Genomic DNA, 57,671 nt, shown 5'->3' with positions numbered 1-57,671 from the left:
ACAAAGTGGATGACAATACCGTTCGCAACATCGCGCAGGCGATTCACCCGCTTAATGTTTACACCGAGATAATTAAAACGTCATGGGGCTTGAAATTACAGACTTTTGGCGCGCTTCAGTAATTAATGACTAATCGGTTCGCTCTCGTGCGAAAGAAAAGCTACATAAACTCGTTTTTCTCAACATTTAGATTCGCCTTGATAAATTCAATAAACGATGAAATTCTTAGAGATGTAGCTGAGTTCTTATAGTAGATAGCGTGAATGGGCTGCTCTATCTTGAGTGAAGACTCTTTGAAAAGTTCTACCAAGGTACCATTTCTTCTATCACTAAATGTCATAAAGTCGGACAAGCATGCGATGCCAGCTCCACTTAACGCTAAATGCCGGATCACCTCACCGTTGTCGGCTTGCAAGTCACTCGTTGCTCTAAAGATCTTATCGTTTGCATCTTTGAGCGGCCAGTTTTTCAAAATCTCAGGCCGACTAAAACCTAATAACCTATGGTTGGACAACTCATCAATACTACTTGGTGTACCAAATTCATTCAGATATTCAGGGCTAGCAACAATACGTATTCTGCTATTACCGATAAATACTGCTCTTAATGAGGAGTCTTTCAGCTGCCCGATGCGGATAGCAATATCGGTGTGCTTACCAACTAAATCTATGTTTTCTTCATCTGTCGTCAACTCGATTTCAACGTCAGGGTAAAGGGATTGATAACGCGAAATGCACGGAGCAAGCCCATGAATCGCGAAGGGCGTGGCTGCATTTATGCGCAAAAAACCTGAGGGCGTCTCTTTCTGGTGTTTCAATTGTACTTCTGCTAACTCAACCTCTTCGAGCACTTTGCGTACTCTTTTCAGGTATATACTGCCTTCTGAAGTGACGCTCAATTTACGTGTAGTCCGATTTAATAAGGTGGTTTCTAGTTTCGCTTCGAGCCTAGAAATAGTTCTACTCACCGCAGCTGGTGTTATAGAAAGAATCTCTGACGCCCCTCTCACAGTTCCAGTATCGGCAACTGCGACTAGAGCTTTCATTTCATCCAAGGTCGATTTCATTCGTTACCTTTTGTAATTTTATAATTAACTAATGTTTACTTTAGGGAATTAAAATCATCAAGTAAAGTTAGTGCCAACAACAAAGACAAGATAAATACTTAGGAGATAAAAATGACAGTACCTTCATTTGGTGTAGGCACTTTTCGCTTAGAGGGTGAAGTGGTAAAAAATTCAGTACGCAACGCATTGGAAGTTGGATATCGTGTGGTTGATACCGCTCAAATCTATGGTAATGAAGCGAGCATAGGAGAAGCACTGGTTGAATCTAAGTTGCCACGAGAAGAGTTGCTCATCACAACAAAAATCTGGGTAGACAATATGGCTGAGGACAAGCTCATCCCAAGCCTCAAAGAGAGCCTAGATAAACTACAGACTGACTATGTCGATTTAACATTGATTCATTGGCCAGGTACAAACGATAACGTCAAAGAGTATATGCAAGCGCTACTTGAAGCAAAATCGTTAGGATTAACCAAACAAATTGGGGTATCAAACTTCAATATCGAGTTGTTAAATAAAGCATTTGATGCGGTGGGCAAGGAAAATATAGCAACTAACCAAATTGAACTAAGCCCATTCTTGCAAAACCACAAGCTAGTGTCATTTATGCAAGAAAACGACATTCAAGTAACCTCTTACATGACGTTAGCTTATGGCGAAGCTTTAAAGGACTCTACGATTATTGATATCGCAAGTAAGTACCAATCAACGCCTGCGCAAATTGTGCTCGCGTGGGCGCTAGCAAAGGGATTTGCAGTGATTCCATCTTCAACCAAGCGTGAGAACCTCATTAGTAATCTTCAAGCTCAACAGATTCAACTATTGAGTGAGGATATCAAATTAATCGATAGCCTTGAGCGTAACGGGCGTCAAGTTAGTCCTGATGGTCTTGCTCCACAGTGGGACGATTAAAATGAGTAATGTATTAATTGTTAATGGTGGTAAAAAGTTTGCTCACTCCCAAGGAGCACTTAATAGTAGCTTAGTCGAATTAGCTGTGAGCTATTTGACCGAGCTAAACCACGACGTAGAGGTTACTGAGGTTGATAGCGGCTACGACATAGAGACTGAAATAGTAAAGTGGTTATGGGCAGATGTTGTGATCCACCAAAACCCAGCATGGTGGATGGGAACACCTTGGATCGTAAAAAAATATATCGATGATGTCTTTACTATTGGGCACGGTCGTTTGTATCAAAGTGATGGCAGAACACGAAGTGATAGCAACTCAATGTATGGTTCAGGTGGGTTGATTCAAGGGAAAAAGTATATGCTTTCGGTTACATGGAATGCCCCACAAGAAGCTTTTACTGATCCATCTCAGTTTTTTGAAGGGGTAGGCGTTGATGGTGTGTACTTACCATTTCATAAAGCACATCAGTTTTTGGGAATGTCCCCCTTGCGCACATTTATGTGTAATGACGTCATAAAAAACCCTCAGATAGAAAACGATTTTGACAGGTATAAAGCACACTTAAAAGAAGTGTTTTCAAATTAATTTAGAACTGATATTTCCATGTTCTGATTGGACCTAATTGGTTCTGGGTTATTTTCTACTCACCCTTTTATTTGGAGAGGGTGAGTATGTTGGTAATTGCTTGATACAATTAAATCTCGACTCTCATGTTTATTTCGTTGCGCTGTATTTAGTCAGGATGCCTTGGTAATTACAACGCGTCAGTTATTGTCAATTGCACCAAGTTTATCCATAACAAAATCTAAAAATACTCTCACTCGTTCAGGTTGATAAGCCCCTCCACGGTATAGAGCGTTTAGCGGATAACTAAGAGGTTTAAAACCGACATCAAGTTTTTTCAGAAGTCCCTTTTCCACATAAGGTGCAGCAATAATATCGGGCTGATAGCTTGCTCCAACCGAAGAGAGCGTCAACTGGCGAATAAGTCGTGGACTATTGCTTTTGAAAACGGCGTTTACGGAGAGGTTATGATAAGCACTGCTTGGCTTCACAGTGTTAGCTACAGGCCAGCGAGCTGTTGAGTGAAGGTTGCTGTCGACAAGGCAAGGTAACAGTTTTAATTCCATACCATCGTAGCACTGTTTCGCTAATTCAGGCGCCGCATAAACAGAACTTTGAAGGGACATTACCTTACGATACTTCAAGTTGGAGTCTTCGAGTTCACTGGCACGAAAAGCGATGTCTATGCCTTGTTCGACTAAATCCAGTTTTTGATTGGTAACGATGATGTCAATCTGAATATCTGGATATCGCGCGTAAAACTCTGGAAGAAGTGGGCTTAATAACTCCTCAGCAAAACCCTGCGAAGCGGTCACACGTATTGAGCCAGACGCTTCTTTATTATTTGAATGGAGTTGATGGTATAGCTGATCAAACTTAGCCAGAACCTGTTGTGCTTGCAGGTAATACTCTTGACCATCCTGATTAATTGAGAGCTTTCGGGTCGTGCGATGAAACAGTTTGACTCCGAGTTGCTCTTCGACGCGATTTACATATTTGGAGGTTAGAGATTTGGAAATACCTAAACGTTCAGAAGCGGCAGTAAATGAGCCTGTCTCTATCACAGCCACAACTGTTCTCATTCCATCTATAGTGTCCATAAACTATCAACATTTTGGAAATTATCATTCCATGTTAGCGGGGTTTTTCTTCTTGGCAACTTGTTCTTAAATGTAGAACAGACAACGAGCTAGGAGAAAATAATGATAAAGCTATACTGGCACCCTATGTCGGGGCATGCACACCGCGCGCACATGCTATTAAACATTCTCGAATTGGACTTTGAACTCACTACTGTCGATTTACCTAACGGTGAGCATCAAAAGCCAGAGTTTTTGGCACTTAACCCCTTTGGACAAATACCAGTATTAGTCGATGATGAAGTTGTCATTTCTGATTCAAATGCGATCTTGGTTTATCTTGCTGGCGTTTATGATAAAGAACAGACGTGGCTTCCGGAGTCCTCACTGGTGCGTGCACATATCGAGCAGTTTCTGTCTCTCGCTGCTCATCGACTAGCAGGTTCAATAGCTAAACTTCGTGCAGCGAACTTATTCAATCGCAGCATAGATAGTGCATCGCACACTCTAGAAGCACATAAGCTCCTAAAACAACTTGAAACTTACTTACACGGCCGTCAATGGTTTGTTGGAACAAAGCCTACTATTGCAGATTTAGCACTCTACAGTTATATCAAGTTAGCACCGGAGGGAGGAATAGGCTTGGCCAACTATCCTGTTTTGGAAGCTTGGCTGAAACGAGTAGAGGGGCTACCTGGTTTTGTACCTATGCAACTTTCGAATGTCGGTCTACGCAAGGAAGCACTAAATAGTGATATTTGCGAAAAACATCGATAATTGGTTATTTCCACTTATCTCTTGTTTCGACTAGAAATATATAAACGTAATCCAAAAGATAACTGTTTGGATGGAGTATTTATCAGGTATAACTTTGAATGTGGCACTTCTGTATTATGAAGTGCCAATTATGAAGCCTCTGGACATTTTAAATCATCTGAACGTCTTAGTATCAGGTTTTACTATGCTTCGAAACCGAAGACTAGTGCGGTAGCTTACATGTAATAATACCGCCATAAAGATTACCAATGTTTATGGCGGCATTCGATCGGATGCGCTAGTTACTTGTTTGCGGTAATGCCGCAGTAACAAGAAGCTCAACTTTTAGTTCAGTGCTTGCTAGCTTCGCTTCCCCGCAGGCTCTCGCAGGGGCAAAACCAGGTTTAAACCACTCGTCCCAGACGTGGTTCATTTCTTCAAAATCCTGCATGTCTGCTAACCAAACCGTGGTTTGTAACACATGGTCTTTGTCACTACCTGCTTCAATCAGCAGACTTTCAACTCGGGATAATGCCTCTGCGGTTTGTTCAGCAACGCTAGTGCCTTTCACACCGACTTGACCACAAAGATAGACAGTATCATTATGAATAACGATTTTGCTCATTCTTTGATTGGTGTGCTTACGCTGAATGTGAGTCATTTTGTGTTCCTTTATTTCTATATTTGTACATGAATGATTCGCCGATTGGGGTTAAGCTAGCCAACTCACCCAGTTTGAGTGGTTTAATCGGATTTCTCAGGCGGTAATAGCCGACCTTCTCCATAGGAATCCCTACTTTCTCTTGGATAATATGAGCTACCGTGGTCCCGCAATAGCGTCCCTGACAAGGCCCCATACCGCAACGCGTATAGGTTTTGATTTGGTTGATCCCGTGTGCGCCTCTCTCTACCTGACGGCGAATTTGTCCTGCTGTCACTTCCTCACAACGACAAACAATAGTCTGATCGCTTGGTGTCAGTGCCTGCTTAGGTGGCGTGTACAGAGCGTCCAAAAACGGTCGCACTCCAATTTCTTTATCAATCAATGCTCGCAGCTTGTCTCGCTCTTCAGTTAGTGATGTTTCTCCATCGCTTTCAAGCGACATTAAAGCACTAACCGCTGCAAGGTGACCTTGGTATTGCGCAGCCATTGCTCCACCAATACCGCTACCGTCGCCAGCAACAAAAACACCTTGGCGAGAGCTTCGGTGGTCTTGATCAACCCTTGGTCGCCAACAGATCTGTAGCGGATCCCATTCGTGCTCCAACCCCATTGCTCTCGTGAGCTGAACATTAGGAATAACGCCAATATGAGAGAGCAAGGTATCGGTATTTAAGGCGTGTGGCTGTCCTTGAGCGGTGAAAGTGAGTCGCTCGACAGCTTGATCTCCATAAGCGGCTATGTCGGTGGCACCGGTATAGCGTTTAACTCCAGCACGGCGAATTTTACCCAACAGCTTAAGGCCTTTGAAAAGTACTTTGTGACCTTTTAAAGCACCGCTAGCATAGCGAATCGATTCGACGTAACTGCTAGGTTGTTGGGTATCCACAATCGCTTTAGGAGGCGAGCCAGCATCGATCATCTGTGCTGCGAGCAAGTAGATGAGTGGCCCAGTTCCGACAAGTACAGCATTGGTTGGAACTAAGCCCGAGGTTTTCATCATAATCTGACACGCACCTGCGGTCATCGCTCCCGGTAAAGTCCAACCGACAAATGGAAATGGCCTTTCCGTTGCCCCAGTCGCAATGATGATTTGTTTCGCTACGGTTTTATTGGCTACATCATTTTGGCTCCAGTAGACGCAGTTTTCATTGTCGACTCGCCACAGTGTCGCCCTGGTAATATGGGTCAGCGGTGCTCGATTAAACGCTTTGATTATGCTTGCACCATGTTGATAGTCGGGGCCAAAGATAGAGCCGTTAGGATGCCCTTGTTCTTTCTGCGCTCGATATATCTGACCTCCCGGGATCGGCTGTTCGTCAATCACAACCACACTGGCACCTGATTCTGCGCACCTCACTGCCGCGCTCATTCCAGCTGGGCCAGCACCAATGACACATACATCGACTTGTTTCTTTATTTCGTCTTGCATGAACTCACCACTAACTTGTCTGACGGCAAATCGTCATGCCATCTTCTATTACATTCATACATGCTTGAACATTGTGCTCACCATTAACTTGAACACGACACTCAAAGCAGCTACCCATCATGCAAAACGGAGCGCGAGGGGATCCCGACTGGGGAGACTCTCGAGTATGGTCAACACCTGCAGCCAACAATGCAGCCGCAATGGTGTCACCAACATAGGCTGTGTATGACTTGCCTTCCCAAAAAAACTCCACCGTCTGTTGCGAACTTTCTGTCGCAACCATTCGTTGAAACTTAGAACCTGTCTTCACTGAATAACTCCAAAGTTGGTGCATCCGCTGCTTCTTCTAGCCAAGCTGGGAGCAAAAAACTGTGCGCTGCGGCTAATGTAATACCACTATGACAACTAATGAGATAAGCGCCTGAATTGGTTTTCGACTGTTGATATATCGGTAAGCCATCGGGAGATATGATGCGAATAGCTCCCCAGCTACGAACTAACTTTGTCTGGGCTAAAAACGGATAAACCGCAATCGCTCGTTCAGCTATCGCCGCCGTGACGTCTAGAGTATCGCTATCATCAAAACCAGCGTTCTCCTTAGAGTCTCCAATCTGAATACCACCTTCATTGACCTGCCTGATGATCCCTGAGGCACGCTGCAGTCTTGGGGGAAGCTTTTCGGTAATCAGAACTTGACCTTTTTGTGCGCTAATTGGTGCAACAAAGCCAAGCTTAGGCCCCAGTTCCGCCGATCCTAAACCTGCCGACAAAACCACTTTAGCGCTGTTGTAACGCGTTCCATCTTGCAATACGACGTCGAATCGCTGTGAGTCGTTTTTACTTATCTCTGACACCGTAACGCCAGTGACAACATTTGCCCCTAACTCATTGATTGCTTTAGTGTAAGCACGAAGCAGATTTAACGGATTCACATGCCCATCTTCCGGGCCATAAATAGCACCAACAACTTCTTCACCAATGTCTGGTTCTTCAGCAATAAGACGATCTCTATCCCAAACTTCGTAGGGATGATCCGTACCCAGCTGTTGTCGAAGCACCTCATATTGCTTGGCTTTCTCAGCCATCTCTTGCTGGCAAAAATGAAAGTCGTATCCTCCGTTTTGAACAAGATTGAGTTCTTCACCCGTCATCTCTTCAAGCTCATCAGCCAGTTTGCGCCATAGTCCCACTGAGCGACGTGTCCACGCGGCATAGTGAGGGGCACCTAAACCTTTACTCGATAGCCATACCAAGCCAAAATTCCCTCGTGATGCACGATGAGCCTCATCTCCACCATCGAGTACTGTTACCTTGTGGCCAGCTTTGAGCAGTCCGTAAGCCACTGCGCAGCCCACGACGCCTCCACCGACAATTATGTAATCCGGTTTCATATCGTTCTCTTCAGACTTTTGTAATAAGGGGCGCAACAACGCCCCTACTTGGAGGTGCGCTTAGTTTAATTAATCGCTTTGTCTAGAATTGGTTGGCTCCAGTCAGAACCAATATCATTAATGATTTGAGGCCATACGGTGGTACGAACCTTATCCGCCGTCAATTTCAGTTGTGCCGGAGTCATTTCGACGATTGTCGCGCCGGCATCAACTAGTTTTTGCTCGTTCGCTTTCTGATCTATTTGCGCGGCTCCCCAGCGTCGAGATTCAAACTCAGCCGCCGCCGATACCAAGGCGTTTTTCTCGTTTTCATCAAGGTCATCCAAACGCTCTGAGTTAATCATCAGATACCAGATCTCAAAGTGAGTATTGAGTGGAATGTACGTTTTAGTTACGTCACGGAACGAAGCATAATAACCTTCCGCTCCAGAGCCAATCACTCCATCTACCACCCCAGTTTGTACTGCAGTAAAGGCTTCGGAGAACGGTAGTGGCGAGCCGATATAACCTACATTGTCAGCAAGTAGCTGGAAGCTCTTGATTGGCGGAACGCGAAGCTTGATGCCTTTGCTCACATCAGGGTTACCCGCTTCAACCGCATTACGATTCAGTGAAATACCACCAAAATAAACTGGGTAAGCAGCAAGTAGTGTGATGTCTTGTTTAGCAAATAACTCTTCCATCGCAGTTCTGACTGGTGCTCCGCTACCGTAGATGTTTTGTGCTTCTTCCCAGTTATTGGCCAGAAAAGGCAACAAGCCAATCTGCATTTTACGGTCCGTTGAAGTCGATGCAGGCTGCAGTGCCATGTCAATCGCACCAACAGAGATACGTTCTTGAACTAAGGTGTAGTCACCTAGAGCGTTTGCTGCATAAACTCGAAGCTTAAGATCGCCATCCGTTGCCGCTTTCAGTTCATCGCTCAGTTGTTTGATATCATTATCAACTACAGTACCTTGTGGGCGAACATGGCTGATTTTCAGCGTCGTCGCTTGTGCAGGGATAACCGTCGCTGCAGCTGCGATAAGAGAAGCAAGCAACGTGTATTTTTTCAGTGCTTTAGTTGGAGCAAACTTACTTGTTTTTGTCATTGGTAATTTCCTTTTAGTAACCAAACACAGTAGGGAGGAAGAGTGATAGTTCTGACCAGAAAGAGGTCAGAATCACTACAGGTAGATAACCAAGTAGTATCAGCGACATTGCAGGGCCAACTACTTCGGAGAATTTAACGTTACCGATACGTGCACCTAGATATAGAATCGACGCGTATGGTGGAGTAACACCACCCATTGCTGTATTCACACCCATGATTGCTGCAAACTGAATCGGGCTGATGCCAATAGCGGTCATCAGAGGTAGTAATAGCGGAGCGATAAGAATGATTGCAGTCAGGTCATTGACCACCATTCCCACTAAGAACAACAAAATGTTGATAAAAATAAGCAGCAGGACTTTGTTTTCAGTGATACCGAAAATCGCTTCGACCAGTTGCTGAGGAATATCCTCAACCACGAACATCTGGCTAAGAATCAAGCTGAACAAAATCATGAACATAATTGACCCGACCGCCGTTGCTGATTCTTTCCCCGAGATAAGCAGTGTTTTCCAGCTCAAACCTTTGTAGATAAGAAAACCCACTGGAACAGCATAGATAACGGCTACAGCTGCGGCCTCAGTCGGCGTCATCACGCCACCATAGATTCCACCTAAGATGATTACCGGCATTAATAAAGCGGGTACGGCATTAAATGTCTTGCTAGAGGTTTGCTTAATCAACTCTGACATCGACGGCTTATCATCCAAAATCAATGGAAACTTGCGCGCTTTGTACATATTGATCAATGCGAAGTTAAAGGTCACCAATAAGCCAGGGCCAAGCGTTGCTAGGAAACAGGCGAGAATAGAGGTATCCGTTACCCAACCGTAGACAATCATGGTCACGCTTGGCGGAATCAACAGTCCCAAAATGGACGAGTTTGCAATCAGTGCGGTCGCATAGGCTCTTGGATATCCGCGCTTTTCCATCTCAGGGATTAACAAAGGACCAATAGCCGCGACACCAGTTAACCCACTACCTGAAATGGCACCAATGATTGCACAACTGAAGGATGCAACAATCCCTAAACCGCCGCGAATGTGACCTACGAACACGTTCACAAATCCGAGTAAACTGGCGGCAATGCCGCTCCTGCTCATGATCGTTCCTGCGAGAACAAATAGCGGAATAGCTAGTAGAACAGGGTTCATCAGCTGACCCGCTCCCCACATCATATTACCCTTCATCGACATATCGCCGATAAAAACCATCACCATTAACGCACCACCAAAACAGAACGGTAACGGCACACCAAAGGTCAGCAGTATGACCAAAACGGCTACTGCCAACAGAGCTACTTCAACCATAATTAGACCTTATTTACTTGATAGGAAGGAGACATCAGTTGACGAATCAACTTGACTACATGCATTGCAATAAAAAGGGTAATCAGGAGTAAGCCGATAAACACCGAGCACTCGTGATAAAAAGTTGGGATATAAAGCGTTGGGCTCTCTTTCCAAACCCGCCACGCATACTTGACGTAGTCCCAAGCCCAGTAGGTCAACCAACTCGAAATCACCAAGCTGATCGTTTCACTGATAAGGGCTAAGATTTGATGACCTCGCTCTGTCTTGATAAATATTTCCAGTACATTTGCACGGATTTGCGTATCTTCCCTAGAAGCATTCACCGCACCAAGCATGTAGAGCCATAAGGTCGGAATAACCATCGACTCCTCAAGCCCCATAATTGGGACTTCAAAGACATATCGTGTCACTACCTGAACAAACTGCATCAATGCCACAGATGCAATCAGGAAAGTGAGTAGATATCTAAACTTTTGCTCCACGTTGTTATTTCCTTATTGTTTTATTTGTAAACACCTCGTTAATTTAATGATGACAAGCAATAAAAACAAATTTAAAATTTCTCTAATCTGATAACTTTTTCTTATAGGCTTGTATGAATAACCTTTCTATAAAACAGCTAGAAACCTTTCGCACCGTGATGCGTTCTGGATCCGTGACCTTAGCTGCCAAAACGTTGTGTCGAACACAGCCGGCGATCAGCGCAATGCTGGTTGGATTAGAGAAAGAACTTGGCTTTGCATTATTCGAACGACATAAAGGTCGACTCGTGCCGAATCCAGAGGCGTATTTTTTACTTGAAGAGAGCGATGCGATTCTAGAGCGACTTTCACGCGCGACTCAGTTAATGGCAGAAGTGAAAAACCTAACGCGAGGCAAATTGAGGATCGCCTGCATGCCTGCCGCCGCATTATTCTTTATGCCTCACGTTATTGCAGAGTTTGTAAAAGACAGGCCTGAGGTTGAGGTATCCATGATGATGCGTAGTTCAACCATGGTTCAAGATTGGATTGCTTCCCAACAATACGATATCGGTTACTCAGAGTTACCCAAAGATAGAGACTCATTCCATGTCGAACCGATTCACCTACAAGGAGTGTGTGCCTTACACTTTGATCATCCTCTTGCCAAGAAACAGACGATTACTCCGAACGACCTCGATGACTTCCCACTTGCGACTCTTTTTACCCGTCATGCTGCAAGTGAGCACTTACGCGCATTGTTTGAAGAGCATAATGCTGCCTATCGGCCTAGGTTCGAGCTGCAAAACTACATTTCTGGCTTTGAGTTTGTCGAACAGCAGCTATGTGCTTGTATCTGTGATCCAATAAGTGCCGCCAGTTATAAGCTCTATAAAGGTGATCAAGGGAAAGTTGTCTTTCGCCCTTTCTCCCCTGTCGTGACATTCGATCATGCTATTCTGACGCCGGCGCATAAACCAATGTCTGAGCTAGCCAAATTGTTTGCAGAGAACATTCAGCATAGTGTGAACTCATTTGTGTCGGTTTTGGGGTAGGTACGTAGAAATGCTGCATATCCCTAAGACAAGGTTCATAGTGGCTTAGACGGACTGCTTGATCGCATCCGCCAATAAGTCTATTGCCCTTTTCACATCTTCAGTTAGGTCGAAACCGATATTGATCCTAAAACAATCGTTGTAGAGTGGGAGTGTGCTAAATAGCTGACCTAATCGAATGTCGATTTTATGTTTTTCAATTAACTTGGTGAACTTTTCGAGGTTGAGTTTTGGAACTTGTAACCACAGTACCATTCCTCCTTGCGGCTGGCTTATGTTCACCCCGCTTGGCAAAGATTCATATGCGACGTGCAAAAGATGCCAGCCTTCACGCTCCCTTGTTGTAGATGTAGTTCAAGCTGTACAAGGTCAATCCCCTCATTGATTGATGGGATCTCGACAATGTGCCTTCCCATTTTCCGCAGTAGATCCAATATCCCACTAAAGCACGGAGAGCTGATGGCTATAGCATCGTCGACTTGGGTACATGCCTCAAGCGCAGCCTTAATCGCCGGCCAAACGTTACAAGGCGGTATCTTCATCATGATTGCGGCGACTTGCTGGACAATTATGGGGATGATCGTTAAAGCGTCTAAAACCACTCAAGCCTTTGCGTTCAATGTATGGGGAATGTTATTCGCACCCATTCCATTGGTTATGTTTGCGGTGGGCATTTACGGACCAAACATCGTGACAGAAGCATTTGAAGTGTGGGATATGAATACGACGATTGCTGTCCTGTTCCAAGCTTATCCAACCACGCTGTTTGGTTACTGGGTCTGGAATCGATTATTGATTCGATACCCGCTGAGCACTACCGCTCCGATGACTCTGTTAGTGCCTGTTTTTGCTGTGGTATCAGGGTATTACATGTACGATGAAATGCTAAGTACCCCGCAAGTTGTTGCCTGTGTTCTTTTCCTTATTGGTATAGGGCTGATAGTTAAACCTGGTAAGAAGGTAATCGAAGCTGCAGGTAAACCACTTACGAACTAAACATGTGAATCGATAGTCACGGAACTAGCGTGACGAGTAAGTCAATGTGGAGCGGTGATTGATTGAATGATATGCCACCTTAAGAGGGTGGCATTTTTCATTTTGGTGGTTGGGTTGGCGTTAATGAGGTGAATAATGATATTAATCTAATCGATTTGTGATTTGATTGTGAGAGATAAACAACTCATAATGTGATTTGATTATGGTGATTTTTCGAATCAAGGTATGGGTATGTGGATCTGGCAACAAACGAATTGGCCAAAGTTTGACTGGGACAACAATATTATAGAACCAATGATAAGGCGTACGCGTCTCAACCAAGGAATCCTATTGGGAAAAATTTTTAGCCACTCTCAAGATCAGACTAAAAGTATGTTAGATACCTTGCTTGCCAATATCGTTCACTCAAGTGCCATAGAGGGAGAAAAGCTGAATGCTTTTTCGGTGCGTTCTTCATTGGCGAATAAACTGGGTTTATCGGAAGAAAGGCCATTCCCGACCACCGAACAGACGGATGGTTTGGCGGAAATCATGGTGGATGCAGTAGAAAACCTGAGCGCGCCGTTAACACTGGACCGGATTCTACACTGGCACGATAGACTTTTTCCTGAAGGCTACACCATGTTCAACCCGGTTATTGGCGGTCAACTACGAGGTGACACGCCAATGCAGGTGGTTTCCGGCAGAATAGACAGGCCAACCGTTCACTTTGAAGCGCCAAGCCGCGATGTACTTGATACTGAGCTAAACCAATTCATCCAGTGGTTTAACGAATCCAGAGAAGAGATATCGCTCGATCCTTTAATAAGAGCTGCGATCACCCATTTGTGGTTTGTGACTCTGCATCCCCTTGACGATGGAAATGGTCGAATTACCCGTCTTCTTACCGATCTCGCACTTGCACAGGCAGAGCAGCAATCGGTACGCTTTTACGCCATGTCTGTCGGCATATTGGCCAATCGTAAAAGCTATTACGATATTCTAGAACAAACTCAGAAAGGGTCTCTGGATATTACTCCGTGGCTTGTTTGGTTTTTCAATACACTGAATGAGACGTTCGATGAGGTGTTAAAAGAGATCGATCAAACGGTATTCAAGACCAACTTTTGGCGTCATGTCGATCAAACTAAGCTGGTGGAGGAACAAGTTAAAGTTCTCAATCGCATGCTTGATGGTGACTTTGCGGATGGCATCAACACATCTCAGTATCATAAAGTCGCCAAGGTGAGTAAACCAACGGCAACTCGTCACTTAACCACACTGGTTGAGCAAAAGTGTTTGGTGAAAACGGGTGGTGGTCGAAGTACTCGTTACCAATTACCTAAGTAAAAGTTCGATACTAAGCGTCATTAAGTTCGATAAAGAAGGTCTATGCTTTATTTGGTGTCAGCGCAAAAATTGATCTAGCGCCTTCGACGGGAAGACACCTTTAATGCTTGCACAAGCATATCGCTATAGTAAATTGTGAAACTGTTGGAGAGCAAATAATGAACGTACTTGTTGTTTACTGGCATCCAGAGCCACAAAGCTTTAATGGCGCTATGTTTCGCCGTTCGTTAGAAGCCTTAGAGTCGGCTGGGCATAAAGTGAAAACATCAGACTTACATGCGATGAATTTTGATCCTGTCTCTGGGCGTCATAACTTCAATAGTGAAATGGATTCTGAGTTTTTCAAACAACAACTCGAAGAGATGCATGCGTCGAAAAATCAAAGCTTTTCACCAGACATAGAACAAGAGATACAAAAACTTGAGTGGTGTGACTTGGTCATCTTCCAATTTCCGCTGTGGTGGTTCGGTATGCCTGCAGCGCTTAAAGGTTGGGTGGATCGTGTATTTGCGATGGGCAGAGTGTATGGAGGAGGCCAATTTTACGAGAAAGGTGTCTTCAAAGGGAAGAAAGCCATGGTGAGCGTGACCATGGGCGGGCCAGAAGAGCTTTACGAAAAAGAAGGTTGGAACGGTGACTTAGACGCGATTTTACGACCGATACATCGTGGCGTGTTCGAATTTACTGGGTTTTCGGTACTCACGCCACAGAAAGTATTTGGGCCCGCACGTAAAACGCAACAAGAGCGTATTGAAGTGCTAGAAAGCTATGCTCAGCGTTTACAAACGATCTTTGATGAACCTGCAATTGAAGTCGGGCATTACTAACAGCGCACAGTTCTGTCTTTATATAAGAGGTCGGCGATTTAAAGCATCTTTCTTCCTACCTTTAAAGAATACAAAAGAGCCGCACTGCGACTCTTTTAGTTTTTTATTAGCAACTTATTACTAACGATTTAGCGGAAGAATATCGAACTTCATGTCGAATTTATCTAGAGAACTCGCTAAGTCTTGTAGATTCTTCGCATCACCACGTAGGACAGCCTGACCACTCTCAAATAATGCTTCAAGTGTCGTCTCGCCAGTAATCACTTTGGTTAAATCGGCTTTGTGAATAATGATCTCTGTATCCAATGTTGGGATAGAACTCTCTAAACCTAACTCAGTTACTGGTAGGTGAGAGAAGGTAGCATTAGAAACTTCGATGTAATGGCGCTCTTCAATATCAGGGTGATAAATCCCCATGTTAAAGTTCAAGTCTGCAGTCTCAGCCTTTGGCCCATTTAGCTGCACACCTACCAAGTCCAAGAAGTTTGTTGTCGGTGTGTTTGCAATAACGTCCTCAGAGGCTGTCTTTAAAGACTCTCCGATTTCATTCGTACGAAGTTCCACCGCACCTTGCAAGTACGAGTTACGCCATGCCATCGTTTCAGACTGATAGCCTTGTTGTTCAAATGTGTCCGCCAATAATTCACGGTATTCGATATTAGTTGGCTCACACAGTACCAAGTCATTCAATAGCTGACCGGCTTCCTGATAGTTACCTGAATCAAAGTGAGCTTTAGCCGACTTATAGAAATTATCTGCCCCACCAGCGTTCACGTAAGTACATGATTTATCAACTGACTTAAGTGGGTTGATGTTGACTGGGTTCAGATCGAGATAACCTAAGTACAGGTTTACAATCGCTCGAGCATTGTGGCTGTATGAACCATGATAGCCACGTGATGCCCAGTTTTGTTTCTGTGACACTGGCACGATCTCTTCAATTGAACGACCAACATCGCCAATTTTTACACCATGGTTGGCTAAGCGCACCGAGTTGTTGTGCAGCCAGCTATAGTTATCACGTTGCATTTCCATGTAGTGACCGATTTCATTCTCTTCGGTTTCTGGGTTGTTCCAAACCGGAGCTGAATGGGCTGAATGGACGTTATCAACAAGGCCAGAGTCTACGAAACGCATCTTAAGTTCAGTTAGGTACTTAGACCAAGCCAACGAGTCACGTACTTTTGCGCCACGGAATGTGTAAATGTTGTGCTGTCCATCGTAAGTGAGTTCAGCGGTATTCAATGAACGGTAAGCAGGTACGTAGTTTACGATTTCAACGGGCGCTTCAGCACCGGGCATATTGATAAAGTGAACCTCTAGGCCATCAATGATACGCGTTTCTTCGCGTTCAACGATTTCTGTTGTTGGTGTTACTAACGTTACCGCTCCTTTACCAAAACCCATACCCAGTGCGTTGTCTACAATACCAGTGGCGTCATTTTCTAAAGACTGCCCGTATTGATATTGTGCGCGACGTGACATCGCGTTACCCACCATGATGTTTTCGTCAGCCATCTCTTTGATAAAATCACCAGGGACAACAATTGGGGCACCTTCTACAAAATCACCCGTGTTAATGATGCCTCTTGAACCACCAAAGTGGTCGGCGTGAGTGTGTGAATAGATCATGCCAGTGATCTTATGTTCGCCGTTGACCGCTGGTAGGTGTTGTTTAGCGAAGTTCCAAGCTGCTTCTGCGACCTCATCATGCAGCAGTGGATCGTGGATAAGGTATCCGTTGTCAGTGCGGTAGATTGTCATGTTTGAGAGGTCGGCACCGCGAATTTGATAGACACCATCCGTAACTTGATAAAGACCGCCAGAGGCATAGTTCATTTGACCTTGGCGCCAGATAGACGGGTTAACGGTATCCGGGCGGTCTTCTCGAATGCTATCTACGTTCATGTGAGACATGCGATTACGCAGCTCACCTACACGATGGTCACCAAACGCTGCGATGAGTCCTCGCTCTGAACGCTCAAATGCTGAGGTATCTTGCCAAGGCAGTGTTTCAGCCAGTGCATTGTTAGCTGCAATGGTATGTTCCGTTGCAGGTTTACCTTTGTATGTCTCAATTGATTCATATTCGTTGTCGGCAGTCGCACTGAAAGAAACGATGATAGCTAGGGATAGTACAGAACGGTTTAGAGTCGTTTTCATAGAGAACCTCGTTTTGTCTCTCAAGTTGGTATGAGACAAATTTAGAGGATTGACACATAAGAATACATAAACGAATATGGATTATAAACATCACGATTTGTTATGTAATGAACTATGTTAGAGAAATTCGATTTAAACCTACTTAGAGTGTTTTCCGCGGTTTATCGCCACCAATCGATCACGCTCGCTGCTGATGAAATGGGGATGACTCAACCCGGTGTTAGTGGTTTGCTCAAGCGATTGCAACAACAAGTAGGCTGTCAGCTTTTCATTCGTTCTGGTAGAGGGATAGCACCAACAAGGCAAGCGCAAGAGCTGATTCGTCAAGTCGAGCCAGCGTTGATACAAATTAATAATGCGCTGGAAAACTTGGAAGAGTTTAGTACCGAGACGCCTCATAAATTTGTGGTGTACACATCGGAACCAGTGATGCTAAGACTAATGACGAAAATTGAATCCGATAATCAGTTGGGTAACGTTACGATTGAGCTTCACCCTACACGCTCTAATGAAGAGCAGCTGATGGATGACCTCAACCAGAGGCAGGCTGATCTCGCAATTGAGTTCTCAAATCACACATCCAGCTCATTCTTTACAGAGCCGTTATTCGATGACGAGATGTGTATTATTGCGAGAAAAGGTCACCCGAGGATCACAGGTTCAATATCCCAAGATGAATTCTATCGTGAGAAGCATATAACGCTTAAGTTGCGTCGAGAGCAAGCGTATTTGGCGGACTATTTCACAGAAGTCAGCCTGAAAGAGAGAAAGGTTGCTGCTGAATGTACATCGCTCATTTGGCAAATGTCGATGGTATCGAGTAGCGATTGTATTGCTTCAATGACAAGAAGTTTGGCCAATGAACTTGCTGATAAGCTAGGACTGCAAATAATACCGATGCCATTCTCAACATTTCCAATCAAGTACCAACTCTTCGTCCATAATCGAGATAAGAAGAGCCCCTCAAATATCTGGCTCAGACAAAAACTGAAATCTTATTTGATGGAAGGGTAGGTTATGCAGAAATAATCAAGATTTGTTATGGTTAGTTTAGCTTCGCCAAGTACTTCGCTTCATAGCAAGGTGTATACTGCTTAGGAGAATAGGTGAAAAGAATCAATGTAATAGGCACTAGTGGAAGTGGTCAAAATATGGATATTGCTATACTCACTTTTGACGGGTTTAATGAATTAGATTCGTTTATCGCATCCGGCATTCTAAATCGGATGAAAGACGCAGGGTGGAATGTACAAATTACGAGTCCTTCTCAATACGTTACCTCAATGAATGGCGTTACCATCCAATCTCAACAACCTCTAGAGTTTGCAAACCGAGCCGACGTCGTATTGTTGGGCAGCGGCGCTCTGACACGTGATATTGCGCGTGATTAGAACATACTATCAAGATTAAATCTGAATCCAGACAAGCAGTTAATTGGAGGGCAATGCTCATGTACTCTGCTGATGTCTGTTTTAGGCTTATTGGATGAAGTACCTGCATGTACCGACTTAACCACGAAACCTTGGGTAATTGACACTGGTTTTTCTGTGCTTGATCAGCCGTTTTATGCTAAGGGAAATGTTGCGACTGCAGGTGGTTGCTTGTCTTCTAAATACTTGGCTACATGGGTGATCTGTAAATTATCAGGTGAGCAGGACGCTGAATTCGCCATTCATTATGTAGCACCCGTCGGAGAAAAAGAACGTACTGTCAAACAGTGCATGTCTGTAGTAGGAGAATTCTTGTAGAATTGATTTAACAAAGATTCCACTACAGCTTGCAGGAACATATATGGAAATCCCCCAAAACTCTGCGTTGTTTAGTTATGCGAAAGGTTCATATTTCGCAGATAGCTTTTCTTGTGAAGTAACCAACAAAGGCCAAACTGCCCTCGATGTTTACCTTGAAATAGCGAAACAAACACCTACTTGGATCTCCGTCTTGATGGCCATGAGAAATCGGGTCGTGTCGATGTTTGGATTAAAACACTTAGGTCGGCTACAAGATGCCGCGATGGATATAGATCCAGATAACCTGAAGGTTGGCGATCGCCTTGGTATTTTTACTTTGGTAAGCAATACAAACAACGAGATCGTGTTGGAAGATAATGACAAGCATCTGGAAGTGAGAGTGTCATTTTTATTGGATCCTCAAAGGGAGAAGGCCACTGTACACGCAACGACAGTAGTTCATGTACACAACCATTGGGGTAAAGCTTATATGTTCTTCGTGGTTCCGGTACACAAGATAATTGTTCCTAGCTCTTTGAAGACCTTGGTGCAGACTTAACCACAACTACTTATAATGACATAGTTCACTTCGTCCTCGTTATATGAATAAGGTTTACTTTGTCAGTTTTTAACCTTGGAGCATGAGGTTTGGACTGTCTTGGTTGTTCAAACCTCTCAAGTAGCGCAGTACCATCTCATTACTTTTCCAATCACCGAGTTGAATGAGCTGGGTTAAATTTAAACCTGCGTGATAACCATCTTGCAATGCACCGACACGGCTAGAGTGCCCACTCCATATGTTTCTGTGCGCCTCTGTTGATGTGACAACGTCACCCAGATCAACGAGCAGATCGTGGGCGCGCTGATAAATACGGTCGATAGTCATGCCCGACATTGGGGTTTGACGATAGCCTGCTGGCCTTGCGCCTTTAACGGTTAACCAACAAAAAATAAAATCGTCTTCATCTAGTGGCTGACAATAGGTCTGAATATAGCGTTTTACAATCGCTGAAAATCGTCCTGTTAAACGTTTAGGCTCTGGGCTAATTGTAGTTTTAGAAGTGACACGTTCAATGTTAATGTCGCCATTTTCAAGAAACTTAACGTGTTTTTTGCGTATTTTACCAATCTCACCTTCACGAAGTAGGGTGCCATAGGCGACGGTAAGAACAGCAAGATCTCGATAAGGTATAGCCCGTTTTTCATTGCCCCATAGATCCATCAATCTCAGCAAATGGTGCTTTCGAAATGGTTTAGCTTGCAGTTCGATAACTTGCGAGCCGGTAATTTCCATCTCATCTTTTGGTAATGATTTAAAGAAGGTTGCGATGGCTGGTAGTTTAGTGACGTCGTCCGTATTCATGATTTTGTGGAACAGACTGAGCTGCGCTCGATACTGCTTAAGCGTATTAATCTTCACATCGAACTCTAGTTTAAGCGATTTGAACCAAGTTAATAGGGCAGGGGCGTAGATAGGAAAGCTATAAACGTTTTGCTCTTTACAGTAGTCATCCCATTTACGAACAACGAACGCCAACATCTTTAAAGTGTGAATACTCAATCCGCCTCGGTTTTCTTCGAACTCGTCTAAGTGCTTTCGCACTAGAGGTAACTCAGTCCAATGTGGGTCAAAACTCTCATTGAGGTTGGGAAAGTTAAGTTTAAAGCGACTGAGCTTCTCTTTTTGCTTTTCCCATTGCTGGACTGTTTCTTTATGAGAATGTTCAGGTGACAGCGTAACTTGACTTTGTCGTTGAGTTGGGAAGTTCGAGTTCGTCATAGTACTTATGTTAGCAAAAGAGTGTGATATAACTGTAATTATATCACACTATGTAATTAGGGCGACGATCGACATAAAAAACTCCATCAAACGAGGTAAGTTTCTCCAGTTCTTTACTCCTGTCCTAAAGTAGACAACTTCTTATCGTTAAGATGAACAGCGCAGCGGGATGAAACTTCCCAATCACACGCAATTGTCAGCCAAATGCTTCTTTAAGCTTAAGATGAAAATCATCAAAATTGGATAAAGTAATTTAACTGAGCAGCGAACAAATACCACGCTATAACTACATGAATATTTCTCATAATCAATGTGAAGGATTACCACTGTTTTTCGAACCTCGATTCGAGCTATAAAATAGACTCTTCTCTAAATCTAGCGAAACAATTACAGTTATATTGGCATTTGAAGTTATTCATTTGTTAAATAGAGCTGTGGTGACTAATGACTGGGACTATAAAAATAATCCAGAAAGCCTAGAGAGAGTAAGGAAATAAGCTTTCAACTCAGGAAATAGGATACCGCTCAACATGACTACTGATTTTAACTTTACGATTAAAAGCATCGGACTCGATGAAAATTACCACCCTTCAGACAGCACGCGTATTACAACCAACTTTGCAAACTTAGCACGTGGTGAAAACCGTCAGAGAAATCTTCGTAACGCATTGAACATGATTAACAACAATTTTAATGCTTTAGCAAACTGGGACAACCCAAATCGAGACCGCTACTCTGTAGAACTGGAGATCGTGTCTGTTGATATCGACATTGAAGGCAACGGCGAAAACTTCCCATCTATCGAAGTATTGAAAACTAACATTGTCGATCACGCAACCAATGAACGCATTGAAGGTATAGTAGGGAATAACTTCTCTTCATACGTACGAGATTACGACTTTAGTGTTTTATTGTTAGAGCATAATAAAGATAAGCCTGGCTTCAGCGTACCTAATAATTTTGGTGAACTGCACGGCAACTTATTCAAATCGTTCATTAAGTCTGACACATACAAAGCGAACTTTAAAAAGCTACCTGTTATCTGCCTAAGCGTATCAGATAATAAAATATACCAACGCACAGACAACCAACACCCAGTTTTAGGTTTCGAATATCAGCCAAATGAATCATCTTTAACTGAGCAATACTTTAAAAAAATGGGCCTAGAAGTGCGTTACTTCATGCCGCCAAATAGTGTTGCTCCTTTGGCGTTCTACTTCTTTGGTGATCTGCTTAATGACTACTCGAACCTAGAACTGATCAGCACCATTAGTACGATGGAAACTTTCCAAAAGATTTATCGCCCAGAAATCTACAATGCGAATGCGGTTGCTGGTAATCGTTACCAACCAAACTTAAAGAACTCAGATCACTCACTTACACAAATCGTGTACGACCGTGAAGAGCGTAGCAAACTGGCGATCAAGCAAGGTAAATTCGCTGAAGAGCACTTTATCAAACCGTTTCAACACACGTTAGACCAATGGTCTGCAAGCTTCGCTGTTTAAGGCTAGGGGATTGTACATATGTCAAAATTACTACCAACTTCTACCGCAGGCAGCCTACCAAAACCTTCATGGCTCGCTGAACCTGAAAAGTTATGGTCACCGTGGAAGTTACAAGGTACTGAATTAGTCGATGGTAAACAAGATGCCTTACGTGTCTCATTACAATCTCAAGAACTTGCTGGCGTCGATATCGTCAGTGACGGTGAGCAAACACGACAACACTTTGTGACGACTTTTATTGAGCACTTGAGTGGCGTTGACTTCGAAAACAGAAAAACCGTTAAAATCCGTGATCGTTACGATGCGAGTGTTCCTACAGTCGTAGGTCCGGTTTCTCGTCAAAAACCTGTTTTTGTTGAAGATGCGAAGTTCTTACGCACTCAGACTAAACAACCGATCAAGTGGGCGCTTCCTGGCCCAATGACGATGATCGACACGCTTTACGATGACCATTACAAAAGCCGTGAAAAGCTAGCGTGGGAGTTCGCTAAAATTCTTAACCAAGAAGCAAAAGAGTTAGAAGCGGCTGGTGTCGACATCATCCAGTTTGACGAGCCGGCGTTTAACGTATTCTTCGATGAAGTTAATGATTGGGGAATAGCATGCTTAGAGCGTGCTATCGAAGGCCTTAAGTGTGAAACTGCAGTTCACATATGTTACGGCTACGGCATCAAAGCAAACACTGACTGGAAGAAAACATTAGGTTCTGAATGGCGCCAATACGAAGAGGTATTTCCTAAGCTGCAGAAGTCGAAGATCGACATCATTTCTCTGGAATGTCACAACTCACATGTTCCAGTAGAACTGCTTGAGCTGATTCGCGGCAAAAAGGTCATGGTCGGTGCAATTGATGTTGCGACCAATGAAATTGAAACGGCAGAAGAAGTCGCAGAGACTCTAAGAACTGCGCTCAAATACGTCGACGCAGATAAGCTTTACCCATGTACTAACTGTGGTATGGCACCATTATCTCGCACTGTGGCCAATGCTAAGTTAGACGCCTTAAGTGCTGGCGCAGCCATCGTTCGAAAAGAACTTGAAGCTGGTGCTTAATACCAAAACGCTATGATAAACGGGGCTTAAGAAAGTCCCTTTTTTAGTTTGTTTTGAATGAAAGCTTACATATAGATCACAGCGCATTTTAAAATTACCCCTGAGCAATCCAAACCGGAACCTGAGTCAACTCGCAAATACAAGACTTATACGGTCTTAAACTTCGTTTGGCGCATCATTGGGACGCTGCATCAAAATGCAAATTACCCAACCGAAATTCAATCTGAATTCTGAGCTAGATATTCATTAGAGGGTAGATGAGAACAGCCAGCTCTCACCCTATCAATTCCCGCATCATGGGGGACACCCCCGACCGCTCGGCCCCAGCCACCCGTCATCCCCCGCTCAAAAATAACATTGTCCACTTGACAATATTATTTTTGAACTATAAATTCAGGCGAAGACCTTTATAAATTTCTAAAGTTTAGAAGTGTAAAAATTTCTAAATCTTAAAGAAGGGTCTCAAATATTTTTCCTGCTAAAATCGTTTGATTTAATGAGTTTTACTAGAAAAAACATCACCTCTCTGGCCAATTCGTGGCCATTCTCTGGCCATCTACAAGCATCCTCACACTAGAATATTATTCGTATTAAACCCTGTAAAATCCCAAATGGCCGTAAAATGGCCACAAAATGGCCACAAAATGGCCAGTCACTTAACCACTAATTTGTATCGAATGGCTTCAAATTGGTGCAGAACTGCCTGAATCACATGTATAGCTTCAGAAGTAGAAAGTACGTAATATTTTTTGAGCCTTGTCTAAGTACCAAATAACTCACTGGAATATTTATGCTCTAAAATGCATTGATATTCACCTCGTACTTAGTGTAGGTTCGGCTATATTAACCGTTATGGTATTGGCCATAAGATAGATTCTAGGCTTGTGTCTAGAATATGGAGTCCAAAGTCCGTCAGCGATCATCTATTGTCGCAGAGTCTCAAGAGATACCGAGACGTTATGGATTTCTTTAAGTTTTTCGTGGGCCAGCGTTGGTCCAAAATCAGAATAGTGCTGATGAATGAGTTCTAATGCCTGTAGCTTGACGCTTTCATTGACACGATTTGAAGATGGCTTGCCTCGATTTCCATGTGCCAGAGAAGCTGCGCCTTGTTGAATGAAACGAGTAATGAGCCGTTGGAGTTGTCGATAACTTAAATTCAATAACTTTAAAGCATCGCGTCGGCTTAGGTTATGGTGTAAGACATCTTGGATTACCGTCAGTCTTTGTAATTCACGGTCGTTCATAATAATTAGCATCCTCAAACCTCCAAGGAAATGCAGGACATTTTCACTTGGTAATATTAGGACATTTTCGCTTGGTAATAACAAGCCAACTGCGCATTACGTACATTATGTTAAATATGTAGGGTTTTTAGTTAGGTTCATAAACAGTTCTATTTCAATCACTTACCCTGCTTTCCAATCACTTGCCTATTGTGAGTTATAGGTCTACGCTAACTTCATGTGTTGGTGTTTCTAGGTTTTTGTTAGGTTCATAAGAGTATGCATATTTAACAGTATTCTGATTTACCATAAAATAGATAATAACCATAAATGTTGTTGTTCTGCGAATGCCAAGCATTCTTGTTCAACAACATTTTTAGGTATTACATAGTTATCAGTCAAAAATTCATCTAGTCACGAAATTCCGATTTTTCTGTGTTCAGCACCAACAATAAGTCTAGATAGCTTGTTAATAGAAGTGCATCAACTTACCAAATAAATAAAGATATGTGTTTGAATATCAGACTATTAATGATAATTTTTCATTTATACTTTTCAACCTTCAAGATAAAAAGCGATCATTAAAATGCAAGCGACCTTTTATTCTGACAAACAAGGAAAATCACCCCTATTGCCTCTAAAAATTGGATTTATCCTACAACCTCATTTCTCCTTAATGGCATTTACTGCTGCAGTGGATACTCTCATCACAGCTAATCTTGTGCATGATACAGAGATATTTCAAATTCAAACTTTTGGGATCGACTCACGTAAAGTACTCAGTGATATAAATATTGATATTGCCACAGATGCGACTGTATCGTCGCTAACCCTGCAAAATAGACGTGAATTAGACTGGCTCTTCGTTTGTGGTGGATTCCGTTGTGATACGCAATTTTCACAACAACTGACAGATTGCCTAACATCAACTAAAAATCAAAACATTAACTTGGGGAGTATTTGGAATGGAAGCATAGCATTGGCACATGCTGGAGCTATAGATCTTGAAACGACTTCAGCTGTACACCCAAATAGTCATAAGCTGATGAAGGAGCAATTTCCAGAGATAAAGCTTTCCATGCATACATATGAAGTTAATAAGTCTAATGCTAGTTGCGCTGGGCCGAATAGCGCGATGGAGATGATGCTTGAAATAATCAAGATCAAGTTTGATAATAACTTAGTCCGAGCAATCAGGGAGATTTTAAGTTGTGACCAAGCATCAGAGGGAAGGCAAGAAATTATTCATAGTGTACAAAATAATAGTGCGCATATTCATGAAGAGAACCACTCAATACCTTTACGAGAAGCTATTTCATTAATGAAGTCAAATATTGAAGAGCCTCTAACGCCAGAAGACATCGCTCAGTACCTAAATATGTCTAGAAGACAGCTAGAGCGGCTTTTCCAGACATATTTGGATACTTCACCATCACGATATTATCTTAAATTACGCTTGCTATTTGCACACATGGAATTGGAGAAAAATAGAGATTCTATTATTCAAGTTGGACTTAGTTGTGGATTTGTAAGTAGCAGCCACTTTAGTAGCTGCTTCAAGGGTCATTTTGGGTATACTCCAACACAACTACGACAAAATTTAAACAAACCGTCATGTGCAACTTAGCTAACACTCAATGACATTAACAGCCAAACCGCCTGTCGAGGTTTCTTTATAGTTGTCTTGTATATCAAGGCCGGTATTGCGCATAGTTGCCAGCGAAAAAAAACTAAACTTATAGCCTTTCAATGCTGATACTAACATCTATAGATTGATCATTTTTTTATTAGACTGCACGAACTACAGGTCATCAAATGACAATAAAGCGTGATCAAAAATTTATACCCGAGTCGCTTAGTGATCACATAGAGATACATCCAAACGTAACGCCCCTATGAGCATTCACCAGTTAGGTCAAACGCATAAAGACCAGTACTAAATATGCCCGTTAAGACTGCAAAACTCAGCCTTAAATTCAAAACTATTGTTCATCAAAATTAGAATATAGAGTTAGAAAGATAATATGTGATTATTCTTTGAGTTAAACAATACTGAGGGCATGAAATGGAAAAAACAACCCCGCCTGGAACTGTCTCTTCAGTACTAAAGGTGTTTACTATCGTCTCTGCTTTGGCAGACCAAAAAGAGGCATGTCTAACTGACCTCTCAAAACAATTGAGAATGTCGAAAACAACGACCTTGCGTTTTTTACAAACAATGAGGAGTTTAGGGGTTGTGCATCAAAAAAGAGGGGAAGAGAAGTATCTATTAACATCGAAGCTATTTGAGCTTGGTTCAAAAGTGCTTGAGCATGTTGATTTAATCGACGCGGCAAACAAGGAAATGACAGTTGTCTGCGGTGCCTTTAATGAAACTGTTCACTTGGGAGCCATTGATGAAGACGCAATCATTTACCTTCACAAAATAGATTCAGACTATCGCTTTCGAATGCATTCAAGAATTGGTCGACGAAACCCTCTCTACAGCACCGCAATTGGCAAGGTTCTCATGAGCTACCTACCTGAGCCCGAAATCAGGAGGCTTCTCGCTACTGTGGAATTCAAGGCTCATACGAATAAAACACTTAAAAATGTTGATCAACTCCTGGCTGAGCTAGATTGGGTCAAGCATCAACATTATGCGGAAGATATTGAGGAGCAAGAACCGGGGTTACGATGCGTCGCTGTACCTGTGTTTGACCGATTTGGAGAAGCTGTCGCAGCGATTTCAATCTCTTTTCCGACTAATCGATTTGATGAAAAAAGAAAACACGATTACCTCAACTCATTGCAACATGCTGCTCGTAACATTTCCAAGAACCTCGGGTATCATCATTACCCTGTCTAGCGTTTGAGCTTTATAATGATCACACGTTTTGAAGAGCTACTCCGAGAAGGAGGGGCTCTCCTAAATTCTAACTAAATCGATATTCTATTCACCCACTTATCGAGTCTAGAATAGCTATTATTCTAGATAAAAACATTCGTTGTTTCTCTACCATCCTCCGGACGAAGGACGATACCCCATGTCGTGGTGTCTTTCTCCCGAGAACCATCTTGCGTGATTCCGTTTATTATATTTTTTGTCACACGATTACTGCCCTACTCCCCCATTGAGCGCAATACCTTCGTAGTTAATTAATCATTTGAAGTAAACAGCAATTCGACAAGATTAGTTTTTGCCTAAAGTAGTATCATCATTTCCCTGTGATATTTGAACTCAAAATGTAGAAGTCATTTATGGTTCGCCATAAACTAAAAACCCTTAACGAGAATTAACTCATTAAGGGTTTTGGTATCATTTTGTTTTTTAGGCGATTGCTGACGCTTTTGTTACTTTGGTGCTTTCAAGTTTACGTTCAGACCTAACTAACAAAGTACCGATCAGAGCGAGAATAGCAGCGATGATGACAAACAGCATTCTCCCCCATAATGGGTTTGGTACTAGAGTCAGGCAGAGAATAAAGACCGATGCAATAAGTACCATCTTACCAAGCACACTGTTCTGCTTATTATCCATCGCAACACTTTCTGGGCTGTCTTCTACGACAACTTCAGTGTCCACGTTGGTAAAGAACTGTTTAACTTCAGCTTCTCGTTGTGCTGGCAGTCCCTTATAGAAGAACTGTGAGCAGACAAAGAATGGTAGTGTAATCGACATGTGTCCGATCAAACCTAGCGTTACCGATTTCATCTCTGTGTATTCACGAGACGTCAGTGGTTGATCTAAACCCAGAATCGATTGCAGCACTTCCGGTGTTAGAACAAAGGCGATAAACCCTGACACACACATACCTACGATAACGGTACCCCAGCCTGCCCAGTCTGGGGTTTTTCTCACAAAGAAGCACATAATAGATGGAATAAGGATTGGGAAGCCGATAAGCGTGCTCACCAACATCGTTAAATCAAACAGACCAAACTCTTTCAATGACGTTAGGAACAGTGCTGAAACAATGATGATGATACCAAATAGAGCCGTGAGTAATTTACTTACAAAAATGAGGTGCGACTCAGAGTGATTTTTGCAGAAGTATGGTTGATATACACTCTTGAGAATAATACCTGCATTTCGGTTTAACGCTGAATCCATAGAAGACATAGTTGCTGCAAACATAGCAGCAAGCATCAAGCCAACCATGCCCACTGGCATTTCACGACTTACAAACATGAAATAGGTCGCATCGGCTACTTTGTTACCCAAACCGGCTAAGCCCCAAGTGCTTGTATCCGGATAATTTGCTGCCACATACCAAGCCGGTACAAACCATAATAGTGGACCAATAAGCATTAGCGTACCCGCTAAAATTGCGGCTTTACGAGCATTTTTGGTATCTTTTGCGGCGATATATCGATATGAATCCACCATGTTGTTGGTACTAAAGAACTGTTTAATGAACATGAAGATAAACCAACCAACAAACAAGTACGCATGGTTGTATCCGTCACCGATGAATGGCTGCTCAGGAAGACCTGCCTCTAGCAACGGTGTTAAACCACCAGATTTCCAAATCGCCACAGCACCTGTCACCAGGGTCATTGTGGTTAGAATAATCATTTGCATGAAATCGGATGCGATAACAGCCCAGCTACCACCAACAAGAGACATAAACAACACAACCGAACCCGCTACGACTATGGTCAACTCTAGGGGAAGGCCAATTACTGCGCTGCAAAACACTGCAAGTGCGTTAATCCAAATCGCAGCCTGAAGAACGCTTAAAGGTACGTTAGCCCATGTGAAAACCTGCTCATTAACGGGTCCCAATCGCATACGCACACCTTCTAGTGGGGTGTCTACTCGCATTTGACGCGCTTTTGCCGCAAAAAACAGGTAATTACATAAATAACCTAGAGCGTTTGCATAAAAAACGGTTGTTGCAACTGCAAATCCTCCAGTTAGCGCTTTGCCCATGTGACCTGTGAACGTCATAGCACTAACAGCCGTCATGAACGATGTGGAACCCACCATCCACCACAGCATTTTGCCGCCCCCACGAAAATAATCACTTGTGGAGTTACTAAAGGATTTGAATAAGACCCCAATTGCCACAAGGAAGCCAAAGTAAACCAGTACGATTGCTATATCAATCATGTTTCTTCCCTTTCATCTATTTTATTTCAACGTAATTTATTCTAACTTGTCCGTTTTTTCGAACATTATTCATAAAGTCTCAAATCAATAAATCGGCGACATATAAACATAGAAAAATCAACTTATTCTGTATAGTTCATGAGTCACCAAATTTTCATTTGAGAGCTAATTTCACAATCAATTAAAACCAACATAGTAAAGTTACAATCTATACTTGCTAAGTGAAATGATAATTTTTGGTAATTTTGAGGGCAAATTTTGCATAGAGTATGAGTTCAAATAACTAAGCGCGGTTCACCTTTCTAATTGACAGATACGCATCGCTTCAACAGTGGTTATCACGAACATGATTCCCTCTAGGATCTTACCAAACGTTGTAAACAAATGAGCTCATCTTGAATGACGAGCTCAAATAATCAACTGAATGGTGTTAAGTTACCCAAGTGATTTGATGTACAAAGCAAGCACATCGTCAGGTGTCATGCTGACGGGATTTCCTCCAGCGCATGGATCTGCCAATGCACTATCCACCCAGGCTTTTACGTCTTCTTCTGTGACACCTAACTGGCCAAATCCAGCGGGAATTCCAACACGCGAGCTGAGTTCACGTATAGCCTTTACAGCTTCAATACTCGCCTGCTCTTCAGACATCCCATCAGTGTTAGACCCTAGAGCAACAGCCAGCTTAGCAAACTTCTCTATTTTATGTGGCCGGTTAAACTCACACACTAATGGTAAGAGAATCGCGTTGCAGACTCCGTGCGGTAGGTTTTTATGTGCACCAGCTGGGTGGGCCATGGCGTGAACCATACCCAATCCAGCGCTATTAAATGCCATACCCGCAAGGAACTGGCCTAAGGCCATTTTCTCTCGCGCTTCGATATTTGAACCATCTTCGACAGCATGAGGTAAGTATTGACTGATCACGCGAACAGACTCTAACGCAGAGTGATCAGTTAAGGTGTGCGCACCCACTGAAACGTACGCTTCAATCGCATGCGTCAGAGCATCCATACCCGTTGCTGCTGTGACGTTCGCGGGTAAACCAACCATAATGCTAGGGTCATTAACCGAAATATCCGGAATAATATTACTATCGATAATTACGCACTTCACTTTACTCTTTTCATCGGTAATGACAGCATTACTGGTCACCTCTGCAGCTGTGCCTGCCGTAGTATTGATAGCAAATAGCGGTACGCCTTGATTCTTTACATTGTTCACCCCTGTATAGAGAGTGATGGGTTGTGGATTTGCGGTCAGGATTTTTACTGCCTTTGCGGTATCAATAGCGCTACCACCGCCAAAACCAATAATGTAGTTGGCACCGGACTTTTTGTAGGCTTGATACGCTTTATCAACCACTTCGACTGTAGGATTTGGAACGGTATCGGTGAAGCAAGTGAACGATAAGTTGGACTCTTTAAGAGCAGTAATCAGCGGCTCAAGTAAACCCAGTTCCTTCAACGCATTGTCCGCGATAATGAAGCCGTCTCCAACCTCTTTCGAGACTAAATGACCAACTAATTCATTGATCGCATGTTCCCCTGAAATATTGATTTTTGGTAGTGCCAAAGTAAAAGCCATATTTATTCCTTGTAATTAACAACTATATATTTACAAATAATCACAGGTCGATTATTGAAACTCGACCACAAACTTTTAGAGCGCTGATTCATCAGCGATAGAGACTTAAAGCAAATTCTAGGCTCGATATCTAAAGCGTGAGATACGCAATCAAACTGACCAAAATAACGATCATGGTCGCTGAATAAACGTGGCGTTCGGACATGCGTTTCATCAAATGAGCAGCCACAGGAACACCAAGAAATGAGCCGATAAAAAACAGGATTGCAGTATGGATATCTGACTGCCCTCCTTTTGCATAACCTGCCGCAGCAATGGCAGATAGGCACAATGCCAACACTACGGAAGAGCCAACAGCTTTCTTAATATCCACATGCAACACATTGTTGAGGACAGGGAGAAGCAAAACGCCCCCACCAACGCCTGTTGAACCCAAAACGGAACCACAAAACATACCAGAGACAATCGCCTTTTTAGTGTCCGTTTTAGGTTCAGAAGTCATGCCCGGCCTAACCTTAGACGAGCTTTTGTATTTAGAGAACACGGAAATCAAGGAACCAACCATTACAGTAGTCACCAGCCAAGTGACCATCTGCTCTGTCCTTTGTGAGTAAAACGGATGTGTGCTGAAGTAAACGACTAACTGAGTCACCATCAAGGTAACCGGAACCGCCCCAACAAAAAGTAGCGCTATCTTGTTCCAAGATACGTTACGAGCTTTTATGTGTAATAGGGAAGCGTTGATTTTGACCATCGCTGAAATCATACTTGCGGTGCCAACCGCCAACACCGGAGACATACCACAAAATAATTGCAACATGGGTATTAACAGCACGCCTCCGCCAACCCCCGTTAGTCCCAAACACAAACCAAATATGCTTCCTAAAATCAGCTTCAATACCACTGCATCAGCAGACCACACGTTCGTCAACAACTCATAAAATGGCATAAACCACCTCCTCAATCAAACAAAACAAAACGCCCTTTTAATAAATTCAATCTAACGTACCAATTAGTGTATGATTTATGGTACTGATCATATTTCGTCTGTTTTTTTTGCAGTACACTAACCCTTCCAGTAGCACGCAATGACGGCACTATGACAATACCGATACCAACATCGCTGAAAGAAATGACCAGTAGACTTACCGTTGGAAAGCGAGAGGCCGTCTACTTTAGCCACGGCAAAGCATCTGGGTTCTATCGTGTTGAAAGTGGATTTATAGGCCTTTACCAAGTAGCAGAAAACGGAAAAGAATCGTTACTAAGATTGTATGGGAAGGGCTCGTATTTTGGGTATCGCTCTCTATTTACCTGTCAGCGCTATCCCGCAACGGCAAGGGCAATGGAAGACAGTGTTGTCAATCGGGTGAATGTCCACTCTTTTGAAGACTTGCAACACCTGTCTCCCTCACTGACCAAAGCCCTCACAACCGAGGTGTGTCAAGAGTTGGGCGAAGCCGAGCGACGTCTCGTTCAATTTAGTGCTTTCAACGCTAAAAACAGGATCATCGATGCGATACAGCACTTCTTTACGCACTACCCCCACTACCCTTGGACCTATCGCGAAATTAGCGAATACAGTGCTACCGACGTGACGACGGTGATTCGTTTTTGTAAATCACTCAAACAAGCCGGTGTGCTTTGCAAACACCATCGCAAACCCCACCCGCTCGATCTATCAAAACTGGCGAACACCCACGGAATGTCCAAGGAAAGCATTAAATGAAAAAGCTTAGATCTAAAAAATCACCATGGCGTGAAGAAGGGAACGCTCCGGATTATCGCTTCTCACTCGCCAACGAACGAACCTATCTAGCGTGGGTTAGAACATCACTCGCCTTGTTAGCCGGCGCTATTGCTCTTGACCAACTGACTCCAGAGCTTGCAAACCCATTAGTGCGACTGTTGCTTTCTTGTTTCCTGTGTCTCTGCTCAGGTGCGGTTGGGATCTATGCTTACCGACGATGGTCTCGCAACGAACAAGCGATGAGGTTAAACCAAGAGCTCCAATACACATCGAACATGAAGATTATTAGTGCCATCATTTTGTTGCTTACCCTCATCATCGCGTTGGCCATCACTCTATGAGTACGGTAAATGGTCTGCAATTAGAACGTACTGTCTTGTCTTGGCTACGGACACAGTTAGTCCTATTTGCCATCGGTGTGGTATCAATAAAGGTGTCGATCACTCAAGATGCCACTCTCATTTATCTATGTGGTGCAACGGCAATGCTGGTTGCCATCATGTGTTCTCTCTCCCACGGGAAAGTGATCAAGTTTTTTACCTCAATAATAATAATGCTGATAGCAGCAGCCTACGCCTTAACTATGCTATCTGAAGTCTTCATAGGAAAACTACAATGAACCAAATTACCAACTGTCATGTAATGGCTAAGCCATCCGGCTCGGTATGTAATATCGACTGTGACTACTGCTTTTATCTAGAGAAAGAGAAACTCTACCCTGATAGACAAAAGAACTGGCGTATGGATGAAGAAACGCTTGAGGTATTTATTCAACAATACATCGATGCGCAGCAGGGGGATACCGTTCAATTTGCTTGGCAAGGAGGAGAGCCAACACTACTCGGCGTAGACTTTTATCGCACCGTAGTTCAATTGTGCGAACGTCATCGGGGCAAAAAAAAGATCTCACACGGTTTTCAAACTAATGGAATTTTGATCAACGACGAATGGTGTGAGCTGTTCAAACAAAACGACTTTTTGATTGGTGTTTCTATTGATGGGCCAGAAGGTCTTCATGATGCCTATCGCACCAACAAGAGCGGCAAAGGTACCCATCGCAAAGTTGTCGATGCGATCGAGTTATTAAAAAAACATGGTGTCGAATTTAATACCCTTACCGTAGTCAACGATAAGAACGTCAAACACCCACTTAAGGTATACCAGTACTTAAAAAGCATTGGTTCGAACTTCATTCAGTTCATTCCTTTGGTAGAGCGACAAGAATCCGACCAGCTAACAAACGATACCTGGTTGGTTAACCCAGATCAAAAAGATGGCAAGGTCACCCCTTGGTCGGTCCAACCCGATGAGTACGGCCAATTCCTAAATACCATCTTCGATTACTGGGTCACTAGAGATGTAGGACGAGTATTTGTTCAGCAGTTTGATACCACGTTAACGACCTGGCTTGGGCAACCGAGTCCGATATGTGTATTTTCGCCAAAGTGTGGGCATGCATTTGCTATCGAGGCGAATGGTGACCTATTTCAATGTGACCACTACGTCTACCCAGAGTATAAACTTGGCAATATCCACGATCGCACTATCCAGTCGATGAACAATAGCGAAGAAGCGATTAATTTCGGACTCAATAAGTCTAAACAACTGAATAGTAAGTGTCTGTCATGCCGATACCGATTCGCCTGCCATGGTGGTTGCCCGAAACACCGCTTTTTGCCTGGACCAACAGGTGAACTCAACCATAACTATTTGTGTCAAGGGTACTTTAGCTTCTTCGAGCATTCTCAGCATGCGATGGCCTACATGGCAAAGCTGATCAAAAGTGGCCAATCACCAGCCAAGATTATGGAGCAGTTTTCAAATAAACCGACGGAGAGGGTGGGTAGAAATGACGCCTGCTCATGTGGCAGTGGTAAGAAATATAAGCGCTGTTGTGCGTAAATAACATCGAGTGACCGTCAGTTATTGAGAACATAAAGTAACCGGGCGACTTGACTAAAATGTATGGTCCGCCCCGTTATTGCAACTACAATTAAGTAATAACGGAGTTGGTTTGCGCTAATGTATTCGGAGTCCTTGTTGGGAGCACTAGCTTCCCAGCTCCACGATGATATCCGCGCCAGATTATCCTTAAAAAGCCCAAAGCATTGATTGCTATTTTTTGTATCAGGTTTTTAATCTGGCCGATTGACCGTTTTTGTCATCACGTTCATTGGCGTTGCAAACTTGGTTATAGCTAAACAGCCTTAAAAGCTTGGCGGTGGTATAACACCGCCCAAGCTATCCTCACTAGCTTGTTGGCTAATGCGACTACCACTACATTAAATGGTTTGGTGGCTCGTAGGTTCACAAGCCACTCTCCAAACACTTTTCCTGTCGTCTCTAGTCTAGAGAGTACAGCTCTTGCCCCATGGACAAACTGAGTTCTGAGATGTTTATTCCCTCGTTTACTCATACCAAGTAGTTTGGTCTTCCCTTCCGTTGAGAATTTCCTTGGCACAAGCCCCAACCAAGCCGCCATCTCACGGCCATTGGTGAAGTTACTCGGAGAGCTTACATCCGCAATACATAATGTGGAGGTAAGGTCGCCAATTCCAGGGATAGTTTTTAATAATTGAGCACTTTCATTACTATTAATAATAGTTTGAAGCTTGTTATCTTGAGTTTTGATTTGTTCATTAAGGTACTTGTAATGTTCGTGGATAGACATCAATTCACATAGCAAGCTTTTTGGTAATGAGACGGTTTGTTCTGCTAACCATTGAAACAGAGACTTCATCTTAGCATGCCCTTTGGGAAAGCTAAGGCCGAACTCAAGTAAGATCGCTCCGATCCGCGACATAGTGGCAGTTCTCTCCTTGATATAACTATCTCTGACTCGATGAATCGCTGCGATGACTTGAGCCTCTTCACTTTTTACAGCTACAAACCTCATGGTCGGTCGACCCGCAGCCTCTGCGATCGCTGAAGCATCGATGAAATCGTTTTTATTGCCTTTGATATAAGGCTTAACATACTGAGGAGGAATAAGTCGGGGTTGATGACCAAACTCACTACATTTTCGAGCAAGCCAATGAGCACCGCCACAGGCTTCGAAAGCAATAGTTGTTGGTTCTATTTTACTAAGAAAGATTAAGAGTTGGTTGCGATTAAATTTACGACGAAGTACCTCCACCCCACAACGGTTATGTGCGATAGCATGGAAGCAATGTTTACCTAGATCGATACCTAAAATATGAATAGAAGACATATGGTTCACCTCATTCTGAGAGCCTACTCTAAGCTTAATGGCTTGAGAGTGAGGCGGACCATATAATTAAGCCCGGTATCAAAAAAAGTCCATAATGGCGACATTATGGACTTTATCTTTTAGCATACATAATAGCGACAATTTACGCGTTAAGTATACCTCTAAAAACTAGGCTTCTAAAATTTCAGGTCTCGTTCCTTCAATGCGATAGATCTCGTCAAGAAGAAGTTGTCGTAGCTTTTCTTTAACTGGTTTCAAATCCGCGTTAGCAACTAGGTTTTCTAACTGATTGGGATCGTCTACAAGATTGTATAAGAACTCTTCTTGATAAACAGCACTTTCTTTCTCCATTAAGCCACTTTGATCTGGAGCTGATACCGAATATGTCCACGTATCAGTACGAATTGCACGGCCAATTTGTGACTCACTGATCTGAATGAAGCTCACATTGTCTTTCTTAGCATTATCAATGTACAAATCTTGCAGCGGTTGACCTTGCATATAGCTCGGTACATTCATGCCAGCCGCCTTTAGCAGAGTCGGAACAACATCGATAATACTCGCGTGGTCGTCAATCACCTGACCTGCTTTCGCTCGTGGATCGTAAATAACAAATGGAATACGGATCGAAGAGTCATGGCATGAGCGCTTGTATTCGCTGTTACGTGTCTTAAAGTGAGAGCCGTGATCACTCAGATAGATGATGATCGTGTTGTCATCTAATCCTTTATCTTTCACCGCTTGTCGGATTTTACCCACGTTTTGGTCTAAGTTGTGACAACATCCTAGATAGTCCGGGTACTCCTCAGCCCAATCACCATCAACAAATGGTTCTAGATCGCCAGGCACCTTAAAGTCACTCCATTTTTCTTGCGAGCCATGTGGGCCTTCATAAGTTTTACGATCATTCTGATGATGTGGTTCTAGGTAGGATAAGAATAAAAAAAACGGCTTGTCTTCTTGATAGTTACCAATGTAATCGGTAGTTAAGTCAGTCAAAAAGTCTGCACGATACACATCTTCATCCCAGCTTACCTTGTTGCCATCGATGTCGAACATGTGTCCACCGTAGCCATGTGAAGTGCCCTCAAGGATATCTGATGCAACCCAGAAGTCTTTATAACCACCGCGATATTGTTTTGGTATTGCTGTGAAACAGTTATCAATCGTTTCACCTGAACTCTCTGTTGGTGCCGCTACAACAAAGCCTTCATGAGCAGTGTTGTTTGACGCTAGGTGCCACTTACCTACGTAACCGACGCTGTATCCTTCGTCTGAAAGAAAGTGAGCCACAGTTTTTTGACCTTGAGGGAGAATGATGTCATTTCGGAAGCAACCCGTTTCGGTTGGATATAGCCCCGTTTGCATTGTCGAACGTGTAGGACCACATACTGGGTTAACTGTAAATGCGTTCTCGAACATGACACCATCACGTGCAAGCTCATCGAGATTTGGGGTCACGGGCAGTTCCTGACCGTAACAACCTAACGTATCCCAACGCTGTTGATCGCTAAAAATTACAATGATGTTCGGCTTATTCATATTTACCTCTTGATACTTATTTGTTTCGTAGCATTAGCTGATCGTTATTACGCTAGATAAAACATCTCTGTTAACTCTGTCGATTTTGGGCTGCTATCAGGATTCGTCTCCATGATATCTTCCATATGACGCCACCATCTCTGACAAGCTTCGGTTTTTGAAACGTCGTTCCACTTATCCACAGATTCTAACTCGACATAGCCAAACAGACAACCGGTCTCCTGATCTAGAAAAATGGAATAGTTGTTTGCACCTGCTTCTTTAAGCACCGTAACTAAATCAGGAAAAACGTTATCATGACGCTTTTTGTATTCTTCAAACTGACCGGGGTTAACTTTGAGTTTAAACGCTTTTCTAATCACCTAACGCCCCCTCAAGCCAGTGCTTTTTCGTTCAACGTAACGTTGAATGCAGACTCTAGTTCTTTAAATTCTTGCGGTTGAATAGTCTGTCGCTTGCCACCCATTGCAAGAACTTTAACGAGTATCTCAGCTGCCTTCTCTGCCGTATCCATCAAGCCAAACGCTAGGCTTAGGTCTTCCGCAGAACAGAATGTGCCATGATGAGCCCAAATAGCGACATCATACGTTTTCATCAACTCACTCGTGTGCTCTGCGATAGCGCGGCCACCAGGTACCATCCACGGAACAATACCCACACCGGCAGGAAATACCACCGGACACTCGGTCGCCATTTCCCACAATTCACGGGTAAATATCTCAGCTTCAAGTGGCAAGACAAAAGTAAGCGCGATTAAGTTTGTCGTGTGAGAATGCATAACGACTCGATGCGCACCATCCGTAACGTCAAACTTAACTGAGTGGTTCATAAGGTGCGCTGGTAGCTCACTCGTCGGCTTCGCGTTATTAATAAGCCCCCAGAGCGTTCTGTACTGAGTACCATCTTCTGATACTTGGATGATTCCCGCATTCTCTTCAATACACACTTCTACGTTTCGAAAGTACTTACCGCTACCTGTAACGATAAAGAATTCATTGGCCAGATTAGCGACCGTCACGCCGATGTCCGCCCATTGCGATGCCTCATCAAAAAATGGACGAGCCTGTTCGACTTCGGATTCAGTCAAACGGTAGGACAAGTTGCCACCATTACGCTCATGCCACCCTTTTAGCCAGGCATCCTGGGTCGTTTTTTTAAACTCTTGTATAAATGCTAACTTATCCATTATTTGCCTCGCTTAAACAAAACGTCTTGTTCGTATAGTTCGACCGCTCTAAACCAGTCTTCGTTTGCTGGTACATCGTTTGACTCACAGAAGTAGTTCCAAATATCACCCATTGGGTAGGTTTTTAGCTCTTCCATTAGAACTAGGCGCTGAGTGAAATCACCTTCATTTTGCAACTCAGTCAACTTGTCATGCGGCATAAGCATGGCTTCAAGCAGTGCTTTTTGCATATTGCGTGTGCCCAATACCCAAGCGGCTACGCGGTTGATACTGGCATCAAAGAAATCTAGGCCAAGGTAAACGTTATCCAAGCTATCAGTACGAACCAGCTCTTTTGCAATTTCTCTAACTTCATCGTTTAGCGTTACGACATGATCACTGTCCCAACGAACAGGGCGAGTCACATGCAAAGCAAGCTCATCTTGATAAAGCAACATAGATGAAATCTTGTCAGCAACTGACTCCGTCGGGTGGTAGTGGCCATTGTCTAACAAGCAAAGTTTATTGTTCGCAATCGCATACCCCATATAAAACTCGTGCGAACCAACCGTGTAGGATTCAACACCAATACCGAATACCTTTGACTCTACCGAATCTTTGTTGAACTGCTCATCAACGTCTACCGCAAAGATCTCATCGAGTGACTCTTTTAGGCGCTGGCGCGGTTCAAAGCGATTACTTGGTGTATCTTTATAACCGTCTGGAATCCAGATATTTGTTAGGCAAGTTTGATCTAATTCCTTACCGAAGTATTCGCCAATCTTACGAGAAGCAATACAGTGCTTAATCCAAAAATCACGGATCTCTTTATCAGGGTGAGACAACGTCAAACCGTCACTTGCATTTGGGTGAGAGAACAAGCTTGGGTTAAAATCTAGGCCGAGGTCGCGCTCTTTCGCCCATTCAACCCAGCCAGCAAAGTGCTCTGGCTTTAACTCATCGCGATCAACTGCCACACCATGTGTTTCTGCATATAACGCATGGAGGTTAATTTTATGCTTACCAGGGATAAGGCTCAGTGCCTTGTCTAAGTCTGCACGTAGCTCTTGAGCATTCGTCGCTTTACCTGGGTAACTACCAGTGGCGGAAATACCGCCAGACAGTTCATGAGCCGCTTCCTCGAAACCCGTCACATCGTCACCCTGCCAACAGTGAATAGAGACTTTAACGTCCTTCAATTTCTCAAGCGCAGCATCAACATCAATGCCCCATTTAGCGTAAAGTGATTTACTCAGTTCGTATCTATCTTTTAAACTCTGTTCCATGATAATTCCTAATTAAATGCTGTTTCTAATATAGTTTTTTGCTTGTTTTAAATGGGCAATCTCACCCATGGATAACATTTGTACAATGATATTTCCCACTCCAGTCGCCTCCACTGGACCGACAATAATTTCTTTATTGGTTTCTTGTTCAATAAGTTCGTTCAACAACTGATTCTTGCAACCCCCGCCAATAATGTTGACTTTGTCTACCGTTTTACCGGTAATATTGACAAGCTCTTCAATATACTGGTTATAAGACTTCGCTAGACTTCGATAAACACACATGCAGACTTCACCCGTTGTTTGGGGGACGTCTTGTCCTGTTTCTTTACAATAGTCGCTAATTTCTTCAATCATATTTTCGCTGACAAAAAAGCGTTCATTGTTGACATCGATGACTGAATTAAAATGACTCGCCTCTTGAGCAAGATCAGCCAGTTCCGCGTAGGAGTACTTATAATCCAGCATCCTTGAAACTTCTTGAACTATCCAAAGTCCCATGATGTTCTTCAAAAATCGATATCGCTTGTTGTATCCACCTTCATTGGTGAAATTGCGTTCACGAGAAATATCGGAGACTATCGGCTTTTCAAGCTCAGTACCCAATAGTGACCAGGTTCCGGAACTCAGAATCACGCCATCATCGTCTAGATCGAGAACACTCGCGATAAATGCAGATGCGGTATCGTGCGTTGCTGGCAACACAACTTCACAGTCAAATCCGACCGTCTCCTGTATTGATGACTTCAGATTGCCAAGACGGTGACCAGGATATTGAGGCTTCGCAAAAATATCTTTACTAATGCCGCATACTTCCAACAGGTCTTTATCCCAATCATCACTATCAACGTTCAACATTTGAGTCGTGCTTGCATTGGTATACTCATTGGCTTTTACACCAGTTAGGAGATAATTAATATAATCAGGGATCATTAAGAAAGAGCATGCTGCTTTCTTATTGTTTGAATCCACAGAGTTCACCTGATATAGAGTGTTGAACTCCATAAACTGAATGCCTGTTTTACGATATATTTCGCGATGTCCAACTTGATCGCAGACGTCATTCATAACACCTTTAGTACGACTGTCTCGATACGAAACTGTGTTACCTATAATGTTATCGTCACTATCAAGAAGAACAAAATCGACACCCCAGGTATCAATACCGATGCTTTTAGGTATTTTCCCAAAAAAAACACATTGCTTTAGCCCCTTAATAATATGGCTAAATAGCTTATCCACCTCCCAACATAGCTGATTGTCAACAGATGCAAGCTTGTTCTCAAAACGGTATATTTCTTCAAGCACTATTTGTTCATTTTCAATATGACCTAATAAGTGCCTTCCACTAGAAGCACCTATATCGATTGCCAAAAAGTAATTCATAACTATCTCCCAGTGTTTAAATTAATCATACAAGAAATAACGGCCAACAAAATGCGCTAAATTGCTCTTAATGGTGTCATTTTTTGCAATTCTTACCTTAGATTTTTTGTAGGCCCAAACTCGAATAATCAATACAACACTAATTGTTAGGACTGAGGAAAACAGCCAACTCTGGAAATATGCTTGCTCCTATGACCAAAGAAACAAACCATGCCAACATGATATATAAACAATTGACTAAAAGTATAAGATACCGCCTCCTTGTATAAATAAGGTATATACCCGTGATCATTGAAGATGTTTGATTTCGAGAGGATCAGGATCATGCTACGAACCATGAAAATTACACTGACTCCTCAACAGAAACTACAACTCAAACAAATGTACGACATTGAACGTGATAGTCGAGTTTGCGACCGTATTAAGACTGTTTTTCTAACTTCTGAAGGCTGGAGTCAGACTATGATTTCACAAGCTCTTCGTATTCATGAATCGACCGTAGCACGCCACCTCAGTGAACACGTTCTGTCTGAAAAACTGAAGCATGAAAATGGTGGAAGTCAAAGCAAGCTTTCTGCCACTCAAACCATTCAGGTAATCGAGCATTTGACCGAGAAAACCTATTCTCACACGCATCAAATTGTCACTTACGTTAAAGAGATGTTTGGACTTAAGCTCACGGTCTCTGGAATGAACCAATGGCTTTAGCTATAAGCAATCGAAGGGCATACCACACAAGTTTGATAAAGCAAACAGCAAGCACTCATAAAGTCTTATGAAACGTTTAAGGCAAGCTGTGGCAAGGATGAATCGATAGTCTTTATCGACGCAGTTCACCCAACACTATCAACAAAAATATCTCGTGGCTGGATACGAACTGGTCGTAAACGCCCCATGAATCCACGGGGCGATACGTCTAATGTTTGAAGTTCCAAGGTAGGAGTGAATCAATATCTGGCTCTGATTTCGCTAACTCTTTCATGCACTTGACCATGTAGCCATAGAAGATAAGCCCATTAGCTTTTGCCGTTTCTACTATACTGTAAAACATCGCGTTCGCTTCAGACATTGGCCGAGCAGTAAAACCACTGTAGCATTGCTGATTCTAACGGGTTTATGGTCTATAATCGTGAAGCCCGAAAACAGTCTATCAAGCTCGAGCTGAGTCAGAGTAAACACCTTATTTTTCTCTTTTGATGGCCACTTGTACTTGGCTTGTTCGAAGCGTTTGTAACAAAGATCAAAGCCTGTTTTATCCCAGTACAATACCTTGATTTCGTCGCGATGTTTATTGGTGTACAGGAACAGAGCACCACTTCCTAGAGGTAAATCGGAGTCATTTTCAATAATCGCTGCGAGGCCATTGATAAACTTTCTAAAGTCGACGCTGTTACGATACAAGTAAATCTCTGGATCGCTGTGCGTGCGTTTCATGATAGCGCCCCGATGAGTTCTGCTATATAAGTGGCCGGCGTTCCCTGTGGAATGCTCAACTCCACATCATTGACGAGCAGTGTCATGTTATCGGTGGCTAGTTGGGCTTGATACTTCGTCGTCTTTTCGACGACTTTAGCTCTAACAAGTTCGAAAGGCGTTGATTGAATTGTCGACTGAAGTTGACGGCGTTTTGCAGAGAACGTCGATAAGCTGAGCGCGTGCAGTTCACAGAAAGCACGTTGAGTCATATTGCTACTTTCATATTGTTGGAAGAGAGCTTGACACTCCTGATTAGAACGTCGTTTTACCATTTCAAATCTCCCTGTGATTGAAGACCTGATCATATTACTAGCGCAGAACGATTAGAATGCGGGGTGTATGACGCGCATATGAAGTTTCTTCGTTCAAGGTATGATATGTCTCAGCTTTCGACCCAAGCTTGGTATCTTGGTGAAGATCTATCGAATTCATTCAAAATGAGTGGTTTTGAATAGGAGTCTCACCAACAAAACCTAAGAGATCGATAGTAGTTTTGTCGCAAATCTCTGTATCAAGACCCCAAAATGGCTATATCGCTAATATAATTTCGATGAGATATAGCCGTTTATGTACTTAGTGAGTAGTTTGATCAGCAGCGCTAAACAGAAGAAGTTAAGATTGCATATAAACTACTTGGGTACTCAGATACTCATAAAGACCATGTTTCCCATCTGCACCACCAATGCCCGATTTTCTGACGCCAGCATGGAAGCCTTGCATCGCTTCGAAGTTTTCACGGTTAATGTATGTTTCACCAAACTCAAGCATGTTCACAGCATGAAGTGCTTTCGTCAGATCCTTAGTGTAGATCGATGAGGTTAAGCCATATTCACAATCATTTGCGTAACTAATTGCCTCGTCCAGCGAATCTACAATTTGAATTGGCAACACAGGCCCAAAAGTTTCATATTTCATAATATCCATTGACATGTCACAACCACTCAATACCGTAGGCAAAAAGTAATGACCTTTATCAGTATCGGCGCGGGAACCTCCGCACTCTAACTTCGCCCCTTGAGCCAAAGCAGTGTTGACTGAATTTTGAACTTTTTGTAACCCTTGACTGTTAATGAGTGGACCCATTTCTATGTCATTGTCCAATAATGGGTCTCCAAAGCGAGTTGCTTCCATCTCTCGAGTGATATGTGCAATAAATTCTTCAGCGATACCTCGTTGAACATAGACTCGCTCAGCACAATTACAGACCTGACCAGAGTTGATGATGCGAGAATCTCTAATGGCCTTTACCGCCAAGTTAATATCCGCATCATCGAGTACAATGGCTGGTGCTTTACCACCAAGTTCCAAGTTCAGTTTGGTAATGTGAGGTGCAGCCGCAGCCATAATGTTTTCGCCAGTTTTAACGCTGCCTGTAAAACTAATCATGTCGACTTCACTACTGCCCGATAACTGTCCACCCACATTGCCACGACCTGAAACAACGTTAAATACACCATCAGGAAGATCGGTTTGAGCCACCAATTTGGCGAATTCAAAGCAATTATTCGGAGTTTCTTCACTCGGTTTGATAACAATCGTGTTGCCAGTTACAAGTGCTGGGGCCATTTTACGAGCAATCAAAAAAAACGGAAAGTTCCATGGGAGTATGCCCGCAACAACGCCAATTGGCTTTCTAAACAGAAAGATGTTTTCTCCGCGCCTATCACTAGTAATAATTTCACCTTCAATACGTCTGGCCCACTCAGACATATAATCGATGTAGTCAGCTGTAAATCCAACTTCAACTTTTGCTAGTTCAAGTGTTTTGCCTTGCTCTTCACTGATCACCCTGGCTAAGTAGGCTGAGTTTTCACGAACTTTTTGAGCAATAGCCCGCAAGTGCTTTGCCCTCTCTATTGCCGGAGTGCTCGCCCAATTACGTTTTGCGTTTGTCGCCGCCTCTAGTGCTTTTTTTACTTCCGCCTCATCTGAATCTGGCACTGTAGAAATCAGTGCTTCTGTCGCCGGATTATAGACTTCAATACGTTCATTAGTCTCTGTAAAATGACCATTAATGTAATTACTATAATTTAGATTAGTTTGCATCTGATATTGTCCTTATTTGTAGTTAGTTCCCTCGCCGAACCATTGCCACATTCGTAGTAAGCGCACGCGAACCAAACACAAAAATGTTCAATCAACACTTACACTCGTAAAACAAATGTTAAACTCATGGAGGATGTTATGTGTTTTTCGGGTCTTCAACCTTTGAGTATTTGCAAATTCAAAGAAGGAACTCTGCAAATACTCAAAGGAAGCCATTTGAAAATCACAATTACTTAACAAGGTGTAATATCGCAGAACTCATTTAGCTAAGTAACTCTCGATACTATGTTCGTAGTAAGTACCACACAAGCTACTACTACTCGAGAACGCAACGACAACAAGACAAAATTTTACATTTCTTGAAATAGTTAAACGAGACTCACAAAACCGCAACATTAGTGATTGTTTTTACCTCCATGTTGCTGTTTTATTACTAACATCCAGTAGGATTAAAAGTTACTGATTTGTCATATACACAACTTAAACCATGGGGAATCTTTCATGATACACCTCAAACCTAACGATTTTTTTCACAGTTCAAATAGTTTTATCACTACTGAACTACGCACTCCTCAAGAGGATTTTCCTGAACATTATCATTCATTTGAAGAAATTATTATTGTCTCCAAAGGTAATGGCCTTCATGCTATAAATGACGTTCCTATGTGTTTGAGTAAAAATTACGTTTGTTTTGTAGCACAACAAGACCGTCACCTATTTGAAAACGTTAACGACTTATTTCTAAGCAATGTCCTATTTATCCGTGATAAGTTGGAACCTTCTTTTTCCTTAACACAGTTTTTACCATGCACATTAAGTGGCAGTGTGGATTGGTTTATCGAAGATGAGGCTGCACATCGGGTTCACGTGATTATCGAGCACCTAAATACTGAATCGCATGTCAACACACTCGCATCTGCTGCGATGACAGAGTTGTTGTTTCAGCAGTTGGTTGTAGAATTATGGCGAGGCCGTATCGTTGATACTAGTTCGCTCTCACTGAGCGATAAAGTCACGCAGACTATCATGTACGTCAACAAAAACTACAAGGAGAAGTTGAATATTGAACTGGTTGCAGAGCATATTAAAGTTCCTATAAGAACACTAACCAGAGAGTTCAAACGGGCGACGGGAATGAGCTTTAATCATTATATACATTTTGTTCGAGCTCAGCACGCGATGCAGTTATTGCTAAACTGTGAATCAAGTATCACAAAAATAGCATTCGATGTCGGATATTCAGACAGCAATTATTTTTCGACAAAATTCAAACAAGTAATGAAAAAGGCACCAAGACAAGTTAGACCTCTTTGTTAGTCCTTTCTAATGCCGACAACTAAGACGAAGACATTCCAAAAATAACTGCAATATAGGAGTTAACGGCACGCCTACGTCTACCCCCGCTAGCCCCAAGCGCAAACCAAAAATGCTTGCAATGCCACTCTATCCGCCGACCACACGTTCATAAACAGCTCAAAGAATTGCGTAAACCATCTACTCTCAGACTTAAAAAAACACTTTCAATTAATGTAATCCAATGTCCCAATTAGTGTTTGGTTTATGGGTAACCGTTTAGCGAGATAGCTTGACTATATGAGATTAAGGCTGATAACCCTCGCTTTTTGCAGGTTTCAATGAGTATGTGAATACGACTCCGGAACTTATCTCCAGCATCTGAGGTAGTGCCAAAACTGATTTTCCTTTGGATTACAAAACCACGTTCTACCTCATTATTCGTCAAAGGAATTGAGGTTTGCTTGAGGAATACCCATAAACTCTCTCTATGCTTGATGAGCAATTGGCACCTTCCTCGATAGCGTTTGACCGATCATATCGGTTCCCTTCGTCAGCCAATGATCAAATGACTTTTGTAGTCTACGCATGCGCCGTAAGTATCGTGAATACTCTAGTTTACTTTGCTCATAGCGATGCCGAGCGTGAAAGAGAGCCTTCGTGAATAAACAAAGGTGCTTTCCAATATAAGCTGTGTAGCCACCTCCACTATAATCAGCCATTTGCTGAAGATTACGCTGAACATGTGCCCAGCACGTTGACGTCGATCTGCCACTATCCAATTATAATTTGGGCATTGCGGCATTCTGACTACACAATGACGAGGGAAGACTTACTCGCAGCTGCAACGCAGCTTGCTCAAAATCCGTTCAAATATAGTTGCGCTTTGGGGAAATTATGAGGGGATCCCTCAGTACTATACCTGTGCAATTTTTGCCTTTCTAAAACCCAAAGATAGGCGTAGAAACCTCCAGTAGTAGCGCCTAAGCTCAACAAGTATTCTGCCACAATAAATACATATCGCTTTTCAATTCCTTTTAGATTACTAACTATGAAATAGCTAACCTTGCAATAATTATAATATAAGGACTTTAGATGAAACCTATTAATTACAGCTTGTTACCCAAACAGCTTATTACAGCCAAATTACCTAAGTTTAAGAAACCGACGCTATTGTCTGCAATGATATTATCCCTCGGTGCAACGTCGTTCAGCGTTTTCGCAGACAACACGCCAAATAACGGAGAGATGGTCGACTACTTTGCAAACAATGGGTTCGGTAATTCTCTAGCGATCGTGCAAGCTCCTGCTGGCATACATGAGAACGATGTCACCTATCTCACTTACCAGGGCGACCTCGAAGATCCCTATGTGGTGTCTTACAATCACAAGACCAAAGAGTGGCAAGGCCCTATCAAAGCAGGGTTCAGTGAGTTAGGTAAGGATAACTATTGGGCACCATCTGGGCGTGCTATCGATAATCACGGTAAACCAACTATGATTATTGATGATCTTGGCTACATCCACATTTTCTTTGGTGGACATGGTGGCAGTGCTCGACATGGTGAAAACCCGCTGGGTGATGTTCATGATGGCAGAAACAAGCACATTGTCTCTAAGAAACCCCACGACATTTCTGCATGGGTAGAGCTTGACAACATTCCTCCATTTGGTAACTACAACCAAGCAGTGAAAATGGACAACGGTGATATATACCTGTTCTATCGTCATGGTGCTCATGAGAGTGACTGGGTCTATCAAAAATCAACAGACCACGGTCGCACATTCGAAGCACCTATATCATTCCTCAAACATAAGGAACGTGAAGACGTTGACGCTGTTGATAGCTGGTATGCATGGGCAGTAAAAGGGCAGGGAGATGATATCGTTATTACTTATGACTATCACCTTTGTTGGAAAACTCATGCCAACAATGGCAGAGGACACACGACCGAACGCCACAATACCTACTACATGGTTTTCAATACCAAAGAAGGGACATGGCGCAACGTCAAAGGTGAAACATTTGAACTGCCGGTAACTCGTGAACTTGCCGATGAAAAGACACTCGCTTTCGATACCGAGGATAAATGGACGTTCAATGGTTCTGTTCATTTGGACCAAAATGGCAACCCACACATTGGGACAAACATTGGTGTTGATTTAGGTGTTAAAAAAACGGGTGGACCAAAACAGACGTCTCACATTCGCTGGACGGGCGAAGAATGGGTCGGCGGCAGTCCAGTCAACCCTGCTGCGGTAAACTGGGGCGTTGATACGCGTGGTGATTTCTTTATTTCATCACCAGAGAAAATAACATTTGCGCTGGGCTATAAAGAGAAAGGAGATGGTGTCGTAGCCTACTTTACTTCTGAAAATGGCGGTCAGACATTTGAAAAGAGCACAGAACTATTGCGCAGAGCGAAGTCTGGTTGGGCAATGTCCGCCATGATTAGCAATGCTCACCCTGATGCTCGACTGTTTATCGCCGAAAAAGCCAAAGGAGAGAAACAGTGGCGCAAAATGTACCTCCTCGGAGATAACGGACCAGTTCAAAGATCACTGAGCGCAGCGAACACCCGAACTGAATAAAAGCGATAAATAAGACCTCAACGCCCTAAACTAAAGGAAGTTGAGGTTTTTTTGACCCAGACAATCTGAACATTAATCCGTTCCCATATCAATGATCAAATCTAAATCATAGTCATATTTTGCTTCTAAACTCAGGTTATTACATTCTTCTGAACTCAGATTCCAAGATTTATTCTCAATTCTGGATCGCATTTCATCAAGGAACTCTACTTTGTCTTGCGTGCTATTCGACGCTATAGCAACTCCATATGCCTCACAAATATCTTGATCGGTCATTGCAAAAGCGCTCAATGACATAAAGACGGAAACTACTGCAACAACTAATTTCATAATTTATTCCTCATTTCAATCGTGTGACTCATCAATAAAAGTAGTCAACATCACGTTTTTATCAAAAAATATTTTTCAATAATATTCTCAAAAGCAAAAATAAACACTAAATAGAATAAAATTAGCCCAAATTTCATTGTTATGAACGATGAAGGGAGAATGGATGGAATCAGTAGGATAGAGATATAGCACATTTAGATCGTTCTTATTTTGCTTCCATAAAAAAACAGACCCTCAAAAAAGGGCCTGATTTAATACCAGCTAAGTAATTTTATATTAAAAACTATACAAGAAGCCTACCCTTGAACGAAGTTGGTAGTCGTCCGACCTATTACTAACTGGAACACCTGCAAACGTAACAAATGGCGTCCAACCTTTGGCTACTCGGTAATACGCTTTTAGCTCAAGGTGCTGTTTCCAGTCATCATTATTAAACTGAGGAACATTGTCAAGGCTCTTAAAGTAGTCATATGTCAGACCAAGAGTCCACTCTTTATGTCGATAATTCAAATTAAACTGGTATTGACTTTTCTGCGTAGTATCTTTGTCGTCGCTCCGAACATGAAATTCATGCTTGTATTTCAACTCGGTATTGAAACCGCTGCCAATATCATAACGAAAACCCATCTGCGGCTTCCACAGTAGCCCACTAGTCACTGATGTCACTTGAAGCTGTGGGATAAGTCTGATTTTGTCATCGACGTTGTAACGATAACCAAGTTGAACCTCACCACTGCCCAATTGATATGTGCTCAGTGTTTCGCCCTTGTGAGAAACCTGAACGCCATAGAACGTGTTACCAGAACTGGCACCGAGTTTAATCAACGTAGCGTTCTTGTTTATTGGGTTACTAGGATCGGACAAGTGTTCTTGACGGACCATCAATGTTGCTGAAAGAGCAGAGGTACTGATAAGGGTAGAGGCCACTGCTAATGCTATTAGATTCACTTTTTTCATGTTTCAATTCCTTGAATTATTATTTTTTAGCCAAGCTTATTGATTACTCATTCTCAGTATGATTAAAGTTTATTTTTTAAGCATGCTAATTTTCTCAGTTATTTACATTGATTTTAAGATTAATCTTTGTTAACAAACGAGACAATTTCTGCACAAGGAAAAGGCAAATACTATTATGTTGTATTAGAAATTTAAGTGTGCAACATATGATATCTGGCTAAGCAAAAACAATTATTGACCATGTCAGTGTCTATATAAATACTAATCGTTGTTTGATTATATTTTACAGATAAGGCGATACAGTATGAAAAGAGTTGCGTTATTATTATGCAATGGATTTGAGGAAGGCGAGGCAATCAACGTTGTTGATATATTGCGTCGTTTACAAATTTCCGTCACCCTATTGTCTTGTGAAGTTGAGGTTAAACTCACTTCCTACCATGGAGTAAAGATCATTGCTGATGAACTATTTTCTGACAACATTGAGAGTGATTATGAGGCTGTCATTCTTGTGGGAGGACCGCCTAATACAGACAAACTCGGCAACGATAGTACAGTAGTTCAATTCATCAAGAAGCACATAGACAAAGGAGCTTACATAGCTGCCCTCTGTTCTTCTGGAGCCAAAGTCCTAGCTAGGAACTCACTACTAGGCTCCCACCGTTATGTGTGTTGTGGCGATTTTTATTTTAACTACCCCGATGGTTCATACATCAATCAACCCGTCGTAATTGATGGTCAATTTATATCCGGTCAAGACTATGGTTACACCATCGACTTTGCATTCGCAGTGGCAGAGATCCTACTGGGAGATACGAGAACAAGGTCAACTGAAATGAGCGATGTAGATTGGGTTGCAAAGCATATTAACTACCGTCGATTTACCGACTATTGGCTTTAAAAAGGTTCATCGCGGCTTTCCGGGGAAAGCCGCTTTTATCTTCAAGAAGAAGTAGTCAGTATCTCGATAACCATATCCCATTCGCTTGATTAGCTTTATCTTGTTGTTTATCCCTTCAAGCGTGCAGGTATTTAACGGATAACTTGCCGATGCGATAACCCCGTGAAGATATGGTCTGAGTTTTCGTGCAAACTCTTTTAATGGCTTAATCCCACTCTCTTGCACTTGTTCCCACCACGCGTCCCAGAGCCCCTTAGCGTGCCCTTCTGATTCACAATACCAAAGTTCTTTGAGTTGTGCTCCGAGTATATAAGTGGTCATTAAGTCCTTATTGATATTCAATATTTCAGTAAGATAGCTTTCTTGGCGTGTATTTAAGTTGCCTCTATTTTTCAGCAGTACCCAGCGTGAACGCTTCACCCATTGCCTCGCTTTTTTTGTCTTGCTTAAGTTTGTTAGCTTGGTCGACTCTAACTCTATCCATCACCTCGCGACTGAACTTAGCGACAACATGGAATAAGTCGTAAACGATTTTTGCGTTCGGACAGTGCGTTTGAACTTCAAGATCGAAAGCCGTATTCATGTCCATCGCGACGGCTTCGATATTTATCCCATGCTCGCCTAATTGCTCGAAGAACGGTCGTATGTCTTTGCGGCTACGACCTAATCCTATCCAAATGACTTGGTGAGTCTTAGCATCAGCGATGACCGTGGCATATCGATGTCCTTTAAAGATGGCGAACTCGTCCATGACGAGTTGCCTTAGGTCTTCCCATTTTATTGACGGTACAACTTGTCTAAGCCGGTGTTTATCTATCTCTTTAATTGTGTGCCAATGAACGCTCGTTAACTGGGAGATATGCTTAATAGGGAGAAGAGGTAATAGTTGTTCTATATAGCTTTTTAGGCGCTTCGTTATGCGAGCATAAGGCTCTAACCAAGATAGAGACTCTGTTTTTATGCCGCAGTCGCGACACTTAATCCTTCGAGTTTGAACGGAAAGTTCAACTGGAACACCGAGTAACATGGCATCCTTTACATGACGCCATTGATACTCATGGATAGCTTCGGCTTCAAGACCACAGAGGCATTTAGCTTCAGAGTTAGGTTTAAGAGTAAGGGTAATAAGTGTTGCTGTCTGGTGAGACTTTACTATTTGAAAGCCTTCCCAGAATGAAGATAGGAAAGTATGATTCGGCATGGAAACGGTAGTTTGTGTATGATTTTTGTTTGGCGACTAAACCATATCACTTACTACCGTTTTTGTTTTAAGTTCCCGCTAATCCGCGATGAACCTTTAAAAATAGTTGAGAATCTCTAAGTTTTTCCACAATCAATAATATGAAAGAAGCCAACAAGAACAGCATCCTATTGGCTTCATTTTATGTCGCTTCCAATTAAAGATCTAAATCAATAACTTGTAAATAAAGTGGTCGAGAGTTACCTTGCGAACGCTCCATTAGGTAGTAATACAATTTACCATCTTTGATATGTACCTTACCGTGGCTAAACTTTCTGTCTGACTGAGACTCATACACTCGCTCGAACTCGTTGGTACCGCCTTTTGCTTGTTCTATATATGGCTTGCCATCCTTATTCAAGCCAATGATGTAAATATTATCACCTGCAGTGTAGATATTAGAGGCACCTATAAAGTCATCTGAAATGATAAACTCTTTTTCACCTGCAGGCTTATAAGAGTGTAAATGAACCATTTCAAAGTCTGGGCGCTTGTTATCTCTTGACTTAACACGGCTGATCATGTGTATATCGCCCTTCTCTGTCACTGTCCAATCAAAGTTTTGCACTATGTGTACCGAATCTTTCTCAGTATGCGAAATGTAGTCGCCAGGCTCAAACACTTTAATTTCGTCAGAGTTCACTAGTGGGAAAGTCATGCTCCCGCCCTGATGGTTCTTCCAATGACCATCGCCATTAGGGCTATCAGAATATGCGTAGTAAACACCATTTTGGTATACGAATTTATCTTCTACATTGGCGCGTTGTTGGAAACCAACACGAAGCTTACCATTGAGGTACTTCATACTACCGTACAGACCCCAGTCGTACGCATTGCCATGAGACTTAGCATCTAGAACATTAAATTGTTTCCAGTCCGACCAATGGCCGTGCTGCGCATCATAGTGAGCAAAAACATAGCCTCCGTTGTTGTTGCCACCCTTGCGCATATATACCAGCAGTGTTCCGTCATCGTTGGTGTAGAAAGTCGGATAAGTTAGACCATGGTAGCTATCATAATCAATCTTGCCACTGAGAGTTAAGTGCTTGTAATCATCACTACCTTGGCTTAGTGGACTGGTATCTTTGACAAATTTGTCAAGCGTAAAGTCTTTATCAGCAACTTCTGCGGCTCCTGGCACACTATACGAGTAGCGGAAGTAGTCTTCGCTAAATGAGCCATCCAAAGGTCTGTCTGTACCATAAGCATGCATATCATAAAGTAGATGGATGGTGCCATCGATTGGACTTATTTCAACTGCAATGGTGTTATGTGACTCACCGATGTGTGGCTGATTTAGAAAACCTGTATGTTGATGCGGGAACTCAATGGTTTTTATGGCTCCGGTTTTGGTGTTTAGTCGACTTAGCATTACGTGCCTGTCCTGCTTGCCACCACGATACCAAGTCATGAAAACATAATCTTTGTAGGTTTTTACACTATCTCCATGGGCAGAAATTTGAGGTCCAAACTTAAAGTCATAAACATCAGAGCCATTGTCTTCGGCATGTCGAGCTTTTATTCGACTTCCGTCAAAGTGAAGGGCGCCATCGGTGATTTTTACTTCACTTTCGAGCGTAATCGCAGCATTCGCTGTACCAGCAGGTACAAATAACATTGAGCCCAATATAGCGCTCGCACATAAGCTAAATTTAAACTTACTCATTGACATTCCTATCATAGTTATTTTATTTCACGTTAATTTGCCACTTAATTTATATTCACATACAACTACTCATCAATATAAGTGACGTAATATTTAGGTTATCAAGAATCACTACAACAAAAAACACGTACTATTGCAGTAAAAAATGGCAATATTTGCAGCAATCTACACTTCGCTACGTTCAATCATTTTTTTAGCGCTATAAATGTCCGAAACTTCTTCCATAGCAATCATCTGAGAAACTATGTTACCTATACCCGTGGCCTCAACTGGGCCAACAATTATGTTACAACCTGTTTCTTCCTCTATTAATTCATTGAGAAATTCGTTCTTACACCCGCCACCAATAATATTAATAGTTCTGATATCCTGCTCTGTTATTTCTGACATTTCATCAATATACTTCTTGTAACAAATAGCTAAACTACGGTAAACGCATACGCTAACTTCCCCGACAGTCTTAGGTGGTGTTTGGCCAGATTCCCTACAATAATTAACAATTTCTTCTATCATATTGTCGTTTATAAAAAATCTCTGGTCATTGACATCAATAACGGACGTAAAGTTTTTAGCCTCCCTTGCTAGATTAACGAGTTCCGAAAATGAGTATCGATGGTCAAGGTTTCGGGACACTTCTTGGACAATCCACAAACCCATAATATTCTTTAGAAACCGGTAGCGTTTATCTACTCCACCCTCATTAGTAAAGTTTTTTAGTCTTGACTGTTCACTAACGATTGGCTGTAGTAGTTCCTTGCCTAATAAGGACCAAGTTCCCGAACTGAGAATAACGCCGCTGTCTTCTATATTTAGGCTACTTGCAATAAATGACGCCCCGGTGTCGTGAGTAGGTGGTAGAATCACTTCACAATCAAAGGCAAGTTCGTCGACTAACGCTTGCTTTAAATTACCGACTTTTGATAGAGGAGGTAGTACTTCATGAAATACCTCTTTTTTTAGTCCGACAAAATCGATAAGTTCCTCATCCCATCTGTTGGTCTCTATGTTATACAGTTGTGTCGTAGTAGCATTTGTATACTCGTTTACTTTTTTCCCAGTTAACAAGTAGTTTAAATAATCAGGGATCATGAGGAATGATTTGGCTTGGCATTTAACTTCGTCGGAGAGTGTCTTTAACTGGCAAATGGTATTAAAGTCCATAAATTGGATACCCGTTTTTGCATAGAGCTCTTCACTACCAACTTGGGAGCAAATCTCTTTCATCACTCCATTGGTTCGTCTATCGCGATAAGACACCGCATGGCCTATCATACAATCTTCACTATCCAGAAGGACGAAATCGACCCCCCAAGTGTCAATACCCAATGCTGTGGGTTGTTTCCCTTGTTTTACACATTTTCGAAGACCAGTAATTATCTCAGAGAACAGATAATCTAGATCCCAACAGAGCTGCTCGTCTACTTGGTAGATTTGATTGTTAAACCGATGAATTTCTTCTACCTTTAGCTTACCATTGTCCAGATAGCCTAGCATATGCCGCCCGCTGGATTCACCAATATCAACTGCCAAAAAGTAATTCATTACAACCTCCGATGCTTACTGATCGTATATTTTAATTGGCAATAACTAACTAATAAATATAGAGCTTTGCACTCCCAAACATCATTTTTTGCGCACTTTCACGATGACTTATCGCTATCACAATGAATGCGTAGGCCCTGCCTCAAGGGTATAGAGTTGTTAAGCGGTGGTATAAATTTGACGTGGTCTTATTCCCACTGAAAGGGCTAAAGCCATCGTGACGGGGCCCCAAAATTTCACCGCTTGCGTCCCCCTATCATTGATCAAACTCACAATTAAACCGATGATTCAATTTTTTTATTATTTTATATGTATATTTGAAATATCTGCGGTGTAAGGCAAATTTTGGTCGAAAGTAAGCCAATGTTTGCGTCACATCACATAAATAGAATAGGGTTCTAAGTGAGGTTTATTATGGATAGAGGGCTGTATGATTTTATGAAAAGAATGAGGTCTACTAATGTTGAGGAAGAAGGCATCATCCATAAAAGCTCCGGTATCGACAATAGCATTTTTACTGATAGATACCGTAAGATCATATCCTTTGATAAAGTGTGTCCGAATGGAAAAATGATTTCTATAAGAAAGCATACTCGCTTTATACATTACCCTGCACACAGCCATGATTATGTTGAAATATGCTATATCCTAAACGGAAAGTCGGTGCAAGTAATCGAGAATGAAGAGGTAGAGCTTCTAAAAGGAGACCTGCTTTTCTTAGGTCCAGGTGTCACTCATGAAATATACCCGTCATCTGATGACGATATAATCGTAAACTTCATTATCCACAAAAAATTTTTCAGTTATATCTTCGAGTTCATCAATGAAAATTGTAATTTGTCTAACTTCTTTACAGATGTGGTGTTCAAAAAATCTTCTACCTCGGCACTTATTTTCTCAACCAAAGGGAATGGTAAACTTGAGGGATCACTCAATGAAATGCTTTCAGAACTCGACGGTGATGAAGATTTGATGGAGCCTCGTGTTAAGTTCTTACTCGGTATCCTTGTACTTGATCTAACGCTTGAAGAACCGAAAAGAATTGAAAAAGTATCTTATGATCAAGGTGTTTTCTGTAAAGTAATTACCTATATGGAGAGAAATCTCAAAACAGCCAACTTAAATGAGATTTCTGATCAACTTAAAATGAAAAACTATAATCTCTCTAAGCTGATTAAAAAAGAGAGTGGTGTCACATTCAATAATCTGCTTAGGGAAATTAGGTTCAATAAGTTCTGTGAAATTATTAAGATCAGGAATATAAGTATTAACGATCTTGCTATAGAGGTAGGTTTTTCGAATACCAGTGATTTCTACAAGAAGTTTAAAGCTAAGTTTGGTGTATCACCAAGGGAATATCGAAACACTCACTAATTAAGGCTCCCCAAATTGATAGTGACATTTCCGAAATTTCAACTCTGATTCAACTATCAAGCGCCATCCTTATAAATGATATGATGGCGCATAATTCCAAAACACCAAGATGATTAACTGACAAAGGGTAATTAGCTATGGCTAAAAATAGCTAGTGATATGTTGAGACGTCTTAATAAGTCAATGGTATGATGCCCAATACCTTACGTTATTTGCTTATGCTGCTACTCAAGTTGGCTCGTGTTGCCAACTTGAGTTTGCAAAACCTGGTATGATTAGAGCTAATTACTAAATATTGGTAATCACACCAAGCTGTATCACATAAATCTATTTCATACTCGCGCCTGTTACCAAAACTAAGATATCGTCAACAACCTCAGTTTCACCGACATAAATACCCCATCGGAATCCAACTTCTTCTGTACGCTCAAATTGACCACTACCAACAAGTTCCTCATCGATATACATTTCATAATCTAAGCCATTGTCACGGACTCGCATATCAAATGGTTTACCAATTGCATTATCAGTAATTTTGATTTTGTCCCCGATACGTGGGTAGAACCACAAACTGCCGTCGCCGTGGACCCTTAACATAACTGACCAATGATCCACATTGTTGCCTTTGGCTTGAAACAATGAACAGTAATGCTCTTTTACAGGCTGTGCTGAACAACCCTTAGCTTTTAGCACGTTAAAGCGTGCAGAAAACTCATGCCATTCACCTGGTGCCCAGCGGTCATCCGGACTGAAAGCCTCTATGCGAGCAGCTAATCCACGTTCTCCGCTGACACTTTCTTCGTCTTTAAACAAGCGGAAAATTTGAGTATTGCTAT

The 57,671-nt window shown here is 42.5% G+C and carries 51 protein-coding genes and 6 pseudogenes (2 of these 57 only partly in view); 24 read left to right on the top strand and 33 right to left on the bottom strand.

Going from position 1 to position 57,671, the window contains the following annotated elements; translation table 11 throughout:
- Positions 1-122: the 3' portion of a hypothetical protein gene (locus tag AC6I7V_RS21205; RefSeq protein ID WP_498012473.1), read on the top strand. Its footprint begins 82 nt before the window's first position; 122 of the gene's 204 nt are visible here — the last part of the coding sequence; its start codon lies beyond the left edge, outside the window; its stop codon occupies positions 120-122.
- A 38-nt stretch (positions 123-160) separates the two neighbouring features.
- On the opposite strand, the gene AC6I7V_RS21200 is transcribed toward AC6I7V_RS21205, so the two are convergent.
- On the bottom strand, positions 161-1,066 hold the full coding sequence (locus tag AC6I7V_RS21200; protein WP_255232950.1) for a LysR family transcriptional regulator: 906 nt from the start codon (positions 1,064-1,066) through the stop codon (positions 161-163).
- Positions 1,067-1,177: 111 nt separating this feature from the next.
- On the opposite strand from AC6I7V_RS21200, the gene dkgB reads away from it, so the two are divergent.
- On the top strand, positions 1,178-1,978 hold the full coding sequence (dkgB, locus tag AC6I7V_RS21195; protein WP_498012472.1) for a 2,5-didehydrogluconate reductase DkgB: 801 nt from the start codon (positions 1,178-1,180) through the stop codon (positions 1,976-1,978).
- Position 1,979: 1 nt separating this feature from the next.
- The gene (locus AC6I7V_RS21190) at positions 1,980-2,564 is read left to right on the top strand and encodes an NAD(P)H-dependent oxidoreductase (protein WP_498012471.1); all 585 of its coding nucleotides are present in this window, start codon (positions 1,980-1,982) and stop codon (positions 2,562-2,564) included.
- Between the two features lie 179 nt (positions 2,565-2,743).
- On the opposite strand, the gene AC6I7V_RS21185 is transcribed toward AC6I7V_RS21190, so the two are convergent.
- The gene (locus tag AC6I7V_RS21185) at positions 2,744-3,643 is read right to left on the bottom strand and encodes a LysR family transcriptional regulator (protein WP_498012470.1); all 900 of its coding nucleotides are present in this window, start codon (positions 3,641-3,643) and stop codon (positions 2,744-2,746) included.
- 102 nt (positions 3,644-3,745) lie between these two features.
- Between AC6I7V_RS21185 and AC6I7V_RS21180 the strand changes: the two genes are divergently transcribed.
- Positions 3,746-4,399: a glutathione S-transferase family protein gene (locus AC6I7V_RS21180; RefSeq protein WP_498012469.1), complete on the top strand. Its 654-nt coding sequence runs from the start codon at positions 3,746-3,748 to the stop codon at positions 4,397-4,399.
- Between the two features lie 277 nt (positions 4,400-4,676).
- Here the strand turns inward: AC6I7V_RS21180 and AC6I7V_RS21175 are convergent, their stop codons facing one another.
- The 7 genes from AC6I7V_RS21175 to AC6I7V_RS21145 form a co-directional block, all read right to left on the bottom strand.
- Positions 4,677-5,039: a RidA family protein gene (locus tag AC6I7V_RS21175; protein WP_498012468.1), complete on the bottom strand. Its 363-nt coding sequence runs from the start codon at positions 5,037-5,039 to the stop codon at positions 4,677-4,679.
- Positions 5,020-6,471, bottom strand: a complete 1,452-nt coding sequence (locus tag AC6I7V_RS21170) for an FAD-dependent oxidoreductase (protein WP_498012467.1) — start codon at positions 6,469-6,471, stop codon at positions 5,020-5,022. Before AC6I7V_RS21170 ends, AC6I7V_RS21175 begins: the two co-directional genes overlap by 20 nt.
- 10 nt (positions 6,472-6,481) lie before the next feature.
- Entirely contained in the window at positions 6,482-6,781 is a 300-nt protein-coding gene (locus AC6I7V_RS21165) for a (2Fe-2S)-binding protein (protein WP_498012466.1), read from the bottom strand.
- Positions 6,765-7,862 carry an NAD(P)/FAD-dependent oxidoreductase gene (locus AC6I7V_RS21160; RefSeq protein ID WP_498012465.1) on the bottom strand — a complete coding sequence of 366 codons (1,098 nt, stop codon included), beginning with the start codon at positions 7,860-7,862 and terminating at the stop codon, positions 6,765-6,767. The genes AC6I7V_RS21165 and AC6I7V_RS21160 overlap by 17 nt, the downstream gene beginning before the upstream one ends.
- A gap of 65 nt (positions 7,863-7,927) precedes the next feature.
- A complete protein-coding gene (gene dctP, locus AC6I7V_RS21155; protein ID WP_498012464.1) occupies positions 7,928-8,953 on the bottom strand; it encodes a TRAP transporter substrate-binding protein DctP in 1,026 nt (341 codons plus the stop codon).
- Between the two features lie 13 nt (positions 8,954-8,966).
- Positions 8,967-10,265 (bottom strand): TRAP transporter large permease, encoded by a 1,299-nt coding sequence (locus AC6I7V_RS21150; protein WP_032553484.1) that lies wholly within the window; start codon positions 10,263-10,265, stop codon positions 8,967-8,969.
- 2 nt (positions 10,266-10,267) lie between these two features.
- The gene (locus AC6I7V_RS21145; protein ID WP_008079941.1) at positions 10,268-10,750 is read right to left on the bottom strand and encodes a TRAP transporter small permease; all 483 of its coding nucleotides are present in this window, start codon (positions 10,748-10,750) and stop codon (positions 10,268-10,270) included.
- A 113-nt stretch (positions 10,751-10,863) separates the two neighbouring features.
- On the opposite strand from AC6I7V_RS21145, the gene AC6I7V_RS21140 reads away from it, so the two are divergent.
- Positions 10,864-11,784 carry a LysR substrate-binding domain-containing protein gene (locus AC6I7V_RS21140; protein WP_498012463.1) on the top strand — a complete coding sequence of 307 codons (921 nt, stop codon included), beginning with the start codon at positions 10,864-10,866 and terminating at the stop codon, positions 11,782-11,784.
- A gap of 45 nt (positions 11,785-11,829) precedes the next feature.
- Here AC6I7V_RS21140 and AC6I7V_RS21135 read toward each other — a convergent pair whose 3' ends face one another.
- The gene (locus tag AC6I7V_RS21135) at positions 11,830-12,039 is read right to left on the bottom strand and encodes a hypothetical protein (RefSeq protein ID WP_498012462.1); all 210 of its coding nucleotides are present in this window, start codon (positions 12,037-12,039) and stop codon (positions 11,830-11,832) included.
- 264 nt (positions 12,040-12,303) lie between these two features.
- Between AC6I7V_RS21135 and AC6I7V_RS21130 the strand changes: the two are divergent.
- The 3 genes and pseudogenes from AC6I7V_RS21130 to AC6I7V_RS21120 form a co-directional block, all read left to right on the top strand.
- Positions 12,304-12,780: pseudogene (locus tag AC6I7V_RS21130) on the top strand (DMT family transporter); the annotation flags it as partial.
- A 231-nt stretch (positions 12,781-13,011) separates the two neighbouring features.
- Positions 13,012-14,109, top strand: coding sequence for a Fic family protein (locus AC6I7V_RS21125; RefSeq protein ID WP_498012461.1), 1,098 nt, complete (start codon positions 13,012-13,014; stop codon positions 14,107-14,109).
- A 158-nt stretch (positions 14,110-14,267) separates the two neighbouring features.
- Complete coding sequence (locus AC6I7V_RS21120; protein ID WP_498012460.1) at positions 14,268-14,936, top strand: NAD(P)H-dependent oxidoreductase; 669 nt, start codon at positions 14,268-14,270, stop codon at positions 14,934-14,936.
- 120 nt (positions 14,937-15,056) lie between these two features.
- On the opposite strand, the gene AC6I7V_RS21115 is transcribed toward AC6I7V_RS21120, so the two are convergent.
- Positions 15,057-17,099 carry an alkyl/aryl-sulfatase gene (locus tag AC6I7V_RS21115; protein ID WP_498012459.1) on the bottom strand — a complete coding sequence of 681 codons (2,043 nt, stop codon included), beginning with the start codon at positions 17,097-17,099 and terminating at the stop codon, positions 15,057-15,059.
- 114 nt (positions 17,100-17,213) lie between these two features.
- Here AC6I7V_RS21115 and AC6I7V_RS21110 point away from each other — a divergent pair, with 114 nt between their 5' ends.
- The 3 genes and pseudogenes from AC6I7V_RS21110 (at position 17,214) to AC6I7V_RS21100 (ending at position 19,388) form a co-directional block, all read left to right on the top strand.
- Positions 17,214-18,113, top strand: a complete 900-nt coding sequence (locus tag AC6I7V_RS21110; RefSeq protein WP_255232942.1) for a LysR family transcriptional regulator — start codon at positions 17,214-17,216, stop codon at positions 18,111-18,113.
- Between the two features lie 137 nt (positions 18,114-18,250).
- Positions 18,251-18,847: pseudogene (locus tag AC6I7V_RS21105) on the top strand (type 1 glutamine amidotransferase family protein).
- 43 nt (positions 18,848-18,890) lie between these two features.
- The gene (locus tag AC6I7V_RS21100) at positions 18,891-19,388 is read left to right on the top strand and encodes a DUF2867 domain-containing protein (RefSeq protein ID WP_498012458.1); all 498 of its coding nucleotides are present in this window, start codon (positions 18,891-18,893) and stop codon (positions 19,386-19,388) included.
- A gap of 69 nt (positions 19,389-19,457) precedes the next feature.
- Here the strand turns inward: AC6I7V_RS21100 and AC6I7V_RS21095 are convergent, their stop codons facing one another.
- Positions 19,458-20,609 carry a tyrosine-type recombinase/integrase gene (locus tag AC6I7V_RS21095; protein ID WP_498012457.1) on the bottom strand — a complete coding sequence of 384 codons (1,152 nt, stop codon included), beginning with the start codon at positions 20,607-20,609 and terminating at the stop codon, positions 19,458-19,460.
- A gap of 530 nt (positions 20,610-21,139) precedes the next feature.
- Between AC6I7V_RS21095 and AC6I7V_RS21090 the strand changes: the two genes are divergently transcribed.
- Both AC6I7V_RS21090 and AC6I7V_RS21085 read left to right on the top strand, forming a co-directional pair.
- On the top strand, positions 21,140-22,117 hold the full coding sequence (locus AC6I7V_RS21090) for a DUF1852 domain-containing protein (protein ID WP_261884266.1): 978 nt from the start codon (positions 21,140-21,142) through the stop codon (positions 22,115-22,117).
- Positions 22,118-22,135: 18 nt separating this feature from the next.
- The gene (locus AC6I7V_RS21085) at positions 22,136-23,170 is read left to right on the top strand and encodes a methionine synthase (RefSeq protein WP_498012456.1); all 1,035 of its coding nucleotides are present in this window, start codon (positions 22,136-22,138) and stop codon (positions 23,168-23,170) included.
- A 923-nt stretch (positions 23,171-24,093) separates the two neighbouring features.
- On the opposite strand, the gene AC6I7V_RS21080 is transcribed toward AC6I7V_RS21085, so the two are convergent.
- Positions 24,094-24,417 (bottom strand): helix-turn-helix domain-containing protein, encoded by a 324-nt coding sequence (locus AC6I7V_RS21080; protein ID WP_498012455.1) that lies wholly within the window; start codon positions 24,415-24,417, stop codon positions 24,094-24,096.
- 565 nt (positions 24,418-24,982) lie between these two features.
- Between AC6I7V_RS21080 and AC6I7V_RS21075 the strand changes: the two genes are divergently transcribed.
- Together AC6I7V_RS21075 and kdgR are read left to right on the top strand one after the other, a co-directional pair.
- Entirely contained in the window at positions 24,983-26,023 is a 1,041-nt protein-coding gene (locus AC6I7V_RS21075; protein WP_498012454.1) for a GlxA family transcriptional regulator, read from the top strand.
- A 438-nt stretch (positions 26,024-26,461) separates the two neighbouring features.
- Positions 26,462-27,244, top strand: coding sequence for a DNA-binding transcriptional regulator KdgR (gene kdgR / locus AC6I7V_RS21070; RefSeq protein ID WP_498012453.1), 783 nt, complete (start codon positions 26,462-26,464; stop codon positions 27,242-27,244).
- 462 nt (positions 27,245-27,706) lie between these two features.
- Here the strand turns inward: kdgR and AC6I7V_RS21065 are convergent, their stop codons facing one another.
- The 3 genes from AC6I7V_RS21065 to AC6I7V_RS21055 all read right to left on the bottom strand — a co-directional run bounded on the left by AC6I7V_RS21065 (position 27,707) and on the right by AC6I7V_RS21055 (position 32,027).
- The gene (locus AC6I7V_RS21065; RefSeq protein WP_498012452.1) at positions 27,707-29,491 is read right to left on the bottom strand and encodes a sodium:solute symporter family transporter; all 1,785 of its coding nucleotides are present in this window, start codon (positions 29,489-29,491) and stop codon (positions 27,707-27,709) included.
- A gap of 435 nt (positions 29,492-29,926) precedes the next feature.
- Positions 29,927-31,078, bottom strand: a complete 1,152-nt coding sequence (locus AC6I7V_RS21060; protein ID WP_498012451.1) for an iron-containing alcohol dehydrogenase — start codon at positions 31,076-31,078, stop codon at positions 29,927-29,929.
- A gap of 130 nt (positions 31,079-31,208) precedes the next feature.
- Positions 31,209-32,027 (bottom strand): sulfite exporter TauE/SafE family protein, encoded by an 819-nt coding sequence (locus AC6I7V_RS21055; RefSeq protein WP_498012450.1) that lies wholly within the window; start codon positions 32,025-32,027, stop codon positions 31,209-31,211.
- 150 nt (positions 32,028-32,177) lie between these two features.
- On the opposite strand from AC6I7V_RS21055, the gene AC6I7V_RS21050 reads away from it, so the two are divergent.
- From AC6I7V_RS21050 to AC6I7V_RS21035, 4 genes are read left to right on the top strand one after another with little or no spacing between them, the layout of a single operon-like run.
- The gene (locus AC6I7V_RS21050; protein WP_498012449.1) at positions 32,178-32,807 is read left to right on the top strand and encodes a Crp/Fnr family transcriptional regulator; all 630 of its coding nucleotides are present in this window, start codon (positions 32,178-32,180) and stop codon (positions 32,805-32,807) included.
- Positions 32,804-33,169, top strand: a complete 366-nt coding sequence (locus AC6I7V_RS21045; RefSeq protein ID WP_498012448.1) for a YidH family protein — start codon at positions 32,804-32,806, stop codon at positions 33,167-33,169. Before AC6I7V_RS21050 ends, AC6I7V_RS21045 begins: the two co-directional genes overlap by 4 nt.
- Positions 33,166-33,447 (top strand): DUF202 domain-containing protein, encoded by a 282-nt coding sequence (locus AC6I7V_RS21040; protein ID WP_498012447.1) that lies wholly within the window; start codon positions 33,166-33,168, stop codon positions 33,445-33,447. Before AC6I7V_RS21045 ends, AC6I7V_RS21040 begins: the two co-directional genes overlap by 4 nt.
- Positions 33,444-34,730, top strand: coding sequence for an anaerobic sulfatase maturase (locus tag AC6I7V_RS21035; protein ID WP_498012446.1), 1,287 nt, complete (start codon positions 33,444-33,446; stop codon positions 34,728-34,730). The genes AC6I7V_RS21040 and AC6I7V_RS21035 overlap by 4 nt, the downstream gene beginning before the upstream one ends.
- Positions 34,731-35,025: 295 nt before the next feature.
- On the opposite strand, the gene AC6I7V_RS21030 is transcribed toward AC6I7V_RS21035, so the two are convergent.
- The 6 genes from AC6I7V_RS21030 to rhaB (AC6I7V_RS21005) all read right to left on the bottom strand — a co-directional run bounded on the left by AC6I7V_RS21030 (position 35,026) and on the right by rhaB (AC6I7V_RS21005) (position 41,418).
- Positions 35,026-36,039, bottom strand: a complete 1,014-nt coding sequence (locus AC6I7V_RS21030; protein WP_498012445.1) for an IS110 family RNA-guided transposase — start codon at positions 36,037-36,039, stop codon at positions 35,026-35,028.
- 168 nt (positions 36,040-36,207) lie between these two features.
- Positions 36,208-37,581 (bottom strand): sulfatase family protein, encoded by a 1,374-nt coding sequence (locus AC6I7V_RS21025; protein ID WP_498012444.1) that lies wholly within the window; start codon positions 37,579-37,581, stop codon positions 36,208-36,210.
- 47 nt (positions 37,582-37,628) lie between these two features.
- Positions 37,629-37,943: an L-rhamnose mutarotase gene (gene rhaM, locus AC6I7V_RS21020; RefSeq protein ID WP_498012443.1), complete on the bottom strand. Its 315-nt coding sequence runs from the start codon at positions 37,941-37,943 to the stop codon at positions 37,629-37,631.
- Positions 37,944-37,954: 11 nt separating this feature from the next.
- Positions 37,955-38,767, bottom strand: coding sequence for a rhamnulose-1-phosphate aldolase (gene rhaD, locus AC6I7V_RS21015; RefSeq protein ID WP_277824254.1), 813 nt, complete (start codon positions 38,765-38,767; stop codon positions 37,955-37,957).
- The gene (gene rhaA / locus AC6I7V_RS21010) at positions 38,767-40,032 is read right to left on the bottom strand and encodes an L-rhamnose isomerase (RefSeq protein WP_498012442.1); all 1,266 of its coding nucleotides are present in this window, start codon (positions 40,030-40,032) and stop codon (positions 38,767-38,769) included. Before rhaA ends, rhaD begins: the two co-directional genes overlap by 1 nt.
- Positions 40,033-40,044: 12 nt before the next feature.
- Positions 40,045-41,418 carry a rhamnulokinase gene (gene rhaB / locus AC6I7V_RS21005; RefSeq protein ID WP_498012441.1) on the bottom strand — a complete coding sequence of 458 codons (1,374 nt, stop codon included), beginning with the start codon at positions 41,416-41,418 and terminating at the stop codon, positions 40,045-40,047.
- Positions 41,419-41,742: 324 nt separating this feature from the next.
- On the opposite strand from rhaB (AC6I7V_RS21005), the pseudogene AC6I7V_RS21000 reads away from it, so the two are divergent.
- Positions 41,743-42,342, top strand: a pseudogene (locus tag AC6I7V_RS21000) (winged helix-turn-helix domain-containing protein); the annotation flags it as partial.
- Here the strand turns inward: AC6I7V_RS21000 and AC6I7V_RS20995 are convergent.
- From AC6I7V_RS20995 to aldA, 4 genes and pseudogenes are all read right to left on the bottom strand, one after another.
- Positions 42,335-42,484, bottom strand: a pseudogene (locus AC6I7V_RS20995) (transposase domain-containing protein); the annotation flags it as partial. The pseudogenes AC6I7V_RS21000 and AC6I7V_RS20995 overlap by 8 nt on opposite strands.
- Positions 42,454-42,852 (bottom strand): IS66 family insertion sequence element accessory protein TnpB, encoded by a 399-nt coding sequence (gene tnpB, locus AC6I7V_RS20990; protein ID WP_498012440.1) that lies wholly within the window; start codon positions 42,850-42,852, stop codon positions 42,454-42,456. The gene tnpB and the pseudogene AC6I7V_RS20995, both read right to left, overlap by 31 nt.
- Positions 42,849-43,166: an IS66 family insertion sequence element accessory protein TnpA gene (gene tnpA / locus AC6I7V_RS20985; protein ID WP_498012439.1), complete on the bottom strand. Its 318-nt coding sequence runs from the start codon at positions 43,164-43,166 to the stop codon at positions 42,849-42,851. Before tnpA ends, tnpB begins: the two co-directional genes overlap by 4 nt.
- 340 nt (positions 43,167-43,506) lie before the next feature.
- Entirely contained in the window at positions 43,507-44,940 is a 1,434-nt protein-coding gene (aldA, locus tag AC6I7V_RS20980; protein ID WP_498012438.1) for an aldehyde dehydrogenase, read from the bottom strand.
- A gap of 501 nt (positions 44,941-45,441) precedes the next feature.
- Here aldA and AC6I7V_RS20975 point away from each other — a divergent pair.
- Complete coding sequence (locus AC6I7V_RS20975; protein WP_498012437.1) at positions 45,442-46,257, top strand: helix-turn-helix domain-containing protein; 816 nt, start codon at positions 45,442-45,444, stop codon at positions 46,255-46,257.
- 241 nt (positions 46,258-46,498) lie between these two features.
- On the opposite strand, the pseudogene AC6I7V_RS20970 reads toward AC6I7V_RS20975, so the two are convergent.
- Positions 46,499-47,032 (bottom strand): annotated as a pseudogene (locus AC6I7V_RS20970) (IS66 family transposase); the annotation flags it as partial.
- A gap of 296 nt (positions 47,033-47,328) precedes the next feature.
- Between AC6I7V_RS20970 and AC6I7V_RS20965 the strand changes: the two are divergent.
- A complete protein-coding gene (locus tag AC6I7V_RS20965; RefSeq protein WP_498012436.1) occupies positions 47,329-48,825 on the top strand; it encodes a BNR-4 repeat-containing protein in 1,497 nt (498 codons plus the stop codon).
- A 72-nt stretch (positions 48,826-48,897) separates the two neighbouring features.
- Here AC6I7V_RS20965 and AC6I7V_RS20960 read toward each other — a convergent pair whose 3' ends face one another.
- Together AC6I7V_RS20960 and AC6I7V_RS20955 are read right to left on the bottom strand one after the other, a co-directional pair.
- Complete coding sequence (locus tag AC6I7V_RS20960; protein ID WP_498012435.1) at positions 48,898-49,155, bottom strand: hypothetical protein; 258 nt, start codon at positions 49,153-49,155, stop codon at positions 48,898-48,900.
- Positions 49,156-49,431: 276 nt separating this feature from the next.
- Entirely contained in the window at positions 49,432-50,112 is a 681-nt protein-coding gene (locus AC6I7V_RS20955) for an oligogalacturonate-specific porin KdgM family protein (RefSeq protein WP_498012434.1), read from the bottom strand.
- Between the two features lie 304 nt (positions 50,113-50,416).
- On the opposite strand from AC6I7V_RS20955, the gene AC6I7V_RS20950 reads away from it, so the two are divergent.
- The gene (locus tag AC6I7V_RS20950) at positions 50,417-51,013 is read left to right on the top strand and encodes a DJ-1/PfpI family protein (protein WP_498012433.1); all 597 of its coding nucleotides are present in this window, start codon (positions 50,417-50,419) and stop codon (positions 51,011-51,013) included.
- Positions 51,014-51,019: 6 nt separating this feature from the next.
- Here the strand turns inward: AC6I7V_RS20950 and AC6I7V_RS20945 are convergent.
- The 3 genes and pseudogenes from AC6I7V_RS20945 to rhaB (AC6I7V_RS20935) all read right to left on the bottom strand — a co-directional run bounded on the left by AC6I7V_RS20945 (position 51,020) and on the right by rhaB (AC6I7V_RS20935) (position 55,461).
- Positions 51,020-52,214 (bottom strand): annotated as a pseudogene (locus AC6I7V_RS20945) (ISL3 family transposase).
- Between the two features lie 196 nt (positions 52,215-52,410).
- A complete protein-coding gene (locus tag AC6I7V_RS20940; protein ID WP_498012432.1) occupies positions 52,411-53,919 on the bottom strand; it encodes a BNR-4 repeat-containing protein in 1,509 nt (502 codons plus the stop codon).
- Positions 53,920-54,084: 165 nt separating this feature from the next.
- Positions 54,085-55,461: a rhamnulokinase gene (gene rhaB, locus AC6I7V_RS20935; RefSeq protein ID WP_498012431.1), complete on the bottom strand. Its 1,377-nt coding sequence runs from the start codon at positions 55,459-55,461 to the stop codon at positions 54,085-54,087.
- Positions 55,462-55,875: 414 nt separating this feature from the next.
- Here rhaB (AC6I7V_RS20935) and AC6I7V_RS20930 point away from each other — a divergent pair, with 414 nt between their 5' ends.
- On the top strand, positions 55,876-56,835 hold the full coding sequence (locus tag AC6I7V_RS20930) for an AraC family transcriptional regulator (protein ID WP_498012430.1): 960 nt from the start codon (positions 55,876-55,878) through the stop codon (positions 56,833-56,835).
- A gap of 327 nt (positions 56,836-57,162) precedes the next feature.
- Here the strand turns inward: AC6I7V_RS20930 and AC6I7V_RS20925 are convergent, their stop codons facing one another.
- Positions 57,163-57,671: the end of a hypothetical protein gene (locus tag AC6I7V_RS20925; RefSeq protein WP_498012429.1), read on the bottom strand. Its footprint extends 1,348 nt past the window's final position; 509 of the gene's 1,857 nt are visible here — the last part of the coding sequence; its start codon lies beyond the right edge, outside the window; the stop codon is at positions 57,163-57,165.

Source organism: Vibrio sp. KUL70 (assembly GCF_059725515.1).
Note: the sequence above shows the minus strand (reverse complement) of the source record. Positions and strands in the feature narration are given on the sequence as shown.

What these genes read in the sequence shown, in the direction of transcription:
- AC6I7V_RS21200 (WP_255232950.1), bottom strand. Translation starts at nt 1,066, where the DNA reads ATGAAATCGACCTTGGATGAAATGAAAGCTCTAGTCGCAGTTGCCGAT.
- dkgB (WP_498012472.1), top strand. Translation starts at nt 1,178, where the DNA reads ATGACAGTACCTTCATTTGGTGTAGGCACTTTTCGCTTAGAGGGTGAA.
- AC6I7V_RS21190 (WP_498012471.1), top strand. Translation starts at nt 1,980, where the DNA reads ATGAGTAATGTATTAATTGTTAATGGTGGTAAAAAGTTTGCTCACTCC.
- AC6I7V_RS21185 (WP_498012470.1), bottom strand. Translation starts at nt 3,643, where the DNA reads ATGGACACTATAGATGGAATGAGAACAGTTGTGGCTGTGATAGAGACA.
- AC6I7V_RS21180 (WP_498012469.1), top strand. Translation starts at nt 3,746, where the DNA reads ATGATAAAGCTATACTGGCACCCTATGTCGGGGCATGCACACCGCGCG.
- AC6I7V_RS21175 (WP_498012468.1), bottom strand. Translation starts at nt 5,039, where the DNA reads ATGACTCACATTCAGCGTAAGCACACCAATCAAAGAATGAGCAAAATC.
- AC6I7V_RS21170 (WP_498012467.1), bottom strand. Translation starts at nt 6,471, where the DNA reads ATGCAAGACGAAATAAAGAAACAAGTCGATGTATGTGTCATTGGTGCT.
- AC6I7V_RS21160 (WP_498012465.1), bottom strand. Translation starts at nt 7,862, where the DNA reads ATGAAACCGGATTACATAATTGTCGGTGGAGGCGTCGTGGGCTGCGCA.
- dctP (WP_498012464.1), bottom strand. Translation starts at nt 8,953, where the DNA reads ATGACAAAAACAAGTAAGTTTGCTCCAACTAAAGCACTGAAAAAATAC.
- AC6I7V_RS21150 (WP_032553484.1), bottom strand. Translation starts at nt 10,265, where the DNA reads ATGGTTGAAGTAGCTCTGTTGGCAGTAGCCGTTTTGGTCATACTGCTG.
- AC6I7V_RS21140 (WP_498012463.1), top strand. Translation starts at nt 10,864, where the DNA reads ATGAATAACCTTTCTATAAAACAGCTAGAAACCTTTCGCACCGTGATG.
- AC6I7V_RS21135 (WP_498012462.1), bottom strand. Translation starts at nt 12,039, where the DNA reads ATGGTACTGTGGTTACAAGTTCCAAAACTCAACCTCGAAAAGTTCACC.
- AC6I7V_RS21125 (WP_498012461.1), top strand. Translation starts at nt 13,012, where the DNA reads ATGTGGATCTGGCAACAAACGAATTGGCCAAAGTTTGACTGGGACAAC.
- AC6I7V_RS21120 (WP_498012460.1), top strand. Translation starts at nt 14,268, where the DNA reads ATGAACGTACTTGTTGTTTACTGGCATCCAGAGCCACAAAGCTTTAAT.
- AC6I7V_RS21115 (WP_498012459.1), bottom strand. Translation starts at nt 17,099, where the DNA reads ATGAAAACGACTCTAAACCGTTCTGTACTATCCCTAGCTATCATCGTT.
- AC6I7V_RS21110 (WP_255232942.1), top strand. Translation starts at nt 17,214, where the DNA reads ATGTTAGAGAAATTCGATTTAAACCTACTTAGAGTGTTTTCCGCGGTT.
- AC6I7V_RS21100 (WP_498012458.1), top strand. Translation starts at nt 18,891, where the DNA reads ATGGAAATCCCCCAAAACTCTGCGTTGTTTAGTTATGCGAAAGGTTCA.
- AC6I7V_RS21095 (WP_498012457.1), bottom strand. Translation starts at nt 20,609, where the DNA reads ATGACGAACTCGAACTTCCCAACTCAACGACAAAGTCAAGTTACGCTG.
- AC6I7V_RS21090 (WP_261884266.1), top strand. Translation starts at nt 21,140, where the DNA reads ATGACTACTGATTTTAACTTTACGATTAAAAGCATCGGACTCGATGAA.
- AC6I7V_RS21085 (WP_498012456.1), top strand. Translation starts at nt 22,136, where the DNA reads ATGTCAAAATTACTACCAACTTCTACCGCAGGCAGCCTACCAAAACCT.
- AC6I7V_RS21080 (WP_498012455.1), bottom strand. Translation starts at nt 24,417, where the DNA reads ATGAACGACCGTGAATTACAAAGACTGACGGTAATCCAAGATGTCTTA.
- AC6I7V_RS21075 (WP_498012454.1), top strand. Translation starts at nt 24,983, where the DNA reads ATGCAAGCGACCTTTTATTCTGACAAACAAGGAAAATCACCCCTATTG.
- kdgR (WP_498012453.1), top strand. Translation starts at nt 26,462, where the DNA reads ATGGAAAAAACAACCCCGCCTGGAACTGTCTCTTCAGTACTAAAGGTG.
- AC6I7V_RS21065 (WP_498012452.1), bottom strand. Translation starts at nt 29,491, where the DNA reads ATGATTGATATAGCAATCGTACTGGTTTACTTTGGCTTCCTTGTGGCA.
- AC6I7V_RS21060 (WP_498012451.1), bottom strand. Translation starts at nt 31,078, where the DNA reads ATGGCTTTTACTTTGGCACTACCAAAAATCAATATTTCAGGGGAACAT.
- AC6I7V_RS21055 (WP_498012450.1), bottom strand. Translation starts at nt 32,027, where the DNA reads ATGCCATTTTATGAGTTGTTGACGAACGTGTGGTCTGCTGATGCAGTG.
- AC6I7V_RS21050 (WP_498012449.1), top strand. Translation starts at nt 32,178, where the DNA reads ATGACAATACCGATACCAACATCGCTGAAAGAAATGACCAGTAGACTT.
- AC6I7V_RS21045 (WP_498012448.1), top strand. Translation starts at nt 32,804, where the DNA reads ATGAAAAAGCTTAGATCTAAAAAATCACCATGGCGTGAAGAAGGGAAC.
- AC6I7V_RS21040 (WP_498012447.1), top strand. Translation starts at nt 33,166, where the DNA reads ATGAGTACGGTAAATGGTCTGCAATTAGAACGTACTGTCTTGTCTTGG.
- AC6I7V_RS21035 (WP_498012446.1), top strand. Translation starts at nt 33,444, where the DNA reads ATGAACCAAATTACCAACTGTCATGTAATGGCTAAGCCATCCGGCTCG.
- AC6I7V_RS21030 (WP_498012445.1), bottom strand. Translation starts at nt 36,039, where the DNA reads ATGTCTTCTATTCATATTTTAGGTATCGATCTAGGTAAACATTGCTTC.
- AC6I7V_RS21025 (WP_498012444.1), bottom strand. Translation starts at nt 37,581, where the DNA reads ATGAATAAGCCGAACATCATTGTAATTTTTAGCGATCAACAGCGTTGG.
- rhaD (WP_277824254.1), bottom strand. Translation starts at nt 38,767, where the DNA reads ATGGATAAGTTAGCATTTATACAAGAGTTTAAAAAAACGACCCAGGAT.
- rhaA (WP_498012442.1), bottom strand. Translation starts at nt 40,032, where the DNA reads ATGGAACAGAGTTTAAAAGATAGATACGAACTGAGTAAATCACTTTAC.
- rhaB (WP_498012441.1), bottom strand. Translation starts at nt 41,418, where the DNA reads ATGAATTACTTTTTGGCAATCGATATAGGTGCTTCTAGTGGAAGGCAC.
- tnpB (WP_498012440.1), bottom strand. Translation starts at nt 42,852, where the DNA reads ATGAAACGCACGCACAGCGATCCAGAGATTTACTTGTATCGTAACAGC.
- tnpA (WP_498012439.1), bottom strand. Translation starts at nt 43,166, where the DNA reads ATGGTAAAACGACGTTCTAATCAGGAGTGTCAAGCTCTCTTCCAACAA.
- aldA (WP_498012438.1), bottom strand. Translation starts at nt 44,940, where the DNA reads ATGCAAACTAATCTAAATTATAGTAATTACATTAATGGTCATTTTACA.
- AC6I7V_RS20975 (WP_498012437.1), top strand. Translation starts at nt 45,442, where the DNA reads ATGATACACCTCAAACCTAACGATTTTTTTCACAGTTCAAATAGTTTT.
- AC6I7V_RS20965 (WP_498012436.1), top strand. Translation starts at nt 47,329, where the DNA reads ATGAAACCTATTAATTACAGCTTGTTACCCAAACAGCTTATTACAGCC.
- AC6I7V_RS20960 (WP_498012435.1), bottom strand. Translation starts at nt 49,155, where the DNA reads ATGAAATTAGTTGTTGCAGTAGTTTCCGTCTTTATGTCATTGAGCGCT.
- AC6I7V_RS20955 (WP_498012434.1), bottom strand. Translation starts at nt 50,112, where the DNA reads ATGAAAAAAGTGAATCTAATAGCATTAGCAGTGGCCTCTACCCTTATC.
- AC6I7V_RS20950 (WP_498012433.1), top strand. Translation starts at nt 50,417, where the DNA reads ATGAAAAGAGTTGCGTTATTATTATGCAATGGATTTGAGGAAGGCGAG.
- AC6I7V_RS20940 (WP_498012432.1), bottom strand. Translation starts at nt 53,919, where the DNA reads ATGAGTAAGTTTAAATTTAGCTTATGTGCGAGCGCTATATTGGGCTCA.
- rhaB (WP_498012431.1), bottom strand. Translation starts at nt 55,461, where the DNA reads ATGAATTACTTTTTGGCAGTTGATATTGGTGAATCCAGCGGGCGGCAT.
- AC6I7V_RS20930 (WP_498012430.1), top strand. Translation starts at nt 55,876, where the DNA reads ATGGATAGAGGGCTGTATGATTTTATGAAAAGAATGAGGTCTACTAAT.